The organism is Butyrivibrio sp. AE2032 (assembly GCF_000702965.1).
The window spans coordinates 173,014-230,684 of record NZ_JNLF01000003.1; the positions used below are offsets into that span (position 1 = coordinate 173,014).

A 57,671-nucleotide genomic window follows, 5' to 3' on the forward strand; every position below is an offset into this window, starting at 1 on the left:
TTTCGCTGATGCCTTCGGCAGGAATAACATCTGTAACCTTCATAACTCCGGTAGTTATTGTACCTGTCTTATCAAGAGCTACTATCTGCGTTTTTCCTGTCAGTTCCTGCACTGCTGCAGTCTTAAACAGGATTCCGCTTCTGGCACCCACGCCATTTCCAACCATTATTGCCACGGGAGTTGCAAGTCCCAAAGCACACGGACAGCTTATTACCAGAACTGATACTGCTCTTGCCATGGCATATCCGAAGGTCTGTCCCACCAGAAGCCAGACAATAAATGTGACAAAAGAAATACCAATGACCGCCGGTACAAATACCCCGGATACTCTGTCGGCTATTTTCGCAATTGGAGCCTTGGTCGCTGCAGCATCACTGACCATTCTTATGATCCCGGCAAGAGTTGTATCCTCGCCGACTCTGGTAGCTTCGCAGACCATATACCCTGATGTATTGATGGTTGCAGCTGATACCCTATCTCCTGTCTGTTTTTCTACAGGAACACTTTCGCCTGTAAGAGCTGACTCATTAACTGCGCTCTCGCCCTCTTTTACTATACCGTCTACGGGTATGCTGTCTCCGGGTCTTACTACAAATCTGTCTCCAACCTTTACCTCATCTATCGGGACAGTTCTCTCTGTATCGCCCTCCAGAATGACAGCGGTCTTTGGAGCGAGCTTCATGAGAGATTTCAGGGCATCAGTTGTTTTACCTTTTGATCTGGCTTCAAGGGTCTTGCCAACTGTGATCAGCGTCAGGATAGTTGCAGCAGACTCAAAATAGAACTGATCCATGAAGTACATGACCTGATCTGTATTCCCATCCATTACTGCGCCGGTCATGGCAAAAAGGGCATATATACTGTATGCGTAGGACGCTGTAGCTCCAAGCGCTACCAGAGTGTCCATGTTGGGGGATCTGTGAATAAGCCCCTTAAATCCACTGATAAAGAACTTCTGATTTATAACCATGATAAATCCGGCTAAGATCAGCTGGTATAACCCCATTGCCACATGATTTCCCTCAAGAAATGGTGGCAATGGCCAGTTCCACAGCATATGCCCCATGGAAACGTACATTAGTGGAATCAGCAAAACTACTGAAGCTATCAGCCTCTTTTTCAGCAGCGGTGTTTCTGTATCTTTTAGGGAATCCTCATAGCCCGCCGAAGAGGCTCCTTCTTTATTCTGTTTTTTCAGGCTTGCGCCATAACCGGCTGCTTCTACAGCCTTAATTATTTCTTCCGGAGATGCGCTTCCCTGAACGCCCATGGAGTTAGTAAGAAGGCTTACCGCACAGCTCTCGACGCCATCTATGGCATTTACCGCCTTTTCAACTCTGGCCTGGCATGCAGCGCAGCTCATTCCGGTTACGTTATATTGTTCCATCTTTACTCTTTTCCAGGCACATAGCCTTATTTCATAAGCTTCTGAAGTGTAACCACAAGTTCGTCAATGATCTCATCGTTTCCTTCACGAATATTCTCAGCCACACAGGATCTCATATGATTAGCCAAAAGAACTTTATTGAAGCTGTTTAGAGCGCATGTAATAGCAGACACCTGCATCAGAATATCCGTGCAGTATGCATCATTTTCAAGCATTCCTTCAACGCCCCGTACCTGGCCTTCTATCCTCTTTAGCCTGTTCATCAGGTCCTTCTTTTCCTTATCATCTCTGTCTTTATGTTTTCCGGAGCAATGGGGACAACAACCATTCATTTCTTCCATAGCTTCTTCGTTCTTAGACATGTTTCCCTCCATATAGAAATACCCCTTGGGGGTATATTGGTTTATACCAATATATACCCCCTTGGGGTATTTGTCAATTCTATTATTTTTTCTTCAACTTGGGATTTCTGCGGCTTCGTTTTCTTATTCACTATCGTTCTTAAGATTTGTCATACTATGTAGCCCCAGCGCTATTGTAGAGCCATTATGGAGCATTGCACTTGTTGCAGGTGCTATGGTTCCAAGTAGTCCAAGCCCGATCAGGCCCAGATTAAATCCAACAACAAAGCGATAGTTAAAGTGAATCCTCTTCATAAGAAGGCCACTGAGTTCCTTCAAGGTTACAAGCTTATACAGGTCATCCTCTGAGATCATTACATCTGCGATCTGACGTGCAAGCTGTGCACCTTCACTGATTGCAATTCCGCAGTCCGCTTCTGAAAGTGCCGGAGAATCATTGATTCCATCACCTATCATTACAACTGTATGTCCCTTCGCTTTTTCTTGCTGTACAAAACCTGCTTTTTCTTCAGGAAGGACCTCAGCATAATAGGAGTCAACGCCCACTTTTTTCGCAACTCTTTTGGCAATATGCTTTGAATCGCCTGTCATCATAACAATATTAGTAAAACCAACATCGCGAAGTTTTTTGACAACATCCAGTGCCTCCGGGCGTAGAGGGTCAACCAAAAGAATGACCGCTGAAAGTTTACCACCTATTGCCAGGAACAACCTTGAATACTGCTTGGAAATATTCTCAAGCTTATCCTCCTCGCCATCCGGAATAACGCACTTCTCATCCTCCATTACAAAGTGCCAGCTGCCGATAACAACCTTCTGTCCATCTATATCCGAAGCAATTCCGTGGGCAACTACGTACTCGACTTTACTGTGCATTTCATTATGTTCAAGTCCCTTGTTAGCCGCCTCAGCAACTACGGCATTGGCAATGGAGTGTGGATAGTGTTCTTCAAGACAGGCTGCTATGCGAAGCATCTCATCCTTATCATTTCCTGAAAAAGTAACTACATCCACAACCTTGGGAGTAGCCATTGTAAGAGTTCCTGTCTTGTCAAAAACTATGGTATCCGCATCAGCAATAGCTTCAAGGAACTTTCCACCTTTTACTGTAAGATGGTTGTCCTGACATTCACGCATCGCAGACAGCACAGTCACCGGCATTGAGAGCTTTAGTGCACAGGAAAAATCAACCATCAGTACAGAGAGCGCTTTGGTCACATTCCTAGTTAGCAGATACGCAAGTATGGTTCCACCAAGCGTATATGGAACCAGTCTATCTGCCAGATGCTCAGCCCTTGACTCAACTCCTGATTTAAGCTGTTCAGACTCTTCAATCATTTTTATGATCTTCTCATATCTGGTAGCTCCGGATGCTTTCTCAACCTTAAGTACAATATCGCCTTCTTCTATCACTGTGCCGGCATATACATAGGCGCCTTCTTTCTTTTCCACAGGGATACCTTCTCCGGTAAGTGTTGCCTGATTGATCAGAGCTTCTCCTGACACTACAGTTCCATCCAGTGGAATCACACTTCCAACTCGCACAGAGATTTCATCCCCGGGAACTATCTGGCTGATAGGAACCTGTACCTCAACGCCATCTTTCTTAAGCCAGACCTTGTCTGATTTAAGCGCCATACTTCTTGCAAGGTCATCCACCGATTTTTTATGAGTCCATTCCTCAAGAAGATCCCCAACACCAAGCAGGAACATAACCGACGAAGCAGTCTGATAATCCCCGGTCAAAAGAGATACTGTTATGGCTGTAGCATCCAGAACAGAAACCTCCAGTTTTCTATGCACAAAAAGGCTCACAAGCCCTCTGTAAATGAACTTTGTGGCCATGATCCAGGCTTTTATCCTTCTAATGGGTGATGGCAAAAAGAGCCTGCATCCATAGTGAAGGATCACCTTCCCAATGAGCCTCTCTTTATAAGAAGCCATCAGCTCTCTTCCTGTGTTCTCAGGCACAAGTGCCTTAACATCTTCTGCCTCGGCATCAAATCTGCAGATCTTATCCAGCAGTTCTTTTCTGTCACCTTTATAAACAACTACTGCATCGGCACTTCTCTCATAGACGGTAGCTTTTTCAACACCATCAAGAGAAAGCAGATAGTACTGTAATCTATCTGCTTCTTCAAAAGAAAAACGTCTTTTGGGCATGGAAAAGCGTATACGTCCACTTATCTCATGTTTAATGACAATTTTCATATTCTATTACTCTCCGACTACTGCCTCGTCTTCAGCTGCCTTGCGCTCAGCATTGATCTCTTTTGCCTCTGCAAGAATATCGTCACAGTTCTCCTGCACCTTGTTTGCAGTATCCATCACGCAGTCTTTTGCCCTAAGCACAGCTGCTGTGGTATGTGTATAGCACTTCTTCGCATCCTTACTTGAAAGTACCTTTACACCTGCTGTTCCAAAAAGGACTCCACCCAAAAACCACACGCAATGATGCCAATTCTTCATAATGATCATCTCCTGTTCTGTAAACATTTTAAGTATCTGTATATGAAAACAAACAAATGCAGATGATATATTCCTCCCACATTTGTTTGCTTCTTTAGCTTATCACAATATGAAATGACCTAAAACATGTGTAATTGATAATTTTTCTCAATACGTTAACATCTATGCTATTCTCCAGTCGGCACTTTCACTCTGGAGCTCGGCCATACGCTTGAAGATGCCGTCCTCGTTCTTAAGAAGCTCGGATGGCCTTCCCTCTTCTGCAACTTTTCCATCAGCAAGAACAACAATCTTATCGGCGGCTTCAACAGTACGCATACGATGTGCGATGACAAGAACTGTTTTGCCAGCGAGAAGGCGAGAGAGCGCGCCCTGTACCTTGGTCTCATTCTCTACATCTAGAGATGCTGTGGCTTCATCAAGAAGAACGATAGGTGCATTCTTAAGTAGCGCTCTGGCAATAGAGATACGCTGTCTTTCGCCGCCGGAGAGTTTAGCACCGTTTTCGCCGATCGGGGTATCATAGCCATTAGGAAGCTTTTCAACAAACTCATCACAGTTAGCTGCTTTTGCAGCTGCCTTTACTTCCTCGTCCGTAGCACCATGTCTGCCAAGGCGAATATTCTCCATTACCGTATCATCAAACAGTACAACGTCCTGAAATACCATCGAGTAATCACCAAGGAGCACCTCCGGGTCAACGCTTCCTATGTCCACGCCTCCGACCTTGATTGTTCCCTCTGGGATATCCCATAGTCTGGCAGCGAGCCTTGCACAGGTACTTTTTCCTGAGCCTGATGGCCCCACAAGAGCTGTTACTTCGCCCTCTTTAGCTGTAAAGCTGACCCCCTTAAGTACCTGTTCATCATCGTAGGCAAATCCCACGTTGTCAAAGCTGATATCATGTCCGTGTGCTTTAAATGATTCAGTGCCTTCTGCCGTCTTTGCATCGTGAATCTCCATTAGTCTTGACGCTGAAATTTGAGACATAAGCATCTCCGCGATAAGCGCAAGTGCCTGGTCAAATGGCGCATATATCCTGGTTATTACCAAAAGATACATGAACAGCACCATAAAATTGACTTGCCCTGAAAGAATAAGCTTGGTTCCTGTAAGGATTGTGGTTGCCACGCCAAGTCGCATGATCACGCTGGCAGCATTTACAAAGATTCCGCATGAAAGCTCACCGGAAAGCATAGTTTTTTCATGGTAGTCTATCTTGTCATTAAGATCATTTATAAATCTCTGTTCCTGATTGGTTGCTCTTATCTCACGGATATTCTCCAGAGTTTCCTGAATTCCGTCTGACACCTGGATCCCCGCTTCTTTTGTAATCTCAGACTGACGCTTGTTGATCTTGCGGCTTCCGAACAAAAGCAGGAAAGCTACCGGAACTCCCCACAGACAGGCAATAGCCAGTCTCCAGTCAAAGGAAAACAGCATTATCGCAACAATTGCTGTGGAAATATACGATCCATACAAATACCCCAGGCAGTGTGACCATACATGCTCAAGTCGGTTAACATCTCCCATTATGGTTTCTGTCAGATCTGCCAAATCTCTTTTGCCAAAATATCCAAGCGGAAGCTTTCTCATGCGCTCAGCCAGGGAGATGCGGACATTTTTAACCTCGCCATACACGAGACCGTATGTAGCCCTGTACTGCTGGAGATGTGTAAAAAGAGATATCACCACAAATGCAAGCACCATCGCAAGGATCAGTCCGGCTCCGGGAAGAGAAGCCCCTTCAGTCAACGTATCCATATATCCTGACATCATAAGATACAGAATACCCATTCCGCCCATAACTACCAGATTAACTATAACCGTCCACAGGGTAGCCTGCTTTGTATTCTTAATGCCCTGATCAGTAAGAGCATATTTTCTCTGGAACTCTTTTCCAAACATTTAAACCACCTCCCCTGCAGAAATACGCCATGTTACTGCCTGATTATAATCAGCCCACATGCGTGAATACATTCCACTCTTCTTTTTGAGGCTATCGTGGGTTCCTTCTTCAATGGCATGTCCATCATCAAGCACAATGATCTTGTCTGCTCCAACAACAGTTGAAAGTCGATGTGCGATCATAATGACCGTACGTCCCTTTGTTAGTGTGCTGAACGCCTTCTGGATCAACATTTCATTTTCGGGATCGGCAAAAGCTGTAGCTTCATCCAGCACGACAATAGGCGCATCCTTGAGAATTGCCCTTGCAAGAGCCACTCTCTGCTGTTCTCCTCCGGAAAGGTAGGTTCCTTCAGTTCCGATGATTGTATCCATTCCGTTTGGAAGCTTAGCGATTATATCGTCGCACTGAGCTGCTGATAATGCCCTCTGCACCTCTTCTCTGGTGGCATCCGGTCTGGCAGCCCGAACATTCTCAAAAATACTGGCTTTAAACAGCCTGTTGTTCTGGAAGACAAAAGCAATCTTATCCATTAGAACATGTGGATCCATATCCCGAACATCTACCCCACCAACAAGAACCGCTCCTGATGTTGCGTCCCAAAAGCGTGGTATCAGGCTGGCTGCAGTTGTCTTTCCTCCGCCGGAAGGACCAACAAGAGCCACTGTCTGCCCGGGTTCAACCTTAAAAGAGACATGATCAATAGCCGGGATATCCGCTCCTTCATAAGTAAAGCTGACATTCTTAAACTCAATACTGTTGTCCTTTGGTGTTTGCGGATTATCAGTAATCTTCAGTGTCGGTGCATTCATAACCTGTGAAATTCTTCCAAGCGCAGTACTGGCAAGCATCATTCCACTTGCTGCAAACATTATCTTTGCCAGAGCTGTTGAAACTATAGCAGAGAATACCGCGTAGAAAGCGAAATCCGTCACAAAGGCCGCAAAGTTCCCAGCTTTAAGCGCACCCGGTGCGATAAGAACAGCTACAGGAACCATAAAGATAAATGCACCCTCGGTAGCTGTTAGATTTATTGATTGTGGAAACTGACATACCCCAACTGTGTATAGCTCAGCTTTTTCACTGTAATCCTCAATAGCCTCTTTGAAGGCCTTAAATGAATAAACCGTCTGCTGAAACACCTTAACCACCGGTATCCCACGTACATATTCTGTACCGGCTTTACTCATATGATCCTGAGCAGCCTGATATTCCTGCATCAGCTTTGCATTTTTTCCGCCCATCATTGTAAACATAGCTGCAACCGATATCACTGCAGCAAGAAGACAAGCTGCGCCCATTCTCCAGTCAAACACAAACATCAGAACAATCATTCCGATAAACATGGTCGCGCTTCCTACTATGTCCGCAAGATTATGGGCAAGAAGCGTCTCTGTCTCAGAGGCAGCGCCATCAAGACGATTTCGTAAAAGCCCCGATGCATTCGAATCAAAGAAGCCCAGCGGCGTCTTCATAAGATGTGCCATGCCCTGTTTCCTGATATTCGAAGCCGTTCTGAATGCTGCCAGATGTGTGCACATCAAAGCCGCAAAATATACCACTATTCCGGCAATTGAAAATGCAAACGCCATCCAACCATATTTCCCCACACCATTGGCCCTGGTCCAGTCAGGCGCTACAGCAATTAGATCCCGGGCAACCAGCCAAATGCAAATATATGGCAGCATCCCCAGAACCATCGCTATACCTGATAGTGTAAGCCCCAGAAAAGTTAACCCTTTATAGTTTCCTGCATACTCCAAAAGGACAGCAAGATCGCTTTTTTTCTTTTCTTTCATACTGCTTTCCCTCCGACAACAATTTCGTACATCTCGCCCATGTTCTTAAACCCATCTTTTGGCGCACACTTACCGCAGTCCCCGCCGCAGCCTTTGCTACAGCAGGAAACATCTACCCTGCGGATTATTCCCATGTGCTCGAGATATTCTATCTGTCTTTTAACATCTTCTACTGTCGTGTGAAGTTCAATTGCCAGAAGCTTTTCCGTTCTGGCGTGTGCATCCCGGTGTAAGACCGATGGATGTGATCCTGCTCATAAATCTCTCGTCGCCTGTCAGCTTTTCAACTACTGCCTGACTGTCCTTTACTAATTCACTTAAACTCATGCTCCCCTCCTTATTAGTAGATATTTTCAATAAATCATGTTAGTATATGCTAACACGCATATCAATACTAATAATTGATAATAATTATCAAGAGAGTCGCTTCAGAAATTATATCTTTTAATCTCACAGTTTTGAATTCCGCAGGACGAAAACTCTTCGTTATCCATCTCACGGAAATAGGATTCCACCATTCGGGTTATCCCATTATGGGCAACCAAAATCACTTCTCTATCCCCAGCCTTAATATCATCAATAAGGTTATATATTCTCTGGGCTAGCTGAAGCATCGATTCCCCGGTTCCAAATCTGCTGGCCATATCCTTTTTCGCCTCATGGAATTCTTTTCCGTCCCTGGGCGTGGATTCATATCTGCCAAAATTCTGTTCAATCAGCCTTGGCTCGATCTCCATTGGGATCCCAGTTACTTCAGAAATGTGCCTTGCTGTTTCTTTGGCTCTAATAAGAGGAGATGTCAGTATTACATCTGCCTTAATACCCATTTCCAGAATCTTTTTTCCTGTTTCAATAGCCTGCTCATGGCCTTTTTGCGTAAGTTCTATATCAGTTGCTCCGCATATCTTGTTTTCAACATTCCAGACTGTTTCTCCATGTCTGATAAAGTAAAAATGATCCATTTTATCTCCTAACTATTCCTTCAACCATCCAACTGATTTATTCAGCGCTTCAATAGTCTTTGTTTCAAGAACACATCTTGCATTTCTTTCTTCAGCAAGCCTGAGCCTTTCCCCCAGATCTATTTCCCCATCTCCAAGAGCCAGATGATTCTTAGGTGGTATCTCTTTTCCATCATGGATATGAAAATGAATCAGTTTATCTCTATGCTGCATGATAAACGGAACATCTTTTTCTCCTGTAGCCTTTGAATGGCCTATATCCCATGTAAGGCCAAACTTTCTACTCTCCAGCAAAAACTCTATCGCCTTCTTCTCATATTCACGGAATCCATCTGTATTTTCTACAGCAATCATGATGTCGTTGTCTCCAATCCACTCCTCGCATTTAGAACGGAAAAGAGAAAAAGACTGCATATACGTATCAAAGTCCCTGTCATACATCTGAACCTTGCGATCAGGCAAAGTAATGAAAATACCATGATGCATGTGCATGTTAAGTGTAAGTGGCTGACTGCTGTCTCCATATAGATCACGCAAAGGTAGTAATTTCTTGGTCACCTCAATGGAACGTCTCACTGTTTCCAGATAGGCCTCCGAAACCAGCATGTTAAAATCCGCAATGTTCAGATTCTCATCCAAATGAATAGTATAGTAAATACCGGCTTTGTTAGCCAGTTCATATAAATGATCTGTCTGTTCCAGGTGATCTACCTGATACTCCGGAAAATTCATATTCAGTTCAATAAAATTAAGCCCCAGCCTGCTGCAAAGATCTATATTATCTTCCAGCGTACGGTTTTCAATTAGTGTTGGCATTCCAAACTGTAGCATGCCTTCCCGTAAAAGTTCTCGTCGGTCATGACTACGTTTTCCACTGGTGTATTCCATTTTAATTTTATTACTCCTCTAAACTGTGCATTCAATGACCGATAAAACTTTTTTCTCTATGAAATCCACCCTGTCAAAGATCCTAGGCTTAAATGTACCTGTCATCCCCACAGATACATTTTCTTCCTTATTTACATAGATAATATTTCCGCTGTCACCAATCGCCGCATATACATCTTTATTATTATAAGGCTTGTACCATAGATAGCCATAGTTCATGAATCCAAATCGCTCGCCAAGCTTTATATGCGGTGTCAACATGTCTTTTAAGTATTCTTCGGAGATGATTCTTTTTCCATTGCATGTTCCACCATTAAGAACAAGCGAACCGATCACAGCCATGTCTTTTGCCGACATACATAATTCCCAACCTGCGGTAACGGTGCCTTGCGGATCAGCATACCACTCATATTTCCTGGGATTTTTGTTCATGAAGAAATCAAACTGATCTTCCTTGGAACTATCTCCGTGTGGTATTCGCTTCGGCAGTCCCAGTGGTTCAAAGAGATTGTTGTTGGCAAAATCTATGCATTTCTCACCGGTAGCCTTCTCGATTATTCCTGCCAATATCTGAATCCCAAGCGTAGCGTACCGGAACTCACCTGTGATTCCATTACGTCCTCCAAGATAATCAAGGATCGCATACGTAAAACTCTGTGAAGTACACACCTTCTTCCAAGGCTCCGACTTCCCTTTATAAGGAGCTGTCATAGTAAGGAGATGTCTGATTGTGACATCGTATATAGTCTTTTCCCCACGCTTTACAGAGTAATCAGGGAAAAAATCCATCACCTTCTGATCCACGCTCTCGATAAAACCCTTGTCCAGCGCAATCCCGGCCAACAGTGCCATCACACCTTTGGTCACAGAATTGACATTCATCGCATCCAAAGTCTTGAATCCATGCCAACAATCATCAAGTGCCACCCCATTTTCTTTGATGGCATATATCTGACAAATATTACTCTCATTGCCGGTGCTCTCAGAAATGTACCTGTGCAGTTGTTCTTTATTCATCACAATAGCCTCCTCTTAGGTAAAGATTCGGACGTCCTAAGAAAAGGCTAATATGATTAAAAATTCTTTTCAAGCAAAATCTTCAGCATATCTTTTGTATTTTGTGCAATTTAATTGTTGACAATATTTAAATTGTGTGCAATCATTTAACCATCAAAGCAAAATATTAAGGAGGATAAAAACATGGAATATAAATTTACTGAAGATAATTTTGAGAACGAGGTTTTAAAGAGTGACATCCCGGTACTCGTAGATTTCTACGCTGACTGGTGTGGCCCATGCAAGATGATGATGCCGGTTGTAGAAAAGCTTGCAGAAACATATGACGGTAAGGTAAAAGTAGGTAAAGTCAATTCTGATGAGAACAATCAGCTTGCTGCGAAATATGGAATCATGTCAATCCCAAGCTTTCTCATTATCAAAAACGGCGAAGTTGTTGATAGCGCCATGGGTGCCATGCCTATTGATGCTCTCGCCAGGAAGCTTGACGCAGTACTTTGATCAAGACCTCATGAAAAAGACACTCCGTGTGGAGTGCCTTTTTCATGAGGTTTCGCGATTAACTTCTCTTTACTGCTGATTGCCTTATCGTACTGCTGTCTTGATATCTCTTTGTTATTGAAAAGCTGTTTAAGCCTTGCATCAAAGCCATACACTGCTAATATATTCCTACTAAAGAAATCTCACAGACTCCATGTTGATTCATTTTCAGATGTAGTCAAAGATTCCTTGGATAGCGTCTGTGATATTTATAATGTCAGGATAATGTATCCTATCAATCTTTGAATAACCCCTGATATTCAAATCAAGGAGTGCCATTTTTTCACATTGCACATAACCTTCTACGTCTTCAGTTTCGATATGTATATGTAAAGGTCCTGCTTCCCCTTTTTCAAAAATAGGGCATCCGATTATCTCATAAGTCTGATTAAAGAAATCCTTACTCACAATAAGAACCGGTTTCTTGATATGTTCAATCTTAAGTATATCCCCCTGATGCAATTCTTCCTTCATTCCCAAATCTCTCTTCCTACCGGTTCACCCCAGTCAAATTCACCGTCTAAATGGAGCTGCCCACCATATTCTTCAGCACGTTCTTCCAGTGTTCTATGTCTAAATGGTTTAACAAGCATTATCATGCCATTAGACACCTTGACATCGAGAACATCATCAACCGAAACAGCTGCTTCCTGAAGCACTTCTTTGGGTATTCTAATTCCCTGACTATTTCCCCATGCTTTAACTTGAGCCTGCATAAGCAACACCTCCTTTTGTATATACATTGTATATCCACAAGGCAAAAAAATCAACTTATTCATCATTCAGTTTAGTACATTATACTGGAAGACAAACTCTACTCATGTTCTTTCACATACTGTATAAACTCAGGTGTTTTAGACCAATATTTAATGCCCCAGTTTTCAAAACTCCATTCATCCATATATTGGTTGCATTCTTCATCAACGGAAAGCATAAGCCGGCCAGTTATCGCGGATTATCTGCCAGTATTCTTCCGGAACGGTCCAATGGACTCCATCCTCAGGATCAAGATTCTTCCAGATTGGAATAAATTCCTTCAATCCCTATTATACATAAACCAAAAGTGTAGCGAAAATCATTAGTTTTATGAGACATATGAAAGTCTTGAAATTGCTTGCTTTGCCATAAGTTTCTTATGAATCTTTTTGGATTGCTTAAACAACGTATTAATGTTATAATTTCTAAAATGTTGATTGATAGCACTTATTTATATTCTAAAATGTTGATTTAATATCATTTATATCATTCTATATTGTTGATTGGAGGGCCATATGTTAAAAAGAAAGGCAACAAAACAGCTTCAAGACTGGATTAAGACAAAAAACAAAAAATGCCTTGTGGTCCAAGGGGCTCGTCAGACAGGCAAGACCTTCATAATAAAGCAATTTGCTGAGGATAACTATGATGAATACATTGAGATAAACTTTAAAATGACACCCTCTGCAACTAATATCTTTTCCGGGGATCTTAGCGTTGATGGAATGGTCATGGCATTAAAATTCAGATTTCCTGACAAGAAAATCATTCCTGGCAAAACTCTGATTTTCCTTGATGAAATTCAAGAATGTCCCGAAGCAATTACTTCGCTAAAATTCTGGGCATACGATAACAGATATGATTTAATTGCTTCAGGTTCTTTATTGGGAATCGATTATAAACGTTCATCCTCATATCCCGTAGGTTATGTGGATTACATAAAAATGCATGGCCTTGATTTTGAGGAGTTTTTGTGGGGACTTGGAATATCTGAAGATATGATAGGCTCAGTTCAGGAATATCTTTTACACAAAAAACTGATACCTGAAGCAATTCATAATCAGATCATGAGTTATTATAGGCAATATACAGCAATAGGTGGAATGCCTGAAGCTGTACAGGAATATGTAGACTCCAAGGATTTTAGAGAGGTGGATCGGATACAGCGAAATCTTCTTCAGGGTTATCAATATGACATTGCTCACTACGCTACTGCTGAGGAAAAGGTAAAAGCTGAAAAGTGTTATCTTTCCCTTTCTAAGCAGCTCCTTGATAAAGAAAACCATAAGTTCCAGTATAAAGAAATTGAACATGGCGCACGAGCACAAAAATACTATTCAAGCATAGATTGGCTCCTTCGTGCTGATATCATTCATCTAAGCCAAGCAGTATCAGATATAAGATATGATCTAGATGACTATGCCAAAAGTGGGCTATTTAGAGCCTATACAACGGACATGTCTCTTCTGATAGCAATGAAAGATTTTTCGCTTAAGCAACACATTGTAGAAAACACGCTTTCAGGCAATACGAAAGGTGGTCTCTACGAGTGTGCAATCGCAGATGCCTTATACAAAAAGGATTACGCGCTATACTATTACAGAAATGACACTACAAAGAAGGAACTTGATTTTATCATTCAGAAAGATGGTGTTGTGATTCCCATCGAGGTAAAGTCCGGAAATACTAAAGCCACTTCGCTCACTAACGTTATAAAAAACAAATCGGATATCTCCTATGGCTACAAATTTGTCGATGGAAATATAGGAATTAGTGAAGATGGAATAATTACTCTGCCTTTATACATGTCTGCTTTTATCTAATGTCCAGAGAAAAAACCGGTGCCAAATATTTAAATATTTGACACCGCTTTGGACAGATTTTATTCGGATAATCGACGACACGCTTTTTCCTTTTCATTGTTCCCCAACATATTCAAAGCTCATACCGTCATCGTGTGAAACATATAATCCTGATGGGTGTTTATCCAGTTCTTCGTTGTAATAGTCCCCTGACCATGGGCTCTGACTTGCAAGCAGATATAGATTGCCATCCTCTACCCAGACCTTTTCCGGGATCACAAATGGATTGTAGATTGTTCCATCAGACAGCTTTACTTTTGCAGAGGGATAATTAACCTGGACAAAAGACTTACCTCCATCTTCAGTCCTAAATAGCATACCCTCGTCTCCACCACTGTATGTAAGGCAGGCAAAGCCAAGATTGGTATCATCGATAAACTCAATCCATTTTGCCTCTCCACCCATTCCATCGAAAGGATTCTCGTTTATTTCTGATGGTTTGTCGCCGGCTTTCTTATAAGCTACCAGGCAGTAATAGTTACTTCCAGCAGCTCTGTCTACAGGAAGCATTCCATAGATAATTCCATCCTTGGTTGTATATGTACAGTCAGGTTCTATACTCTGCAGGTACTCATCTCCCCCATTATCTACAAATTCCAGCATACCATAGCTCTGATTTTTTACAGGATAATCAGCAGAAGTCAGTTTACCATCGACGAAATCGTAAAGTGCTTCATAAAGAGCATCTCTGTCATATTTTCCACTTATATAAGGGGATGGATCAAATGATCCTGATACAGATGGCATTGCAATGGATATCTCTTTATATAGCCATGGTGCATCCTCGTACGGAACTTCTTCAAGGCATTCTTCCAGCCAGTCGCAGATATTTTCGCAGAACCATGACATATCCTGGGTGCCATTTTCATCAATTATCGGAACCTGCGTGGTGCCAATACTATTGTCTGCACAGTCTTTTTCCTGCCAATAAAGACCACGTTGAAATTTCTCAGGATATGTATCCTCTGTTATCTCTATAAACTTATTGAGAAGCTCATATTCTCTTTTCTTTGTTTCCGAAGTATCGTCTTCCTCTTCATTGAAAGCACTCAGATCAATGCCCGTATTATCAGCGAATCCATTGACATACGAATAGAAAACGCCCTCTGCTACCGAGTCCGCATAATAACCGATATTTATCCCATACTTTCTGTAAAAAACGCCATCCTTAGACCAGATAGAATAACTTCCTTCATCGTTATAGCCAATGTGCTTTATAAGAATGTAATCATCTTTTTCCATAACTACATAATCACCATCATCAAGGTATAAGTTCAGCCACTTATCCGCAAGAAATATAAGTGCGCACAGACATATGATCAAGGTCATTCCTCTTCCAATGTATAAAGCAGGCCTTGGCACGTCTTTAAATACCTTTATCCACAGCAGAATGCCAAAAACAATAACAACAATCTGCCAAATAACAACGCCCCAAATGGCTATGTCAGAATATACATTATAGAGAACACGATCTGGTGTCTCATTATGTTTGAGTACAGCATAAGCAATCGTTAAAACACCTAAGATTGCCACAAAAACTGATAATATGATTATTGCCTTTTTCTTCACTTTTTCACTCCAGCTAACATTTTTGATTATTTTTCTGTATTAGCTTTTAAGTATGTCCCTCCAAAATCAGAGTCCTGCCAGGAATTACCATTCGTATCCCAGGCATCAGCATATCGCTGATTTAGTCACTCTTTCTCAATATAACTATGCGTTCTCTTTTTCCCTTATCCGCTTTATAAACTACACTGTAGTCCTGCGTCAGTTCTTCAATTGCTTTCCAATCATATGGATGAAACAACATCCCACTTCGATTTTCACAAGTATATTGCATCGTACCATCTTCCAAAAGTATATGAGTTTCTGTGAAATCATCTTCTTCTGGAATGTCAAATGAAATCATGATCAGGCCATCTCTTCTCATTATTCTGAGCAGCTCTATCAATGCTCTTTTGGCATCTTCTACAGTCAGGTGATCTAGTATTGCATAACGCCAGGATCAAGCATGCAAAATATTAAAATCGCCTGCTGCACTTTCAACAGATTCTTTTTAAACTCATATCCCACAAAAAACTCCGAGTCTATCACATCCTGTGATACTTCCTCTCCTCTGTAAAAAGGCGGGCACGGATTCAATATTGCACCATCATTAGCTAATCTCATCAAGTCAAAAGTAATCTGATAATCCTTAAAGTCTTCTGTCATATCTGAAGGAATTGAATCTGTGCATATAGTGTCTTTTCCCACAATCGCATCCTTCAGGTTATCATTAAAAACTACTCCCGATAATTTATACTCTGTCGGGCAGCTCTGTGCCAATGAAAAGCCAAAGGCTTCTGATGCTTCCCTCCAGGCTCTTCCGATATTTCCATCGGCTCCGACAAAAAGATACTCATCCTTCAGATAATCTGATCTGATATTTGAAAGCGTGTATAAGTCTGACATCATCTCACAGGGATGGTTATCGTCTGTCATAGCATTTATAACAGGAATACTCATTACTTCTGCCATCTTATCAAGTATGCGTATATCCTTTTGACGCACAATAACCGCATCAGCCCAGTTTTGCAGATATCCGCACACATCCTTGATGTCTTCTTTTTTATCTAACGTTGCAGGATCAAACAGTATTGAGTGTCCTCCTAAAAGATTAATACCTTTTTCAAAAGACACTCTGGTTCTTATGCTAGATGCAGGAAAAAACATAACCACTGTCTTCCCCTTTAGAAAACCATCATACCGATTTATTGAATCCGCGATTCCAAATATCTTAAGCAATTCACTTTTCTTAAAATCAGTAAGTCTTATAAAGGATCTCATCCTCTTCTCCCCATGTACATTTATCTGGAATATACTGTTTCATCATACCATGGAATTAATTGATTCCATCGCAAATATCAGGATCTGTACGGGCAGCATACTAAAGAAAAGCCTTGATAGCATTCCTAAGCTTTTCTCGTTATGCATACTTTTCTCGCCTCTTTAAGATAAGACTAATTGTTTTCTTTTTGCGGGTAGATTGGAAACTGTCCCAGAAGCTGCGGCACAAACTTTTCTATGATAGCACAAAGAAGCAGAGCAGTTGCAAAGGAAATGCAAGTTGCGATACAGGCCACCAAAAGCTGTGGTCCTTCCAACCAGGTGTGTATCCAGGGAATAATAAGATCAAGCTGTATGTTTTTATGAAGAAGGAATATTCCCAGCGTATGCTGTCCCACATATGTAATAGCTGCCGTTCTGAACAGTATGGCACCTTCTCGAGAGATACGGAAAATTAGCATGGATATTCCCAGTATAAAAGCTGTACCTGAAACAGAATTATACAAAAACCAAAGGACGTTGCCGTAATCACCACGGCACATAAGGCTCAGCTCCAGAGCATCACCTCTTAAGACCGTTCCGCAGATAAGCATTACTCCTGAGACTACAGTTATAAGGAATAGTATCCATGCTTTTGACTGTGCCAGGATAAGTACCTGCTGGCGGATAGCTATGCCAAGCAGGATAAAACCTGCTGCTACAAAGCTGACATTCAGACACCACGGATACCCAATCTTGATCTTCGGGAGTAGGAATCCGATGGCGAACATCGGAACTGACAGGATACCAATCCATAAATTCATGTTCTTACACTTGGCAAGACTCAAAATATTCATAATCACCTGACAGTATATCCTGGCCACAAAGAAGCACGTTAGATACCACAATGATGTCAGGGTTCCTGCCTTTCCCAGCATCTGCCATGAACCGTACAGGAACTTTGGAACATTTTCAAAGCTGAAGGGTGCATAGATAAAAGCAAAAATCAAATATGGTACTATCAGAGCAAGAAGGTTCTTCTTAATAAAGCTTTTCCATTCCATGAATGACTTTAGCTCTTTTGCTTTTATGGACATGCCGGCGAGGAAAAAGAAAAGCGGCATATGAAAAGAATAAAGCAAACGCCTGTACATGGGTGTATCCAGATTGCCGGTTGTATGTCCAAGTATTACCAGAATAATTGTTATCGCTTTTGCTATATCAATCAGTTCAATCCTGTACTTCTTTACCTCGCTCATAGTTGATAACCCCCTTCTTACAGAGTCACAGGGACGGTTCTTTTGACTCATTCTTTATATTTTTTCCTGCTTTCTGTACGACGTTGCGTCCTATTCCGGTAAGCCTTGATATCTGTCGCACCGACAATCCGCGTTCTTTAAGCTTTACCAGCGCTACATCTCTTTCTATTTTACTATACTTCTGCAAAGCTGTGCCGCTTGTTATTCCAAGACATCTTGCAAGTTCTTCTTTTGCCCATGCATCACTATGTCTGGTTTCCGAATACTCAAGCCCCTGATCATCGTCATTTTTCTCGATAAATTCTTTATATTGTCCAAAATTCCCCAACAGATTTCGAATCGCTGTTAAATCCATAAATGGTAACGGATTATCATAATACCTATAACTATTCCAATGATAGCACGTTGCCTTACACAGTCCAGCTTTCTGTGGATTCTTCAGAATATATCTAAACACACTAAGAAAATAAATATCATTGTCTATTGATTCACTCTTATATCTATCCTGAAAAAGATGTCCTACCCTCTCATATTTTTTGTTGTAATACCAAGAATAACTCACTCCTATTTTTTTCAACAAAAGAATTACTGATTCAGCTTCACCTTTTACCAAAAGATGAACATGATTGTCCATAAGACAATAAGCACATACCTTAACATCCGTATCCATGCAATATAGTTCTAACTTTGTAAGATAATACCTATAATCATGATCATCCTCAAACAGCAACTGCTTCCCAATACCTCTTACAATTATGTGCATATAATTAGATGCACTCATATTTCGCGCCCGACGTGGCATTACTATTCCTCCTAAGCTTTGTAAAAATTCAAACGTGGAAATCTACCAGATAGAAATACTCTATCCAGTTCCCCAGAGCGGGGATAGTTTTTCTAATTTCAGGAAAAAACTATATCATCTAAAAAGACAATTGTAAAGGAGTCAAAAGAACCGTCCCCATGACTCTGCTAAAACCAATCTTGCATACGGTCAGGCGATAGTTTTCCCATGACTGACTTCATAACCGGATGCAAGATTGATTTTAGCGTTATTTAATAATTATTCACGACGAAATATTGTATAATTATTCTTGTCAGTTATTGTACAGTTAAATTCTGTTTTCATGGCTAAAGGAGATAATTATATGACCCCTGACCAGTATGCAAGATCAAACAAAAAAGTATTTCAGATCAACCTTATTATTGCCTTTACTGCGCTTTTAATGGTAGTGCTGGATGCTGCAACACACGGAATGAGCCTGGGGCTTGTCATCGAGATTGTCGCTGTCCTGGCAGGTGTGCTGCAGATGACGGTTGGATTTATCAAATTCAGAGAGACCAGGTTTGGCGCAGTGGTCATTCTTGGAGGTCCGACTCTTTACTATATCATTATCATGATAATACAAAATGAAATGATTTTTTATGCATTCGCGATACCGGTAATGCTGTCGTGTATTCTTTATCTGGACTTAAGGCTCTATGTGGTGGGACAGATGACTATGACCATAGGCGGACTTATTGTCCTGGTCAGAAATCTTATTGCTACAGGTTCGATACCCAGAGACCATTTTGTGGCCAGTTTCATAATCATTCTTGCGGGAATTGCCGGAATAGAGTCGCTTAAGATGAGGCGGACCCTGGTAAGAGAGGACGACGAGGCCATCAAGCAAGGGCAGGAGACCCAGGAAAAGACCCGTATCCAGATGGTGGAGATCGCCAAGGAAATTACGGGGCTGTTTGATGAGGCCCATGGGGAAGTCGATGAGTTAAAGAGCATCATAGGAAGAAACCACGATGGCATGAGGGAAATCGCGGGCAGCACAGGACATACCGCAGCTGCCGTGACAGAGCAGTCACATCAGATAGCAGATATCCATGAGCAGACGGAAGTGGCTGATGCCAAGAGAAATCAGATGGTTGAGATGTCCGAGAGCACGCAGAAAGCCGTTATTGATGGGACTAAGGTCATCGACCAGCTCAAGGACAAGACCGCAAATGTTGTTGAGATGAGTGATAAGACGGTGGCATCCACAGAAGCTGTCACTGAGAAGGTCGAAAAGGTTGAGAAGATTGTCGGTTCCATCATATCGATATCAAAGCAGACCAATCTTCTTGCGCTCAATGCTTCAATTGAGGCAGCGCGTGCGGGAGAAGCCGGGAAAGGTTTCGTTGTGGTTGCCGATGAGATAAGGCAGCTGTCGGAGCAGACCAGCAGTGCTTCAAATCAGATCACCAGCATCATGCAGGAGCTTTCCGCTGATGTTCAGAATGCGGTAGACTCTACCAATGCGGCAGCTGAGTCTGTCAAGGCTCAGGACATTCTTATCAGAGAGACCGCAGATACTTTTGAAGAGATCGGGGAGAACGTTGGAAACCTTATAGGAAGATTTAATGATATCGGTACTTCCATAGAAGCTATAGGAAGAAGTGCAACGGAGATCAATAATAATATTGCGAGCCTCGCCGCCACAAGTGAGCAGGTGGCATCTTTGTCCAGTATGGGCGAAGAGGGAGCAAGGACAGCGGTGGAGAAATTTGATGAGTTTGATATTCTGCTGAAGGGGATATATGATCAGGCGCAGAGGCTGAAATAATGTAATACCGGTCAGGGCAGTCACGGGGACGGGAAGTCACGGGGACGGTTCCAATGACTCCGCTGGAAGTCACGGGGACGGTTCCAATGACTCCGCTGGATAAATCTTACCCAATGCGGAAGATGGGACTTTGAGCAGAGCACTTGGCGAGGTATTTTCGAGCCTAGTGCGAGCCATGGGTGAACACTTGACGAGGTCCTTCCGAGTCTAGTGTGAATCCCTGAACCCGCGCAGCGAAGCTGCTGGGTGAGAGTCCCCTTCCGCACAAAATAAAAGGACCAACTCTTTCGAGTTGATCCTTTTGTTTCGTGCGGAAGATGGGACTTGAACTTTTCTGCCAGCCCACAAAGCCAGTATGAAAAGAGGTTCTGACACCGTCTCCCGAAAGGGAACCCCTTAGGGAACCCCACTAACGTAGAGCCCTCACTGAATAGTACTTACTGTTTGTTATGATATTTCTCTCGGTATTCTTTGGGTGTCATCCCAGTTATTTCCTTACAAGATACAATAAAAGCGCTTTGAGAAGAAAAGCCTAGTGAATTTGCTATGACCGAATACTTAAGATCTGAATACTTAAGTAAGTTTTGAGCAGTATCAATTCTGGCTTCTTTTACAAATTGACAAAGCCTTATACCAACTTCTTTCCTGAACAACCGTGAAAGATATGTTGGGTTTAGCCTGACCACCTCTGATAAAGCGCCTGCTGAAAGGTCTGCTCCCAAATTTTCATAGATATAATCTATACATTTTCTGATATGCAATGAGATTACTGTTTCTTTACGTATCTCATTCATCCTCTCCGCAAAATCCAGGCACATATCCTTATAAAGTAAATAAACATCATCAACCTTTTTACACTTATCGGCTCTTCTAATATAGATATCTTCAATCGCAACGCCTTCGGTATGCCCAAGACCTTCTTCAATACATGCCTGAGAAATATATGATGCAGCAAGAATAAAATGATAAACAGAATTCCTTAATTTGTTTCCTGACAATAGCCTTTCATCAGTCAGAATGCCCGAGCCATTCTTCTTAAGAAGTTTCTTTACTGCAAGAGAATCACCTTGGCATATGGCTGTAGCAAGGTCATCAGGAATAGCCTGACTTGGGATTTCTGCCTCATTCATTTTCTGCTTATACAGATAAGCATTAAGTTCATTTCTTATTTTCATCGTTATTACCTACCCACGTGATATTTGCCACAAATTCTTAAATGTCTTTACATTGTTATATCACTTTTTTGATATAAAAGTATGTTTTTTAATATAAGGAATTCTGATAAGCTGATACATTGTTACAGAGGTGATTACGATGGGTAACAAAAATGATCTTACAACTGGAAGTGTATCTTCCAAATTTCTAGGCTTTTTCTTCCCCATGCTACTGACAAACCTTCTTCAGCAAATCTATTCCGTTGCCGATACTGCAATAGTTGGAAAAGGAATCGGTGACAACGCTCTAGGTGCTGTTGGAAACCTCGCTTCTTTATCCTTTTTCATAATAGGTTTCTCAATGGGAATAACTAATGGATTTGCTGTGATTATCGGACAACACTATGGGTCCGATGATAAGAAAGATCTGAAAAAAGCTATCGCAATGTCCATAGAGCTATCTGGCATAATTGCGATTATGTTGACAATCGTAGGATGTATTATTCTTAAACCGATTGTTCTGCTAATGCATACAGACAAAGTAATCCTTAATGAATGTCTGACTTATGGCTACATCATTTTCGCTGGTCTGATCGTTACAATTGCTTATAATCTCTTTTCCGGAATTCTAAGATCACTTGGTGACAGCCGGACGCCTTTCATTGCTATCATAGTCTCTTCAGGCGTCAACATTGTACTGGACTATATTTTGATATTCATTTTCCATACAGGAGTTGGTGGCGCAGCTGCAGCTACAGTTTTTGTCCAGGCAATTTCTGCAATGATCTGTTTTGAAAAGATTCGTCATTTGCCGGAAGCGAGCATTACACCTTTTGATTTTCATCCCGATGCAAAAATGTCTTTCCTGTTGATGAAAAATGGAGCCGGCATGGCTCTGATGAATTCAATAACTGCCATAGGAAGTATGGTGGTTCAGGGATTTGTAAACAAATATGGTGTTACATTCACTTCTGCATATTCAGTGTGCACCAGATATCTTAACCTGTTCATGCTCCCGGCACTTACAGCAGGATTTGCCGTTTCTGCCTTTGTCAGTCAGAATTTTGGTGCAAAATTGCCAAAGCGCATAATGGGCGGTGTCAAGGTAGGTATCGGAATAGCCTTTGTATCCTATATTTTGCTCGGTAGCATTATGTTGTTTATGCCACAGCAGTTAGCTGGCTTTATGCTTAATGCTGACGATACAATTTTGCTTGCATCCGGGTATCTGCGTAAATGCGGTATCTTTCTGATTCTTCTTAATCTGCTTTTTATATTCAGAAGCGCAGTTCAGGGAATGGGATACCCTTTTATTCCAATGATGTCAGGATTCGCAGAAATGGCACTCAGAATTGCAGTGATAATACTTCTGTTGCATGGTATAGGATTTAATGCCACAGCTATAGCTGATGCAGTGGCATGGGTAGGTGCATTGGCTCTTAATGCAATTTCATTTTTTATCTACTATAAAAAAATGGCACATATCTCATTTTAAAATCAGTACAGGATTAGCTAATAATTGCTGAATCGAGCTCTTGTAGACATCTACTTCCATAATCCTTGAGATTGTAGTAATCCTTTTACCTGCATCCTTACTTGAAGCACCACAATGGTACAGCTTCATGTTATTAGTGGCGTTATCAATAATTATATAACGGTCATGTGCTCTGTTATTTGTCTTTATAAAATCTATTGTTCTCCCAGCGTACTCTGTCATAAAATCATTATATTCAGACACCCGAAGGGGCGCTCCGCCTTTATTATCTGAAATAATTGTAATTAACACATTAGATTTTGAGCTTGCCAAATGTCGGAGAGTCTTTACTCCGATATAGTCATCAATTACAATAATACTTTTTTTCGCTTTGCTATAAATCTTCTGATATGCAACATCAGCTTTAAATGGTTCCCCATCTAGTATTAATACTTCCTCATCTTTTAAATCATTGTTAAAAAGCTTCATAAAATCAGAAAGATCACTTTTTCTGACCATTTCAGATTCAATTCTTTTAATGGCTTGCGAGTGTTCCTCAGTCATGGCAGCTATCGTTAAAAGATTTTGTCCTGAAATCATAGTTTTATTCTCAATGATGTGGTCCTTCATCTTCTTAAACAGCCACACTAATTTTCTGCTTTGTTCTACTGCAAGTTCACCCTTCAATACCGTCATAAGAAGATAGACACCCTGTTCTGTAAATGCATGTGGCGGAATTCTTCTTCCACCCCAACTTGCTATCCGATTTTTGGATTTCAAATTACGAAATTCCTCAGCAGTAAGCTGGAACATGAACTCCTCTCCCACAAAGCGCTCCTTATTATTCTTAACCTGCTCATTAAGCTTACTTGTTGTGTACCCATATATTTCAGCAAGCTCAAAGTCAAGCATTACCTGCACTCCACGAACAATATATACCTTTTCTTCCAAATCTCGATCATCCAAAAGTAGAATCTCATTCTTTTTTGTCATTGGCAAACCTTTCTGTAACATATTACATAAATATCTATTTTCGCTTATAACTTGCTATCCGAATTTTGGATAGCAAGTTTTGTATCACTTATATAACTGTATTAGTATATCTCATTTCGACAAATTCGTACATATGTTCTTTTTAAAAATAACAGATGATATTACCCCAAAATTACACTAACTGTACACTACTTGACACTAAAATTACACGATTTGACACTTAATGTTCTAGCAGCAAAACTGGGGCTTCCTGCAGCTAAAAGGGCTGAACTATTAGGGCATTCAGTTGAAACAAACCTTAGATACTACACCTATGCCACCAAAGATAGCATGAATGATCTGGTAGATCTGTTTGATTCAAACTGCCAGGAACCCGCTAAAACACAGGAGGTCTCACCTAGGTCTCACCAAAATGTGGTTATTTTCAAACAAAAAGAAAGCTCAGAACACTTGATTTCTCAAGCTTTCTGAGCCTTCCACTCGCGTGCGGAAGATGGGACTTGAACCCACACGATGTAAGCATCACAAGATCCTTAGTCTTGCTCGTCTGCCAATTCCGACACTTCCGCATCTCTCGCCGCTGTCGTATCTCTCGCGACGACTTATTTATAATAACAAAGTACACGCCATACGTCAACAAAAATTTACAAACTTTTTTTCGATTATTTTGAAATGCCGTAATCCCAGGTAAATACTGGCTTTCCGGCGTTTTGATCATACCAGATCAAGTACCTCCAGAGGATCATTTACAAAAAAGTTTGGAGTAACTTTCGCCTGAATTAATTCTTCTTTTGTCCTGAATCCCCAAAGACAAGAAATACATCCTATGCCGGTGTTCTGTGCGGTCTTAAAATCCACGTCGGAATCACCTACATAAATGCAGTCCTCCTTTTCTACGCCCAGCTTTTCCATAGCCAAAAGACATTCATCCGGATATGGCTTTCTTCGAAGCTCCTTTGTCACTCCGATGGCCACTGGAACATACTCTCCAAAATAAATTTTATTCAGCTCCTCAACTGCCCCCATGGGTTTGTTGGAAACTATGGCCAGCTTGTAGCCTCGCACTGAAAGTTCTTTTAACAGCTCCGGAATATGGTGGTAGGGACCGGTCTTGATATTGCAATGCTCCTGATAATAGGCCTCGTACTCCTTCAGGATCCGCTCGAACTCAGGATGCTCCTCCCCCTGAGGAATTGCCCTGTTCATCAGCACTCTGGCGCCATTTCCCACAAAATGCCGAACCTCGTCAACGGTCCTTACAGGCAGATCGTAGCGCCTAAGGATCACGTTCACAGAATCTGTTATATCTTCTATTGTATTGAGGACTGTGCCGTCCATGTCGAATATTACTGCTTTGTATCCCATAGCTCTTTTGCCCCTTTCAATGATCACCTTAGTATAGCACAAAAAACCAGGGAAAATTTAATATCGAAATACCGACAATTATGCTAATATAGTGTTATACACGGTGCCACAGCACCAAACCACATCTGGAGGGGACAATGGAAAAGAGATTTCGAGATTATATTAGGCATCTGGAGAAACTTGATTTTGACGTAATCTCAGAGGAGGAAGTCTGGGAGGAAAGGGAAAAGCTGCAGCTCATGCTAACTGAGATCCATCAGGAAATGGTCAGGATGCTGATCCCAATGATGGCATTTCTCATCTGCACCTGCATCTTCCTGGCAACTGCTTTCACTCACTACTTTGTGGGGTCCTACATCGCAGCAGCTGTCATGGCCCTTGTGACTGTTTACCTGGCAATCCAGTACAAGAATCTGGGAGGAGTTGTTAAGAAGCTCTGCGCATATATAGACAAGCTTACAGCAAAGTAAAATCTTAAAGAGGGGGTTCAAGCCCCTTCTTCCGCATAACAAAAAAGAACCGGTTCATAGAACCGATTCTTTTTTCATGCGGAAGAAGGGACTTGAACCCTCATGTTGTTGCCAACACATGGACCTGAACCATGCGCGTCTGCCATTCCGCCACTTCCGCAAGCGACATCAATAATGATACCCATTTTAAACGCTCATGTCAAGAGCTTTAGAAGCTCTCCATTAAATTCATCATTCCCATGAATAGCGCTTCCAAGGTCACAATCTTCCTGGTCGGGAGCACACTCACCACATATGTCTATGCCAAGAAGGCCTGTCCCAGATGATACCCCGGAAAAGCCCTTGCTACTCTCCCTTTCAGTAAGCACCTTCACAAAGTTCAGCACCTGCTGCCTTGTGGCCTCTCCCTGGTCCCAGTTGGTCACAAGCTCGTCCCTGTAGATAACATCCTTATCGATCGAGAGGTACACGGGGAACTGAGTTTCAGGCAAGCTCACAGACTGATTTGCACCCCCAAACACATCCTCAACTCTATAGAACTTCACCCTTTCCCTATCCTCCGGTAAAAGCTCAGAAATCAACTTTTCATCTGCTCCGATAACATGAATATCCCTTATAAATTCATTTGTATCCAGTACGTGGCAAATCCATCCTCCACAGGACAGGATATCGAACATAGGGCGCTGCATATCAGGATGATGATCCAGCACCACCAGCGAGAAAGGCTCTTTTACCCTACTCAGGTACAACGCGGAAACATAGTGATAGTTGCCGTTATCGATGAAGTGTATTCCGAGGGCACGGACATCTCCACCATTATCGCCATTTTCAGGCAACGATATAGCCTTTAGAAGCTGTTCTTTAGCCACATCATCGCACATACAGTTGGTCCCTGCTACAGCAGTTAGATCCACCAGTCTGGCACCCTCTAAATCCTTATAAAAACTCTCCTGCTCATATATTCCGCTAAAGTTCAACACGTCCATGCTCATACCCGTAACCACCATCGAGTAGGCTGACTCCTACTCGATTTCGCACACGAACATTCCGCATTTCATGCTCCATGTTCTTACGACCGGCAAATTAATTTGTATGCAAGCATCCATTCGCTTGCCGGTCTTGTGCTACAAAAGGCGGGCCTGCAAAAACAGGTCCGCCATAATTCCACGATTCAAACTATATTTCCGACGGGCATAATCTCTTTTGCCCTATGCATGGCCTTACTTCGCCAGATCTGCCAGATGCACTATCGCATCCTCATCCATGATGCACTCGCCATGCTCTTCGATGAACATTGCCTCAGGTGCATTAACTGTCAGCATATCTGAATACTCCACTCCTGCTCTTCTCATGTCATAAATGATACTCTCATCAGCTGACATAAGACCTGCCATCAGGTAGAACCTGCCCTCGTGCTTGTAGAGGGAAGAATCAACGATTGGAAGTCTCTGAACAACCTTCGCAAATCTTGCAATCTCCTTCAGGTCGTTAAACTCCATCATGTACCTTGCATACTCAGAAAGTGGCTGATAACTGTACTGGCTGTCAGCAGGCGCTTCCGGCGGCTCCATATCGCGACCGTAGATCCTGTTGATAGTATCTGTAACATTGGTAATGACCTCGTTAAGGGCAACTCCCTTATCCCTACCGGTCTTGGCCTTGACCTCGTCAACCTTCTCCTGGGTCAGGGTCTTAAGTATAGTCTCAGCAGCTCCGCGGATCCTGTCCGCAGCTCTCTGAATATCCTCATTACTCATCTTTACAGCAAAAATACGAACACTGCCGTCCATCATCATGTTCTTGCTCATCATCATGACCTCTGTCTCCGGGTCATAGTCAAGCTGAGCTCCAACCTCGCGATTGAGCTGAGCAAAGAAAGATGTAGTGTTCTCAGCACCATTCACTACCGCCTCCGGCGTAAGTCCGATCTCGTGGAGTTCTGATGCTGCGATACTGCATTCAACTGTTGTTTCATTCATTTTTACTATGATCACTAAGCATCATCTCCTTTCTCGCATAAATACCCATCCTTGTACTGTAATTATATTACTTCGGGTTAGCACCGTCCACAGGAGACTGCTAAAAAAACTATTAAGTGTATTATAATTCTATTATTTACCTTCCAGATCAGCCACCCTGACCGGTTCACCGTTCAAAAGAATGTATCCCGGAGGGAGCTTTGACGCGTCTGCCATGGAAGTGTAATGGGTCTTTTCATGCTTATGAGGCATAGCCCCTGACTCCCGCCCAAATTTCTTTTTATTAAAGGTATCGTAATGACCTGCTGCTCTATGTTTGTGCGCCATAGATCCGGACTCAGAAGCCCTTTGAGCGCCATTTGCAGGCCCATTCCCCTGCCCAAGTTTCTTTTTCCTGATAGCCAGGACTACATACGAAATAATCCCCACATAAAGTATCACAAAGATAAATCCATCCATACAACCTCCCTCTCGGCGCTTTCTCGCGCCTGTCAACTATTTACTCTTGTGTCTGCTGTACCTTACAGCCTTCAAAACATCAGGCTCAGCCCCGGTCTCACTGGTCTGTCCCGTAGCCTCGCACCTTACAGTCACACGGTTTGCGCCGCCCACAGTACAGGTAAACATGGTGAAGTCCCAGTCACCCTCTTCCATTTCAAAGGAATCATAGGCCCCCAGAGTTTCAATATTGGTCACCTGATAGTAGAAGCTCCTGCCATTCATATCTGTCACAATGACACTGTCACCGGACTTAAGCTGATTTAGGTTTCCAAAATGCTCCTGATAATTATGACCGCAGACGATCAGGTCATTATCATAAGCCGATCCCTCGTACCTGCAGATGGAGAGCTTGGCATTACTCTTACTCCACTGGTTTTGAACAGGTAGCAAAAGACCTAAGGACGGTATCTCAACTGTTCCAACAAAGCTTCGTCCTGCCACATCAACTACAGGCATAGGGCCTGAAGCCTCTTCCGGTAGAACTGCCGGAGGCATCTGATCTATAACCCCTGTCAAAAGCTCTTCAGAAGCCGCTCCAGCCTCTGCGTTCTCATTAAAGTTATAACGTACCAGGATTGCAGCAAGGACAATTAAGGCCACTCCTATGGCTATATACACATATCCCTGTATTTTCTTCATTAAACTAATCCTCTCCCTAAATTATAGCACAGCCCCATGGATTATTTCCTAATACCATGGGGCCCCAATCATCACTATTTTCATTCTGTTTTGTTATTCTTTTTGATACCCTTCACAATAAAGGATGCTCCGAGGATCACAAGGAACGGCAATGGCCACCAGAGCTGTCCTGTCTGGGGAAGCCTTCTGGCACCAAGTACCTGTGGCTTTCTTACAGCCCCAAGAACCTCCGGTACACTCTTTATAGCCCCCAAAACATCCGGTTTGTCAGGTGTTCCGGGAGTATCTGGCGTGTCCGGTGTATCTGGAGTATCCGGCGTGTCAGGTGTATCCGGATTGTCAGGATTCTCAGGAGTATCCGTCGGTGTCTCCGGTGGATTGTAGGTGTTGGTACACACAAATTCAAAGTCCGTTCCGTACTGATAGACCTCCAGTTCTCCGGTGTAATTACTGCCCGCCTCAACCTCCTCAATGGAATAGCTGTGGATTCCCGGATTTGACCACTCATAGTACCAGTTGTTTTCAATGGAAAGCTTCACTACTGTCATCAGCTCTCCGTCGCGATATAGATTAAAGGTAACTGTTGAAGGACGATTAGCCTCATACCCTGCGTCATTCCAACGCTTCATTATATAGCAGTCTGTGGTAGCTCCTTTCCTGAACATGGACATCTTTGGTGATGCTTCAGGATTGTAATTAACCGTGATCACATCCTGATCATTTGCCCTTTCAAGGATAGGCACAGGATAAACAAAATTTGCAAAAGAATAAGTATTGTCATTGTCTACCAGCCTGTCGCTCATCACATAGTACACACCAAGCTCAAGCCCTGTAAAGCAGATCTTGCCCTCAGCATCGGAAACTCCTGTGGCCACCTCTGCAATGTCATTTTTACCTATGTATTCCTTAAGATTATCCGAATCACTGGCCATCACATAATCAGCACAGCTCTTCCACTCATCATAGTTAAATCCGTTGTTGAAGAAATCAGCATCCGTAAAGCATCCCTTAAACTCATCAGTTATGGTGTACTTTCCCTCAGAATCAATGGTTGCCACCAGATAGATATGAGAAGAAACGCCTGCCATAGCATCTTCGCCGGAATTTCCGTAGTTTACAGTAAGACTGCCCTTCTTTCCCGTATCAATACTAGTTACAGGCGCAGCAAAAGAAATAACGGCGTTAATTGACACTACGGCCACAAACGCAGCTATGAAAAGCACTATATGAATAAGATTTTTCTTTCCTATCCTTTTCATAAGTTTCCTCGTTACTTTTTGCTACCCTTCTTCCTAGCAGGTCTCTTAGAAGTCCTTACAAGGTAAACAATAAATACGATCAGCAGAAGCGGAGCTCCGATAAATGGTGCCACCACCAGGTTGCCAAGTCTTGTGGCATCTGCCGGTACGATCAGTTTAGTTTCTTCATTATAGTCAACACGCTTTGCACGGACTAAAAGTCTGTGGGTATTTACACCATAAGGTGTACAGGTTACCAGCGTGACATATTCTCTGTCATTTACAATTGCCAGATTCTGTGTCTCCTCCGGCAATACAATATTGATCTGATCCACCTGATAAGCGAAGGTCTGATCCATTACATGTAAAAGAAATGTATCCCCTACGATCATCTGATCCAGATCTGTAAAAAGCTTAGCTGAAGGCAATCCCCTGTGTCCCGACAGCACCACGTGAGTGCTCTTTGTTCCCGTAGGAAAAGAGGTACCTTCCAAATGTCCTATACCAACCTGAAGAACAGATTCTTCAGTTCCATGATATATAGGAAGATTAACTCCAATGTTTTCAATCTCAATGGTACCTATTATACCGGTACCTGTAGGATCCAGAATACTCTTGTACTCTGCAAGTTCCTCTTCGGAAAGATTAAAGCTCATGGGCTTTGTAGCAAGATCCTCATTATATCTTTTTGCTGCTGCCCAAAAGCTACTGTAGTCCTCATCTGTAAGTGAAGCCATAGCTGCGTCATAAGAAGCCACTGCCCGGCTCTGGTGCTTTGAATTGATATAATTACTTACTGACGGATAAAGAAAAACTGCTATTCCCGCCAGAAAGATCAAGGCAAATATTAAACTGGGTATTTTCTTTTTTAGTGTTTCTTTCTTCATTTCCCTTTTTGTATTTCTCTATTGAATCAAGCCTGCATCTTCCGGAAAAGAGCTATTGCCCTCCCCGGAAAACACAGTGTGTTTCATTTTATTTTGAAACAAGATTCAATTTATATAAACTTTTTCATACCCAAAAATTACTCTGCATCAGACTTCCTGCGAAGAATGAAGTATGCAACAGCTGCAATAACAAGGATTGCACCAACAATGTAGAAGATTGTTGTTCCGATTCCACCAGTTGTAGGAAGGAGTGAACCCTTATTGTTCTTAATTGTCCTTGAAACGTCAAGTGCAGCAATACTATCTTCTGAATAATCTCCTCCGGAAATAATTACTTCTACATCAGCAGCCTTGTTGAAGCCTGAAGGAACAGTCTTCTCCTCAAGTTTATAAGTACCGTTTGAAAGACCTACAAATGCAGGAACATTTCCGGTTGCATCTGACTTATACTCTGTTGCATTTGCAATGTCATCTACCCATGCAACTGAAAGCTTTCCATCTGCAGCAGTTGTAAGCTGATAGTACTTTGTGGAACCATTCTCACTTCTCTTAAGAACAAATCCAGCTCCCGCAAGAGCTTCATCATCGCTATCATTCTCTGTGTTCATACCATTTTTCTTGATAACACTGATCTTTGCATTGTAAACCTCTGCTACGGAATGAGTTGTTGTATATGACTGACCATAAGAAAGATAAGCATCGTTTTTAAGCTCTGTAACAGCATTAGCGTTTACTACAGCTTTGTATGTGATAGTAATAGTTGTATCCTTTGCTATGCCATCTGCAAATTCAATTGTGATTGTATCTCCGTCATCAGGTGTATCCTTAATTGTATACTGATTAGCAGCAACACCAGTCACTGAAACCTTGTCATTTCCCTCGCTGTCTCTTCTTACAAAGGTAAGTCCAGCATCCATGGTATCGTGGAAAACAAGGTTCTGAGATCCTTCTCCAACTTTAATAGTAGCTGTATAAGTAACCTCCTTGCCAACCTGAGCCAAAGCCTTCTTTCCATCTGAAGAAATATCTTTTGTACCAGCAACATCTTCTACATCAGTAATCTTCTTATCAACTGTTGGAGCAGTATTCTTATCCTGTACTTCCGCATTAGGGTTTGCGCTTGTAATAGTTACTGCTGTTCCAGTCAAAGTAGTGATGTAGTAATATCCATTTGGAAGTGCTGCAGAAACACCAGCAGTGGTTCCTGTAGTTGTTACTGTAGCTACAGGCTGATCTCCGGCAACATACGCTTTGATTGCTTCGATATCAGCTGCTGTAAGCTGAGTTCCATCGCCATCTCCACTATAAGTAACATATCCAAAAGCATCTACAGTAAATCCTGTAGGAGCCCCAGTCTTTCCCGGTACCAGCTTATAGGTCATACCACCGCTAGTTCCCTCTCCATCACCAACTGCATCAAACACCTTATAAATCTTGTAAGTATTGGAGTCAGTAGCTTTCAAACCACCAGGAGGTGTAATCGTGATTGTGCCTGTTGTAGGTGCACTTGTGCTGGTAGCAGTTGTTGATGCCTCAGAACCGGTACCCTCTTCAGCCATAGCTGTGATTCCCATTCCAAGAACCATAACGGTCACAAGGAATGCTGTTAGTAGTTTCTTCATAACTTTCATTTCTTTCTTCTCCTTTGAATCTTGTTTTTGTCTATTTGTTAAAGCCTTTTGGCAATAAACCTGTTTAAAGCTGCTCTCTCTTTTTAAAGAGCATGAATCCTGAAAATGCAATAGCCATAAGGAGTACTCCAAATGCTATGTACTGGGTTGTTCCTTCGCCTCCGGTTTCAGGAAGGACGTTGGTACCCTGATAGTTGACAACCTTAAGCCTTAGAACAGCGGAATTTCTTGCAAAGATCACCACCTCAGAAGGATCAGTTCCGGATTTCGTCTTCTTACCGTTCTCGTAAGCATAGTAAGTGATCAAAGACGACTGGCTATACTCCTCACCATCAGAGTTGCACTCCTTAATGTAGTATGTATACTGGTTTTTCGAGGACCAGGATCTTGGTACTTCGATTTCCTCATGCCATCCATTACCAGAGCCAAGAGGAATAGCTTTTCTCACAAGCTTAGTTTCTATGCCATTACCGCCGCTGTACAGGTTAACAAATACTGTTTCCTTCTTTGCAGCTTTGGCTTCCTCAACCGTCAAGGTCTTTCCGCCAAGATTGAACTCCTTTTCAATGACTATCACAGGAACATTGATAAACCTTATTCCTGTTCCGTTTTCAACCTTGAAATCTTCTATCTTCTTAAGCTTGAATCCGTTTACGCTCTTTCCATTAAGGTAGAAGGTCTCTCCCTTATAACTTTCTTTTGCAGAATAGACATATTTTTTACCATTTGCATTTCGTGAAGGAAGATCCGTAAACCCGACGCTTTGCTTGCCTTTCTCTAGGGTTCTTTTTTCAACCTCGACATACTTTGAATCCTTTTCACCTTCAAGCTTGCGCAAAAGAGTTATCTCTATATCGAAGGTAACTGCGCCTACTCCCGGGTCATTGTCTCCCCACTGTTTCTGCACGATCAGCTGAGTCGGAGCATAACTTGTATCCTCATTATTAGTGATAGTTACTACTCTTTCGGAAGCTTTTTCACCGGGAATATAGATTATTCTCTCTTTTCCGTCATATCCCGTCTTAGTTCCGATAGTGCTGGAATAGCTGGTGAAGTAGCCGTTTACAGTAATGCTGTTTCCGGATTTATCGTTGTAAAGGAAAAGGCTTGTTCCTGCATCATTAGTGGTTTCTCCCTTTTCCAGCTTAGCCTTGAGATCATCATAGGTGTATAAGCCCTTATCAGCATTCACACCGTTCTTAAAGGCGTTTACTTCTACCACGCGATATATTACATCCAGCTTTGTACCTTTTTTATTTACATAGGTATCCGCAGGGAATGATACTTCCTGAGTCCAATGGTTTTCCCCGCTAAGGGTAATAAGATTTCCAAGCTCTGGAATGTCCTCTATCCCCTTGCCGTTCAAATATCCTCTTGCACAAACATAGGCGTAAATATAAGGGTAAGCCTGTTTGCCATTCCATTCCTTGACAACTTTGCCCTTAGGCTTGTCCTTACCAATGTTTGTAACAGTAACCTTGCCTGTAGCTTCCTTGTAGCCTACAAGTGTCTGCTTATGGATCTCACCGTCAGAGTTGTTAATAGTATTTGCAATTATCGCTCCAACATGTCCGCCCTGTTCAACAGTTGCAGAAGGTGCCAGCAGTGTTCCCATGGAACCACTGGTTCTTATTGTTCCGTTATAGGGTTCATATACTCCCGCAGAATTTTTCTGCACCGGATTGATTATTATCCTTGAAGCAATGCTTCCAAAATGCTCATACGCCTTAGTAGAAAGCACACCATTAACCGAGAATCGGCTCAGGGTATAATCACTACATCCTGTAAGATCCAAGTTGATCACAAGAATAGAATCACTGCCCAATTTGATGCCCTGATTCTCCTTCTCAACGTCATTTTGGTCCCCCCAGCTGTATTTCTTATTAGCCGCCTTGGCAGCATTAAAGAGATCATTGCGGAACTCACCCCACTGTTTATGCTTAACATTGAAAACTTCCACAGAGCTACTGCCTGAAATATATGGAAGCTTAGCCGAAAGCTCTTTTGCTGAGGTAAGCATTGAATCCACATAATCCTTGCGAACATGGTACTTTTCAGGACTAACGTAAACATTTCCGTTATTATCCTTGGAGACCTTGCTCCAGCCAGCATCCGATGCATTGTAGTAAAGGCTTGCGTTATTATGAAGGTATTGTCCAGCGTTCCATGTGTAATCACCGTTCGTAATATAACTGCTCATGATCGGATCAAGAGCATTGTTTGTTTCTGTGATGTTGCTCAAGTAAGAAACAGTGTAGCTTCCTGCATTCTGGTTATTCTTAACAGGCCGTCCGCCCTTTCCGTTATTATCACAGCCCTCCAGCTCATAAACATAAAGTGATGGGTAGTCGTTTACGTTAATGTCATGGGTAGCAACATACATTCCCTCTGAATATACAAAGTCTGAAGAAGTAAAAGAAAAATCAAGCCAATTTATTCTGTTTTTGCCTTCTTCGTCCTCATATACTCCGAAGTAAAAATTGTCAGGCGCTGTAGATTTCTTTTCTACTTTTATCTTGAATTTCTTGAACTCGTCCGAAAGAATATATCCGCCGTTTGAGTTATCGTAGTCAAAAAGCACTTCTCCAGAAGTTGCCCCATAGTTATTTACAGCCACATTGGCCTCAAAGTGAGAACTACCACCAAAGTAATTGGCAACAGCGCCAAAATACTTGGCATCTCCAAGGGAATCAATTATGTCTACGGCGGAATAGCTCTTTTTAGTTAACGATTCCCAGGTGCAATCACCTATATCATTACTTTTTTTAACTACCGCAGAAACGGAAAAAGCGTCTGTCTCAAAGGAGATCGTATCCACCTCTCCTTCAAGAGATATTGTTCCATCCTTATAAACCTCAACCTCCACATCGCTTGCAGAGATATCTGTAGCTTCGCTGGTGGAGTTAACCAGCTCCATTACTTCGCTGCTTACCGGAAGATGCACGATTGCCAGCTCATCTGAAGTTTCGGCCTCAATTTCCTCGGAAATCTGCTTCCTGTTAAAAGTAACTTCTACCAAAGCAGATCCTTCCTTGGGCTCATATTCCACATCTTCAAGCATGAACGCTATATCAAGGAGCAACGTATTTGTGGAATCGTAGGTCAATTCCTCATCGGATTCCGTTTGGGGCTTATCTTCTTCGTTAGTCTCTTTTATCCTGTCGGCGTTCTCGTTAAGTGCCTCCATATAGGCTTCGTAGTTGTAGCCTTCAGTATCCTGATCTACTGTTGTAACCTTAAGTTCGACGCCCTCAGGAAGAGCTGATGGTTCTGACAGCTTAACCTTTACGTTTATCTCATCGCTTGTGAAAAGGAATTCTTCCTTCTCGTTTTGTTTCAAGTAAACAAGGTGAAGATCTGCATCCTCATCAACTACAAGGATGTCGCCATTTGTCAGAGTTGCCTCGTAATATGTAAATTCGGACTTGGTGTCTTCCTCTTTTGTATCTTCTTTAGATTCTTCCTTGGCATCTGCTTTGAGCGCCTCAAAATCCGGCATCTCGGAATAACTCTTTTTAACAATGGACGTTACTTCCTCATCATCGATAAAGCCCTTTGCGAAAAGATATCCCTCAAAGCTTCTAACTTCTTCCTTGAGATCAAAGGATTCGGAGATGGAAAGCTCTTTTGCCTCAGCGATTTCCTCGCCAGCCTTATCCTCGTAGCGAACTGTGATTACAACGTCTGATTTCTTGTCAGCCTTCTTATTATCGCTTTCTTTGTCTTCAGTGGTCTCCTTGGTCTTCGTACTTTCCTTGTCCTCAGAGTTCTCCTTATCCTCGGACTCGTCTTCCTTGTCCTCAATGACCTCTCCAGTCTCGGACTCTTCTTTCTTGTCCTCAGTACTCTCGCTAGTCACAGACTCTTCTTTCTTGTCCTCAGTGCTCTCGCTAGTCACAGACTCTTCTTTCTTGTCCGCACCGTTCTCTGCAGCACCGGATTCCTTATCACCGGAATTTGAACTCTCTTCCGCAGCGGAAGAATCCTCACTTCCGGAAGCTGCTTCTTCTCTGGAAGCCTCTTCCTCCTCCATCTGCCGGATGAGACCCTCTTCAAACTCAGCATCAGCTGTATCCAGCACAAGTCCGATGCTCTTTGCCCCCTCCTCAGTCATGGCTGTAGCCGGCTTATTCAGCATGTACAAGGTGCCCGAACCTGTAAAAAGCGACAAACAAAGAACAAACACAAGCCACTTCCTGTGTTTGTTATGCTTTTTTATGTAGTTTTCTGCGCGATTCTCATCAGTCCTGCGCATATCCCCTACCTCATAGTTTTACCTTTTAAAGTCCGCCAAAAGCTCCAAAAGGATAAATCCTGAACACTATTTTCCCTATTAACTGCTCCTTAGTTACACATCCCACTGCATTTGATCTTGAATCTATGGAAGCCTGCCTGTGATCTCCCAGCACGAAGTACCTATTCTCAGGTACCTGATAGGGAAAAGAAATATCGGTGGGTTCCAGACTCTTATCAGAAACATAATCCTCTTGTATCAGGCTGCCATTCACTGATACATTTCCCTCACTGTCGATGTCTATCCAATCCCCCGGTGAGCCGAGAACTCTTTTCACCAGGACCTTGTTGTTGTAATAAAAAGCGATCAGGTCACCGGCATCAAAGGTGCTGGAGTTCTGGGCAATTACTATCTCTCCCGTCTGAAGGGTGGGGGTCATGGACTCTCCTGTAACTCTAAGTACCGTTACAAAGAAGCTGGAAACCAGCACCGCCAATGCTGCCACAACCACAACGACAATAAGTGTATTTCTAAGAACTTTTCTGTATTCTTTTTTGCTGTTCTCTCTCTTTAGCTCAGCCTTAAGCTGTTCAATAGAGGGCTTTTCAAACTGCTTCTCGCTCATCTGCTACAGGTTCTTCCTTTTTCTTACGGCTTACAGTTTTCCTCGTTGTAGTTTTGGAAGCCGTTCTTGTGGTCTTCTTTGCCTTTGGCTCTGCCTCCTTAGGCTGCTCTGGAATAAGCTGCTTTCTTGCATTTGCCAGATCCTTCTGGAAGTCCTCATACTCAGCTTTAGCCTTTTCCTGAAGTGACTTTACATACAGATCAGCTGCTTTCTGAGCTGATTCCATGATGCCTGAAAGCTTTAGTGTTGCCTCTGCAAGGTTTCCGGAATCCTCTATCTTTGCCAGGGAGTCTCCCACCTGAGTGGAAAGTTCTTCCTTCTCTCTTGTAAGCCTTGCCTTAAGGCCAGCCATATCCTTGTCAAACTTGGACTGCATTTCAGCCTTCTGCTCGTTAAACTTAAGCCTCATTGCTGCCTTTTCTTCGTCAAAGCTCTGGAGCATGGCTGCTCTTTCCTTTGCGAATTCCTTCTGAAGCTCAAGTTTTTCTCTTTCAAGCTCTTCTTTATATTCCTGTTCGTGTTTCTTAGCAGCTTCCGCTTCCTCAGAGAATGCTATCATCATCTCCAAAAGCTCAGCTCTGCTTAACTTTTTTAAATTCACCTGTGACATTATTATTTCCTTAACAAAAATCCAATAAAAAAATATTATGCCAACTTTCTGTGAGCATAATACCCTTACTTTTTACCATATCACTCCCGCAGATAAGGCAAACGCAGCCACAAAAAGCCGATACTACAAATAAGCACAAAAAAAGAAATTAAACTCAGTATCACCTAAATTTAATCACGTTCCCCTAATCGCGAGTATAAATATAATACTTATATATATAGACTTCAACCGATTTTTCATAAAAATTTTATAGTTTCTTCACAATTTCCGTAAAAGGTGCACAAATATGCATGAAAGAAATTTACATTTTCGATATTTTTTGTTCGCAGTTTCCATGAGGCACACATAAAAAATGGCCCCGGAAGTATACCGGAGCCAGTTAAAATTATTTTTATTTATTCTTTACCTCTTAAGACCTCTTAAAAGCTGTAGCATTTCATCAGAAGTTGTGATGACCTTACTGTTGGCCTGGAAGCCACGCTGTGTGGTGATCATGTCAGTAAACTCTTTTGCCAGATCTACGTTACTGCCCTCAAGGACGCCAGATGAAAGGTAGCCACCGTTTTCGTTAACATATCCCCACATAGGCTGTCCGGAGTTAAGGGAAGCTTTATACATATTGTTTCCAACCTTCTCAAGTCCCATGGCGTTATTGAATCGAGCAAAAATAAGCTGTGCAAGAACTTGGGATTCACCATTGCTGTAACGGCCATATATCGTGCCATCATCGGATATTGAAATGCCTGTCATATCTCCGGTTGGATATCCCTTATTAAGTCCCTCTGTATTTCCCTTATATCCATAGATAGTACTGAAGTGACCTCCACCAACTGTTGCATAGTTGTGAGTATTTGAAAAATCTACATACAGGTCACCAAGAACATCGGCATCTCCGGTAAAGTGATAGGTATATCCCTTCTTTCCGGGGACATTGATATATACTTCAGAAAAATCGATTGTGGTGGTTCCCAGATCAAACTTTTTATCTACTGTACCATCTTCGTTATAGGAAACCGCATCTTCAAAATCAAAAATAACCTCTGATATAGCCTCTCCGTTGATTGTTAGTAATGTTCCTGTGTCATCATCAAAATTGAATGAAGCCTTTTTATCCTCAAAATCAATTCTGTTGCCATATTTATCAGTTATGTAATCAATGGAGAAATCATAGTCACATTCAGGATCGCTGCTGGTTGGAACAGAGAAATGAAGAGTATAAGTCTCTCCGTCTTTTCCGGTAACTGTTCTAGTAAAGTCGCCCACAACAAACGGTCCAGCCATTACGAAATTATTTTCAACAACCACACCTTGATCATCAGTAACAGGTATAGCATTTGTAAAAATAGTTATTCGCTTCGATGATATTCCTTCCAGAGTTCCATCATGCCTATTATATGTAAGTATCAAGGAGTCATTACCAATGTTATCTAATTTGTTACCATTTTCATCCAGTACTTTTGAAAGATCCAACTGGTATGTGCTGTCATCATTATCTTCTGCGTCAGTAAGATTGTAGACTATTGTATACTCTTTTCCATCATTCCCATAAACATTGAGCCTTAAGTCTTTTCCCTCTACAAGGTCTTCATCATCCTTATCTATGTTACCTTTAAAATAAGCCTCACCAGTGGCTGTTCCAGGCATAACTTTTGTTTTGTCTGAAATAATAGCGCCTCCGCCTGCAATACCTACTCCCGCCACAAAGCCAAGATAATAACCGTCATTCTGAGTAACAAGATTTCCACTGCCGTCTATTGTCAAAGCGCCGTCTCTTGTAAACATCCAATTATCTGTGCCCGGAGCCTCGGAAACTGCAAAAAATGCATCACCAGTGATCATTAAGTCAAACACATTGTTCGTTGTAATCGCAGATCCCTGAGAAGTAATATTTGTATAAATGGATCCCATTCTTGTTCCAAGTCCAACCTGAGATTTATTGGTTGTACCTGTTGTCTGAGTAGCCCCAGCCCCTTCACGGACCGTCTGATACATGACATCCTTAAAGCCTGTTGCCTGTGATTTATATGACGTTGTATTAACATTGGCAATGTTGTTACCAATGACATCCATTTCCATCTGATGGGTCTTTAAACCGGAAACTCCGGACCAGAGTGATCTCATCATAGTACACGTACCTCCAATACTTCCAAAGGCTCTTTTCCCAATAAGTACATCCGTGTACGATATGGCAAGATCCATTTGCCGGAAAAGAAATTTGCATAGATATAGAGTTATCTAACTACTTTATCGGCATGGCTCTTTAAATTATTTAGCTCGATACGAAAATTTTTTTCACTATAATGCAGAATATAGAGTATAATCAAAAAAACGGCTAAAAGACTAGGAGTAAAGCTTCTATGGATTTCAAAAAGAACAATAATTCACCGGAATTAAAAAATGAGATAAAAGACATTGTGGGCCTGATCCTTACGGATTACGAGAATGGCCGTGATGTGGACCAGATGGATGTCTACAACCAGCCTGACAGAGACGCGGTAAAAGACATTGTCATCAAGCTTATCCGCATTATCTACCCAGGTTATTACAGGGATAAGGTTTACAAGAGTTACAACGACAACAACAGGATAGCGGTTGTTATAGAAGATGTTATCTACAATCTTCAGAAACAGATTGCTATAGCCTTCCACCACAGTCCGGATTTTGCAAATACCACAGATGAGACATTAGACTGCGGAGCAAGGTGCATCACACATGAGTTTTTCAAGCAGCTTCCAAAGATCCGTGAGTACTGCGATAGTGATCTTCAGGCCTGCTATGAAGGAGACCCGGCTGCTTACAGTAAGGGGGAGATCATCCTCTCCTATCCGGGGCTTACAGCTTCCACCATCAACAGGATTGCCCACGAGCTGTATATGCTTAAAGTGCCGCTTATTCCTCGAATGATGACTGAGTATGCACATTCCAAGACCGGAATCGATATTCATCCCGGTGCTACCCTTGGTAAGTACCTGATGATCGACCACGGTACAGGCATTGTTATCGGCGAGACCTCAGTGATCGGTGAGCACGTTAAGATCTACCAGGGCGTTACCATCGGTGGTCTTTCAACCAGAGGTGGTCAGTCCCTTAAAGGTGTTAAGCGTCATCCCACCATCGAAGATAATGTTACCATCTACTCAGGAGCTTCTATCCTGGGCGGCGAAACAGTTATCGGAGAAGGCTCAGTTATCGGCGCTAACGCATTCATCACATCTTCTGTACCAGCCGGCAGCCGTGTCAGCATGAAACAGAATTGCCCATAAATCAAACAAATTCACACTCAGCAAATATGCGATTCACCGCAGCTTGGTATTCATCCTTGCTGCGGCTTTTTCTTATGTTCTTAAGGCATTTGTCGCAGTCCCTAAAGTGAACATGAAGAAAAGCCCAGTGCTCCAGCATCTTAAAGATAACGTTCCTATCTTCAGGGATATATTCAGAGTATGCATCGTAGAGTTTTCTAAGGTACTTCTTTAATTCATCGGGCTGCAATTTCTCTCCGCCCTTCAGTTCCCTCACCAGCGCCGGATTCGCCATAAGGCCACGTCCGATCATGATGGAGGATATTGATTCGCTGTCTGCCCCATTATCCGGACCAATTACATCAAGAAGCTTTTGAAGGGAATCAGTTGAATCCACATTTCCGTTGTAGCAAACAGATGCTTGTCCACCGCTCTCACGATAAACCAGCAGCGCACGTTTAAAGTCCTCAAAGCGCGGTGTTCCTGCGTAGTAGTCTTCCCGTACCCTTGCGTGGATCGTTAGCTCTTTTACCGGGTACTTAGCATAGACCTTCATGAGCGCATCTGCTTCTGAAGGGTCAGAAAAGCCAAGGCGGGTCTTAAGAGAAACTTCTGGATAAATATCACTTCCCAGATCAGCAAGGTTCTCTTCATCCCGGCGCTTATTAAAGGGCTTGCCACCAACGATAGCACCCTCCTGCACTGCCTCAAATATCTCAGCAAGCATCTTGTCCAGGTACTCCACATCCTGAAGAAGCCCGGCGCCCTTGTGCCTGTTCACCACCGTCGGGGCAGGACATCCAAGATTTAAATTAACACCCTTATATCCCAGTTTTTTCATCTCTCTTGCAGCCCACAGGAAGTTCTCGGCATTTCCCGCCATGATCTGTGGCTCTATCTGAGTGCTGTAATCTTCAAACAGGGGAGAGTTCTTTTCAGGCAGCACGTCTTTCTTTTCCCTGTTCTTGAAATGAAAAGTGGACGCAGCAGTAAGAAACGGGGTGTAGTACTTGTCTACCCCCGCCCCAAAAACTTCTCTATGTACATTTCTCAAAGGATAGAGAGTTATCCCCTCCATCGGCGCATAATAGTAATTCATTGTCCCTCACACAAATGGGTTAAAAAATCTGTTTCCGTCATGATATGTAATGATCATGGATTCAATAAAGAATACCACAATAAAGGCAAGGACTGCAAAGTCAGCAGTTTTTAGTGGTCGCCTGGAGTACCAGGAACGTTTCTTTTTCTTACCAAAACCTCGAAGCTCCATGGCGTTACTTACAACATCTATCCTCTCCATTGATGAAAACAGAAGCGGGAAAATGATGCTTGCCGTGTTCTTCATTCTCTCCATGAGCCTTCCCTTGGAACTCATTTCGATCCCCCTGGCTTCCTGGGCATTCTTGATCTTCCTGAATTCGTCCTGTACATCCGGGATGTAGCGAAGGGCAATCTCCAGAGAATAAGCAATTGAATAGGGCACGCCAACGCCATTTAGGGAGGCGGCCAACTCGCTCGGGTCCGTTGTTACCAGGAAGATAAATACCGCAGGGATAACCGTGAAGTACTTAATAAACACGTTGAATTCGTAAAAGAGCTGTTCCTGCGTAAGATACACGTTTCCAAAAAGATGCGCGATCTCAGTCCTGGAGCCATATATCTGGCAGCCCTGGTAGGGGGCAAAAAAGAAAATTGCCAGAAGATTTATGATCATAAATATCATAACTGCCGTAAATACCGCGCTCACCTGCTTCCACCTGGTGTCGGAAACCTTGTAGATCACAAAGCCAATGACAAGCATGCAAAGAAGTATCCTGGTGTCAAAGGTCAGGGCACTTGCAGTGCACCATATCAAAAAGAAAACAAGCTTGGTGAAGCCACTCAACTTGTGAATTGGCGTATTCTTTTGTTCATAGGATATCAGTTTACTCATCTATTTTTGCCACCCTGTTCTTCCTGTCATGATCTATAAATCTGGCAGCAAATTCGCTTGGATCATCAATTCCGCATTTAAGTGCCAGATCATAAAGAGATGTTCTCTTAAGATAAGCCCTATCGCACACCCCCTGATCAGTAAGAACCTCTGAAGGAGCAGCATCCATAAGGAGCTTTCCATCTGTCAAAACCAGAGTCCTGTCAGTGTACTCCAGCATAAGATGCATGTCATGGGTTATCATCACTATGGTCACAGGAAGGGTCTTTCTGATGTTCACAAGGAACTCCATAATCTCTGTGTAGTGCATGTAATCCTGGCCTGCAGTAGGCTCATCCAGAATCAGTATGTCGGGATTCATGATAAGGATTGAAGCAATGGACACTCTCTTTTTCTGACCAAAGGAAAGTGCTGACACAGGCCAGTTCCTGAAGGGATAAAGCCCACAGATCTTCAGTATCTCTTTTGCCCTGTACTCCACTTCTGAGTGTGGAACGCCCCTCACAGCAAGGCCGAGCCCTACTTCTTCCATGATCATAGGCTTACTTATCATCTGATTGGGGCTTTGCATAACATAGCCGATACTCTCGCCCCTCTCCTTGATTGACAGGGATGAAATATCATTGCCACCAAGCTTTATCACGCCCTTATCAGGCTTGTTAAAGCCACAGATAAGAGAGGCAAGCGTTGATTTGCCAGCACCGTTCTTGCCTACAAGGGCCACCATCTCTCCTCTTTTTATATTAAAAGATACATCGGATAATATCTGCTTCTTACCGTCATAGCTGAAGCTAAGGCCTTCTACGGACAAAAGAGATTCACCCGTGCTTACACCCTTATGAACCGGCATATGATGGTACCACTTCTGAACTGTTTCCTTGTAGGGTTCCACGTTCATGATCTCAATGTGCTGTGGCTTCGTGTCCGGAGTTATCTTCGCTCCTGCAGCCTTGAGTGCAGCAATATAAAGAGGCTCTCTAATGCCATTGTCTATAAGAAGATCTGAGCAGAGCAGTTCATCCGGCGTCTTGTCAGCGATGATACGTCCGCCGTCCATAAGTACTACCCTGTCCACATCTCTATATAGTACATCTTCAAGCCTGTGCTCGATAATGATGACAGTAAGGTCCTCTTTTTTCATAAGCTCGTCGATCAGGGCGATAGTTCTTTTGCCTGTGGCAGGATCAAGATTTGCCAGTGGCTCATCAAAAAGAAGCACCTTAACATTGCAGGCAAGAACTCCTGCAAGGGACACTCTCTGCTTCTGGCCTCCGGAAAGCTCTCCCGGGGCGTTGCCCAGAAGGTCAGTTAGTTCCAGCCTTGATGCAACGCTGTCCACCTTCTCGTACATTTCTTTTTGTGGTGTATTCTCGTTCTCAAGAGCAAAGGCAATGTCCTCTGCTACAGTCAGCGCGATGAACTGGCCATCTGTATCCTGAAGAACCGTACCCACAATCTTGGACATACCAAAAACTCCGAGCTTTGAGGGTTCCTGCCCGTCAACTCGGAGTGTTCCGCTCATATCCCCCGTAAAAGAACAGGGGATAAGAGCATTTAAACAATGTGCAAGTGTTGATTTGCCTGATCCGGACTGTCCGGCTATCAGGACCTTTTCTCCGGGATAGATCTTAAGGTTTATGTCCTTCAAGGTCGGCTCCTGCTGAGCTCTATACTTAAAAGAGACATTCTCAAAATCTATTATCGGATTGTTTCTGTTCTCCAACCTTTATTCCTCCACCTTAAGGTCTGATGAACTTCCTGCAATCCTGCTGTAAGCTACAAGAAGAAGTGAGCCCAGAACTCCGATTGCGATAATGTTAAGAATGAAAGCAACTGCGCCCTGTGAAAATACCTTGTCTGAAGGCTCTGCGTAGATAAGGATGTCAAGAACAGGAGCAACTACAATCCAAGCAACTGCATTTGCAACAACCTGAACCACATTGAAAATGATCAGGTTCTTTCCGCTTGCAAAGCCGCCTTCCTTAACAGCAAACTTCTTTGCAAAGAAACCGATGGCAAGTCCTACAACTGCCTCTGGGAAAACCCAGCTCCACCATACAGATCCATAAAAGAATGCATCACCAAGTGCATGTCCTGCGAATCCAACAACCGCTCCCACGATAGGACCGAATACTGCGGCCAGAAAAGCAAGGATGGCCATTCTTGGCTGGATAGCTGTGTTAGGAACAACAAACACAGGAATCTGTACATTTGTCAGAACTACAAAAAGTGCAGTTCCGATACCCATAGCAACAACTTCTTTAATACCGATCTTCATACCTCTTCTCCTCCAATAATTTATAATTATTTATTTTTATACAGTTCTTCAAATTGGTCAATAGGCATTGGCTTTGCAAAATAGAAGCCCTGGAACATGGTACAGCCCATTCCTGTCAGGAAATCCAGCTGGTCCTGGGTCTCTACTCCCTCTGTTATGACTCTCATCCCCAGTTCATGAGCCATATCCACAGTGTAGTTAAGGATTACCTGAGCTCTCTTTTGATTATCAGTCTTCCTAAGGAAGCCCATGTCGATTTTAAGGACATCTGCATTGATATCCTTAAGCATATTCAGCGATGAATAACCCGATCCAAAGTCGTCGATTTCAACAAGGAAGCCACACTTCTGGAGCTCCAATATAAGTTTTGCACATTTGTTCACATCAGAGGTCACAGCTGTTTCCGTAATCTCGATGTTAAAGGACTTGGGATCGATGTGGTACTTTTCAGTCAGCTCCGTGAACTCTTTCTTGATGTCCAGGTAGTAAAGGTCTTTTGGAGAGACATTCACAGAAATGGAGACATCTTCCCACTGGGTTCCTTTCCAGTTCGCCAGCTGTTTCGCTGCCAGTTCCCAGATATACCGATCCAGTTTGTAGATAAGATCTGATCTCTCCAGTACATCAATGAAAACGCCCGGTTGGATGATACCATTTTCCGGATGAATCCATCTGGCAAGAGCCTCTGCACCAAAGATCTTTCCATCAGCATAGACCTGAGGCTGAAGATAGATTCCAAACTGTCTGTTTATGATAGCGAAGTCGAAGCTGGATAAAATCTCTTTTTCCAAAAGAGCATGCACCAGCATTTCATCGCTGTACCAGGCAATCTCGCATACCCCGTCCTTCTTGATGGACTTGCAGGCCATGTAGGCCCTGTCACACATAAGGGTTATGTCCATTTTAGGATCGATGATTTCATAGACGCCCACCTGGATGTGCAGTGAATAGGACTTGCTGGTCACCTTTCCGGCAATCTCCCTTACAAGCTTCTTAAAGCTCTTTTCATCGAAGCGCTCCTTGGGCATGCAAAGGGCGAAGTGATCGCTGTTGATCCTGCCATAAACATCATCATCCTTGGCATTCTGGATCATCATCTCACCAATATTGATAAGGATTCCGTTGCCCCTGTCCAGGCCAAAGAGCTGGTTGAAGAGCTTGAAGTCCTTGATGTTCGAATAAAGAAGAAGGTAGGTTTTGTCTGTGTCACGAAGGAGGCTCTCCGTCGCCTGGGTAAAGCCCTCCTTGTTATAGAGAGTGGTCAGCTCGTCGTGGGTAAGCCTGTACTGCTCTCCTGTTCCGTTCTCAACGATGTCAGACAGATTCTGGATCGTGTACATATAACCTACGACCTTGCCATCACTCCCCATCAGTATATGGTAGCGAACCTTGAATAGTCTTTCCTTGTCACGATTTTCGAAAAGTCTGCACCAGGAGGCGGTGCTGGGTTCGATTCCCTGACTGGTCATCCAGCTTGAGAAGGCTTTGTACAGCTCCTGTAGATCTTCACGGGAATGGAACATGGTGAAGGCATGACGATTTGCATAGACGCACTCCCTCTTTTTGTTCAGGAAAATGACGCCCATGCCCATATGTTGAACACCATAATTAAGAAGCCTGCCTATTTCACATGGCTCGGCTTTCTCATTAAGGTAGTATGTGTTTGTACCAAAAACCTCCCTCACATCCATATACTAATTTTACTGTTTTTATGTAATAAAAGCTATTATTATTTAGTAGAAATTAGTCCTGATTTTTTCTGTTTGTTCGTCTGTCGATATGCCACCAGATTGCAACCAGCAATACTATTGCACCAATAAACAAATATTGAGGTTTTATGTGGGTTTTGACTGGATTTTGTGTCAGGGCTTCACTTCTGTCCTGATAAACCATAAGGATTGTTGACAGATCGTGGACATCAACAGAGAGCGTATCAGCCTCATGATCCACGTCCTCCACCAATTCGCACACTCCCATGTAACTTTTTATCAAATAGTAATCTCTGTCCTGAGCTATCAGGTACAAGGGCACATCAACCTGAATCTCCACATCCTCAGAGAAGCTGTCAAATGGGATTTCCTGCTCAGAATTAATTGACTTAGTGGCTGTCACCTCGTAGTACATCCCCTCATGAAGAGTTCCCTTAGTAGCTTCAGCCTCATTTATTGCATCCTTGATAAGAGACTCAAGCCCCTTATCCTCCAGCTCCTCCACCATCACAAAATCAAGCTTCATCCGTGCGGAGGCGCCACTGCTTATAGTTTCAAGTTCTTTCTCGGAAAATGTGGCCTGAACGGCCTTTTGATAATCACCAAATCTAATATTGGGAGCAGCAACTTCCGTCTCACTGTCAGAATTCATTACCACTGTAACTATGCCTTTTCCATAAGAAATCTGCGTGGCCTCGTTCATAAATCTCTCCCCTGATCGGTGTCATTAATTCATGTATTAATTATGGCATATTTAGTGATGTTGGACAATATGGGATAGGCAAGTTAACTATGATAAAAACTGAGATCACAGAACGCCATCCTTGCAGCTCATAAATCAGAATGCTGTGTACTCGTCACCGATGGCGATTGACTCATGAGCAACTGGTGGCAGCGGAAATCTCCGTTGTTTCCCTAAACTACGTCAGAAACACTCTTGCTTTTTCATCTACAACTTTTACATCTAAGGGGCGCTCTTGCGTTTCAAGGGTTATGATGAGATTCTTCCCAAGTATCAAACCACACTCCTCATAGTCCAGTATCTTCTCGAAATTTCTGGAAGCATATCCTTCCTGTTCGATAAGCCCCAGATGCTCCCAATACATCGTTTTATTCAATCTAACATTGAGTATTCCAAAGTCAGGATACACGCGCTTTCCACTTTTTAATCTTATCTCCGGTTCACACACATAGGGGATTCCCTTGTTGTAAAAGTAATCCGCCAGGATCTTTTCTGACTTCGAACGGACAAGTTCTCCCCTTAGTGTAGGGAATTCATACTTTCTCTCATATGAATTCTGGTTACCCTTGTGGGTGGCGTACCAATTGTTAATGATCATTTCTCTTGTGGGGCGAATGGGAGTGACAAATTCCCTGCGACCATCGCGAAGATTTTCATAAAGATCATCTATGCTATCAGCATCATACTTACCATTAAACTTCTCCAGCCTGTTTATCATATCCTTCAGAAGATTATGTACCTTTTCATCGTACTCTCTCTGTACCAAGAGTCTTATCCTACTAATATCAATCTTGGAGATGTATTGTTCTTTTTCCTCGCCTTCTTTTCTGAAGTGATACTGGAAATGCCCTCTGCTTTTGGACACACGAATGCTCCCTTTTTCAAGGCCTTTGTATGTCTTCTCTCTGTTGGCAGCTTTCTTTTCAAGTTGTCTCAGTTCCTCCAACTGCTTGTTTAATTCATCTTTGTAACTAATCATGTTTCCCTTCCTGTCAATTTATCTTTGCTAATATACAGTCAAAATGATTAAAACCGTGTCCACTTCATGGGTATCACTTGGCTCATTTCAATCCCGTATTTACGTCTTTTTTTACGTTTTTGTTCCTGCGGATGCTTAAAAATAAAATCGCAACGTCTGGATTTTCGTTTTCTTTTCCTAAGACGTATAGATGCGTTGATTATTGTGACATTCATATAAACTCTGTACTGCTCATTTTCATATTTTTCGATTCTAGCAGTAATAAATGGCATTAAAGAATCATTAAAGACTCCACTATAGCCTCGCTAGTACTAATTCTTACTGCTATTTCCTTGAAAAGTGGAATTGAGACGTTGTCATAGATTTTGACGACATCTTTTTTGAACAAAACTGAAATAAAGACGTAAATCCCTATGTCGAGCCAACGAACCAGTACGGGTCTGGGGACAGTTCTCGATAAATAGTTCCTTCAGGAACCACTTTATGCGATAAATCGAGTAGTAGGAGGCGGTCAATGACCGCCGACCTCTCACACCACCGTGCGTACCGTTCGGTACACGGCGGTTCAATCAACTTAACAAGTGACACACCTTTCGGTGTAGTAATCTAACATTGAGACTAATCCAAATGAGGTTAGTCTCTTCGTACTTATAGCGTTCTGTACCCATCCATTATGGGCAAGCCTTGCATATCTATCGCCGCAGTAGGCTATATTATATGCCGCCCATTTTGGCACATTTAGTTTCATAAGGTTCTTTGCTCTATTCTGTGGAGTTTTCCAGTGTTTCCAGATGCACATACGAAGCCTGTACCTGATGTTGCCATCAAGTACTCTGCAAAGTTTCTTCATACTACCTATCTTGAAGTAGTTAATCCAACCTCTGATAAGTTGATTGAGTCTCTCAATTTTGTATCTGTTGCTCACACCCCAACTTCGACAGGTGAGTTCTTTCATTCTTTTCTTTAACCTCGCTACTGACTTTGCATGTGGTTTAGCCTTAAATTGATGTGCTCTTGAATCGAAGTAGAAGCCAAAGCCGAGATATTTAAGTCCCGTTGGTCTATCTACCTTACTTTTGGTCACGTTGACCTTCAGTCCAAGTTTCTCCTCTATGAATCGTGTGATGTTTCTCATGACTCTGTTCGCAGACATTTCACTTCCGACCATAATGATGCAGTCGTCCGCGTATCGTACAAAGTTAAGACCACGCTTTTCCATTTCTTTATCAAGTTCATTGAGCATGATGTTTGCCAGTAGTGGCGAGAGGTTTCCACCTTGTGGCGTACCCACTATGGAATCCTCGTATTCATCGTCAATCATGATTCCGCTGACAAGGTATTTTCTCACAATGGAGATAACATCCCCGTCCTTGATAGTTCTACCAATGATTGTCATCAGCTTGTCGTGATTAACTGTGTCAAAGAACTTTTCCAAGTCAATGTCTACAATCCAATCATTGCCGTCATTCATCATATCTAGCGCCGTTAGGATTGCCTGTTGTGCACATCTATTAGGTCTAAATCCATAACTGTGGTCATGGAATTGCTCCTCATAGATGGGTGTGAGCACCTGTGCTATGGCTTGTTGTATGAATCTGTCTGTTACTGTTGGTACTCCTAGGTTTCTGACACCGCCATCTGGCTTAGGTATCTCCACTCTTCGTACTGGCTGAGGTTTGTACTTTCTTGCCCTCAGCTGTTCCTTGATGTTTTCACCGTTCTTTTCAAGATGTTCTTTGAGTTCCGTGTACTTCATTCCGTCCACGCCCTCTGCACCTTTGTTTCGAACGACTTGCAGATACGCTCTGTTGAGGTTATCACTGGATAGTATCTGCTCCATTAGACTACTTGTGTCCATGCGTTCTTTCCTTTCCGCCTCGCTTGAATTGACCATCCTTTACCCGATTGGTTACGGCAGATGTTGTCTCCTCTGCAATGCGAGACATACTCAAACTTATTGATTGTTCACCCCTTTGCTCCGTCGTCTTTCGAGGACTTCTACGCTACTATGGGCTCGGCTGACTTCTCACAGTTCGTTGTTACTAGGCAAATGGAGCCTCCATGAGATCTCCACGCTTAAGGTGCACGCTCTTTCTCTCCATATATCCGCCACATTTACTCTGCTACTACAAAAGTGATAGTTATTAGACTTCGTTGTATTCAGCCAACTCATCTCTCATAGCCTAGCCTTATATGTGATTTCTGTCCGTCGAACCGGAGATTTGCTTACAGCTTCCTTCAGATTCCACCTCACGATGGACACCCTTGCTGTTCGGCTATACACTTCCCACTATCTGGGCGTGTTCGGGACTTTCACCCGTTAGAGCGCGCCCATGGCGCGCAAACTGAAATAGAAAAACCGCTCAACTGAGCGGTTCTTCTAAATCGGAGTGACGTGATTCGAACACGATTGAAATTTCTCAAAAGCCACATGGAAAGGAGGTTTGACAACACCGACTGACCGAAAGGTCAAACTATAGGTCAAACATTTACTTACTATTATCAGAATCATTTGATGACTCAAGATACGCTTTCCAATCTTTGGGAAATCCCATAGTACTAATATCTACATCAGCATATTTTCTTATCAAGTTATCAATGTCAGTAATTAACTGATTCCAATGATCATCTTTTTCTATCAGATGACTGATACATAATAATACCGCAAATAGCCTGTTATTCTCTATCCCAGCCTCTGTATACTGTTTGTAAAGCATAGGACGTTTAGTAAGCTTAGCATTATAAAGGCGTCCATAATGAGCACAAATATTTCTAACATAAGCAATTGATTCAATCCAGCTTTCGTAATAGGTATATCCTACTCCAAAGCTTTTTGATATTGCCTTCTTATCTTGATTCTGCATATTTTTGAAAAACTTTGAAAGTGTTCCAAAACTACATATTTCAACAAGCGCATACATTGGTAAATCGCCACCTTCATAATTTTCCCTAAAGTTCTTTACAAATGGTGCGCGCTTATTTCTCTCAATCTCCTCAGTTACATCTGCCAAAAATTGTCTATGATAAACCTCTTCTGCAAAATTGTCTTTGTTTTTATATCCGAGAACACCGTATTTTTCTGAAACATAATTTGCTATACGGCATCTTGCATTAACTTCTATTCTTTCTATAACCGGAAATAACAACTGTCTTAGATTCGCATTAAAAAGATAAAGATCTACAATATGATCAAATGTAATTCCTTTAAAGTAATTACCATTGTGAGGTTTAAGATTCAAGCTATATGCTTTTATCAATCTGAAATATGAAATATCATTAAGAAGTTTTCTTGCACGAGCTTCATCATCTACTACCAATCCGAGAGCTTTCAGATTGTTGATTTGCTCATCGATTGTCATAGGTTTCTGATGCTTTTTTAACTGTTCTGGCATATATTGTCCTTCTCTAAAATAAAATGACCCGACGTGGTCCGCATCATAATGAGAGGCGTGTCGGGTTCTGTTAGGATTATTATATTAACAGTCCACAATGCTGTCAATATATTTAACAAGAACATACCATGTTTTATTATTCACTTCTCCCTCAGCATATAATCTGATATTTCAAGCAATTCGTCTGCAGCCTGAGTGTTTTCAATTCTTATCAGGTTATCTCCACCATATGAATTTCCAAGCAAATTCATTCCGCCATGCCAAACAATAGTCTTATCGATAACAGCATAGCATTCAGAATACTCATTAGTTATCCTTACCACTATACCTGCCCTTTTTATATCATCGATAAGAAGTTTTAGCTCAATAGTATCCTCATATCCTACAACTTCAGGATTCATTGTTATTAAAGTTACAACTACACCGGATTCTTGCCTTGATTTCAAAAGAGCTATTGCTTTTGATACTTTGTACCTTGTTAGCCTTGGACTCGATATCACAACCTCACTATTTGCCTCCACAAGATCTCTAAAGAATGTTTCCTCATAATCCCTTCTGTCAAATATGGTATTAGCAACTTGCTTTTCAGTCAGATCACCCGAGACAATCTTATATCCCAATTCCTTATATGTCCGTAACCTATTCCTATACTGTCGATCAAAGAATCTTATATGTGAATCCACATAATCATATACGATTACATCCTTCTTCCCTTCATACACACGATGAAGTCTGCCCACATACTGGGTTAATCTGCCTTCAAATTTAACAGGTGCTGCAAGCATTAAAGTATCAAGTCTCGGGAAATTGAAGCCCTCACCAACTTTTGACGATGTAGCAATCAATACAAGGCTCTCATTTTCAGGGGTACTTAACATTTTCTCACGAATCAGCTCATTTTCTTTTTTGCTATTATCACCATAAATAACAAAAACATGATCTGCTTTACCTTGTAGTTTTTCTTTTAATATATCTACATGCTTTTTTAACTTAGTTAATACCAAAGGAGTTCTGCCAGCACCAACAGCCAATTCTACATCACTAACTATCTGAGCATTTCTTACCTCATTCTCTATAATTAAACTATCTGCCTTGTTTATATCCAGCTTTTCACCAGTAATATTGAGCACCCTCGTGAATCTTGGTTTCAACAATCTGCCAATTTTCTGCTCATCCGCCTGTTGTTTGGCTGTATACTGATGCCTCTTTGGACCAAGCATCATAAACACAATATCATCGAGTTTATCGCTTCTTCCAGGTGTCGCAGACAGTCCATAAACATATTTTGCCCTAACACGGTTAAGTACCGCCTGTGCCTGCGCTGATGCAGCATGATGGCATTCGTCAAAAATGACCATTCCATAAGAGTCAATATTCTCAAAGAATTCTCCTTTATGATATGCTGAGCCAACTAAAGCAAGGTCAATGATACCTGTCGATTTATCATTTCCAGCTTGCAACGTACCGATAACACTATCCCTGATCTTTTCTTTTCCTGTCTTTGTGTAATATTTAGGCTGTTGCTCATCAATTATAAGAAATCTCTCCAATTCCTCTTTCCACTGAGATATCAAATCAACATTCTGAAGAAGAATAAGCGTATTTACTTTTTTCTTTGAAATCAAATACGCAGCTAAAACTGTTTTTCCGAATGCTGTCGCTGCACTAAGAACGCCATTATCATACTTTTCAAGTTTTTGGGCCGCATATTCCTGTTGTTCCTTAAGCATCCCATTAAAAGAAACCCTGATAGGCCTACCAAATTGACGTTTATCTATAATGTCGCATTTTATACCTGCCGACCTACATTTTTCTTCTATATTTTCAAGGATTCCTCTGGGCAATCTTATATAGCCTTCTGACTCCTCCCATAATGAAATCTGCCTGAAGTTATAATAATTTGATTTCCCAAGTCTTTTCATTTCATAAAACTTAGGATTATCAATGGTTGCAATCCCCTTTATCTGATTCTGAATTCTCACTAGTAGATTCAAAGCATCAATATATACTCCGTCATCTAACACAATATGCATTTCATTACCGATGACATCTGAAGTCACAAAACCATCATCCCTTTTCCATGGGCGAAGTTGCCCCTGCGCGTATTTTGTATTTGAACCATTCTGAATCTTTTCTGTATTCCATCTCTGGATAAATGCCTCTATTTCGGATTCCGAAATTTTCTTGATTCTACTCAGCTTGTCCCACTGGTCGGGATATGCATTCCAATTTTCATCAATAAAAGCACTATTTCCGTTCTGTATTGCCCTTCCCTGCAATGGTAAAGCCACAAGATTGCCTATTTTACTAAGTACATCTTGTGATGGATACATTCGGTCATAATACTTAAATGCAGGCATATTAACTGATAATGCACCATCATCCAACAATGCAAATCCAAAATTTCTCGCCAATGAAGCTTGAATTGGCTTGCTAAAAAATAACCATATATGCGCACCTTTCCCAGATCTTGACCTTTCAACAAGTGCATCAATACCATTTTTATCGCAAATCTTCCTTAAAGCATCAACCTCACTTTTCCACAAATCATCTGTGTTGGCATAATCATTTTTGTATGAATCTTTTTCATGATTATCAAAGTCAAACACCAAAAATCTACATGTGTTATCAGTAAATAAAGGATATGTTCCGATAACATCGTCACATTCAGCGCTATTCCCGATTAGATGCCGTTTTATATCTTTCAATTCCAAACTTTTCCATGATCTATAAGGACAATCTTCATCACAAAAAGTTTTAGAATCATTATTCTTTGGACATATCCTATTCCACCTATTATCACACTGTGGAAAGTAGCCTCCCTTTTTCCCTCTCTTAGCATAAACATCTTCCCTGCCATGAAACATGTAAAAAAAGAACTTAGCCATATGATCAGTTATTGGATACTTTATGATACGCGCTCCCTGATCTGGATCATATACGTCGCTGCTCTCTATATCCTCTTCAAAGGCATTTTCTACTTCAAAGGCAATTCCATTACTTGACAACAAAGACTTCAAATGAATGTTTTCTTCCTGCAAATCTCTTATTATTTTTCTTAATGTATTCAGATCATGTGATTCTAGTTGCATAGCATTTCCCCATTTATGTTAGTTTACGCATTTCCACGTCATTATAACATTCCATGACCACAAACAAAAAGAAGAGAAGCAAAGGATTTCCTGCTTCTCTCTGAATATACCCGTATAAAATCTGTTTCAGTATATAACTCTGCTATCTAACCAACTTGTCTGCATATTCGATAAGTTTAAGAAAGTCGCTTATATCCTTAGAAAGTGTATCATCCAAGTTCGCCTTAAGCACATCTGGGTATTGTGCATTATAAGCAGGTCTCATCATATCTTCATACGAAGCCATTAACTTGTTGACAGCATTTTTGTCTGAAATATCTGTGTTTCTGATGTTGTCACGGATGTTTGCAATAAGATCCCGGTTTGTTGCAATATCTGTGCTTGCATACTCATTAGTTGATTTTCTTACTTCATTTGGCACATGAACCTCAATGCCAAAATATTTTCCGGATTCAGGATCATCATTAGTCTTAGTTTTCTTATTTGCCAGCATCCTTTCCTGAGTTCTGATCAGATTATTATTGTAGTCTTTCATAGCCTTGCTAATAGCTTTGGCCTGATCATCATTAAAGCCTTCGTAAGCACGGTTATCAACAACCTTCTGCGCTACTTCCATCTTTGCATAATCTCTGTAACTGAGATATCCATTCTTTAACTGACTTCCGATACCTGTTATCAGATCTCTTGCAGCAGATAACTCCTCATCATTAAAAGAAGCTCCGCCAATTTTATATACACCCTCTGCATTTTTGCTTACCGGTATGTCTTTTTCATATAACGCGCTGACAGGATGATTATTCCAGGAATCTCTTACTTTTTCCAATTCTTCAGCGCCTAAAGCAGAAATAGACAAAGTAGCTGCCGTATCTGAGAAAGCAGTATTTATGTTAGATTTATCACTTAGTTTATCGGCGACAGCGTTCTGTAAGCCACTGCTCTCATCCTTGTTCACAGACTTTGACTGCACCTCGTCACGCTGCAACTTTGCAGCATATATTTCCTGACTAATGTCTTTTACCTGTCTATTCACTGAAGTTATATTGATTCCTGCCATAATCATCTACCTCCTTGTACATGATTTGTGAATATCACAAGGGTTTCTCTTTTTCCTTTCGGCATCAATCCTTTATCAGATAATACTAATGTCACCAATAACATCATCTATGTCATGAATAGCCTTCTTATATCTGACTGTCAACAGCGCTGCCCTTAACATCATTTGAAAGTAAGCTCAGCTTATTGAGGATATTCGTAATTTCAGAATTAACAGCATTCTGCGTATCTTCCATAGATGCACTCTCAGAAATAATAGTTCTCTGGGCATCCTCTGCTCCCATGCTGTCAGCTTCTGCACGTTCTCTTCTTGCAATAGCCCGTTTGGTATCAGCACTGGTTCTTTGGCTCTCTGCTGCGTGTTCCTTGATATTCTCTATCATTTCCTGCTGCATAGCTTCTTTTTCGAGTTTCTTTGCTTCTTCCTTCTTCTCTTCTTTCTTCTTTTCGGCAGCTTCTTTGGCTTCTTCCTCGCGTTCCTTCTGCTCTTCGTCTACATGCTCAACCGCTTCCTGCGTCAAAAGAGCTATAGCCTCTTCGCCCGCTGCTTCCATAATATCTTCAGCTTCATCCTGAGCTTTCAGCATATCCTGTGACTTAGCTCGTTCTCTTTTCATATCTGCAAAACCCTGAACATTTCCCATCTGCTGAGCTTTTGCCCTGTCTATATCAAGTGAATTCTGCTGATTTGCTGCCACATAGTAAAGTGCTTTTTGATGATACTCCGACATTTTGCTTTTTTCTTCATCAGATAAGCCATCCTTGGAATTATTCATCTTAAAAGCAAGTTTTGAAAGCTCATTATTCTCTTCGCTGTCCGGATCAATTCCATATGCTTCCTG

At 42.1% G+C, this 57,671-nt stretch carries 49 protein-coding genes and 2 tRNA genes (2 of these 51 only partly in view); 6 read left to right on the forward strand and 45 right to left on the reverse strand.

What is annotated here, in order from left to right:
• The 10 genes from BO18_RS02545 to BO18_RS02590 all read right to left on the reverse strand — a co-directional run.
• Nucleotides 1–1,387, reverse strand: partial view of a heavy metal translocating P-type ATPase gene (locus tag BO18_RS02545; RefSeq protein ID WP_034443338.1) — the 5' portion only. It extends 1,184 nt beyond the left edge of the window; the window shows 1,387 of its 2,571 coding nt (coding positions 1–1,387); its start codon is at nt 1,385–1,387; its stop codon lies off the left edge, out of view.
• A 26-nt stretch (nt 1,388–1,413) separates the two neighbouring features.
• Complete coding sequence (locus BO18_RS02550) at nt 1,414–1,728, reverse strand: metal-sensing transcriptional repressor (RefSeq protein WP_034446962.1); 315 nt, start codon at nt 1,726–1,728, stop codon at nt 1,414–1,416.
• A gap of 144 nt (nt 1,729–1,872) precedes the next feature.
• Nucleotides 1,873–3,960 carry a heavy metal translocating P-type ATPase gene (locus BO18_RS02555; RefSeq protein WP_034443339.1) on the reverse strand — a complete coding sequence of 696 codons (2,088 nt, stop codon included), beginning with the start codon at nt 3,958–3,960 and terminating at the stop codon, nt 1,873–1,875.
• Between the two features lie 6 nt (nt 3,961–3,966).
• A complete protein-coding gene (locus BO18_RS02560) occupies nt 3,967–4,218 on the reverse strand; it encodes a DUF6110 family protein (protein ID WP_185752329.1) in 252 nt (83 codons plus the stop codon).
• A gap of 162 nt (nt 4,219–4,380) precedes the next feature.
• The gene (locus BO18_RS02565; protein ID WP_034443341.1) at nt 4,381–6,126 is read right to left on the reverse strand and encodes an ABC transporter ATP-binding protein; all 1,746 of its coding nucleotides are present in this window, start codon (nt 6,124–6,126) and stop codon (nt 4,381–4,383) included.
• Nucleotides 6,127–7,926, reverse strand: a complete 1,800-nt coding sequence (locus tag BO18_RS02570) for an ABC transporter ATP-binding protein (protein ID WP_034443343.1) — start codon at nt 7,924–7,926, stop codon at nt 6,127–6,129.
• A gap of 186 nt (nt 7,927–8,112) precedes the next feature.
• On the reverse strand, nt 8,113–8,253 hold the full coding sequence (locus tag BO18_RS02575) for a ferrous iron transport protein A (protein WP_185752330.1): 141 nt from the start codon (nt 8,251–8,253) through the stop codon (nt 8,113–8,115).
• A 101-nt stretch (nt 8,254–8,354) separates the two neighbouring features.
• Nucleotides 8,355–8,888 carry a histidine phosphatase family protein gene (locus BO18_RS02580; protein WP_034443345.1) on the reverse strand — a complete coding sequence of 178 codons (534 nt, stop codon included), beginning with the start codon at nt 8,886–8,888 and terminating at the stop codon, nt 8,355–8,357.
• A 12-nt stretch (nt 8,889–8,900) separates the two neighbouring features.
• Nucleotides 8,901–9,719 carry a sugar phosphate isomerase/epimerase family protein gene (locus tag BO18_RS02585; protein ID WP_034446965.1) on the reverse strand — a complete coding sequence of 273 codons (819 nt, stop codon included), beginning with the start codon at nt 9,717–9,719 and terminating at the stop codon, nt 8,901–8,903.
• A 75-nt stretch (nt 9,720–9,794) separates the two neighbouring features.
• Complete coding sequence (locus tag BO18_RS02590; RefSeq protein ID WP_034443347.1) at nt 9,795–10,793, reverse strand: serine hydrolase domain-containing protein; 999 nt, start codon at nt 10,791–10,793, stop codon at nt 9,795–9,797.
• Between the two features lie 183 nt (nt 10,794–10,976).
• On the opposite strand from BO18_RS02590, the gene trxA reads away from it, so the two are divergent.
• Nucleotides 10,977–11,294, forward strand: a complete 318-nt coding sequence (trxA, locus tag BO18_RS02595) for a thioredoxin (RefSeq protein WP_034443349.1) — start codon at nt 10,977–10,979, stop codon at nt 11,292–11,294.
• A gap of 207 nt (nt 11,295–11,501) precedes the next feature.
• Here trxA and BO18_RS02600 read toward each other — a convergent pair whose 3' ends face one another.
• Nucleotides 11,502–11,807 carry a type II toxin-antitoxin system PemK/MazF family toxin gene (locus BO18_RS02600; RefSeq protein ID WP_022762945.1) on the reverse strand — a complete coding sequence of 102 codons (306 nt, stop codon included), beginning with the start codon at nt 11,805–11,807 and terminating at the stop codon, nt 11,502–11,504.
• Nucleotides 11,804–12,049 (reverse strand): AbrB/MazE/SpoVT family DNA-binding domain-containing protein, encoded by a 246-nt coding sequence (locus BO18_RS02605; RefSeq protein ID WP_034443352.1) that lies wholly within the window; start codon nt 12,047–12,049, stop codon nt 11,804–11,806. The genes BO18_RS02600 and BO18_RS02605 overlap by 4 nt, the downstream gene beginning before the upstream one ends.
• 555 nt (nt 12,050–12,604) lie before the next feature.
• On the opposite strand from BO18_RS02605, the gene BO18_RS02610 reads away from it, so the two are divergent.
• Complete coding sequence (locus tag BO18_RS02610) at nt 12,605–13,912, forward strand: ATP-binding protein (protein ID WP_034443354.1); 1,308 nt, start codon at nt 12,605–12,607, stop codon at nt 13,910–13,912.
• A 93-nt stretch (nt 13,913–14,005) separates the two neighbouring features.
• Here the strand turns inward: BO18_RS02610 and BO18_RS32325 are convergent, their stop codons facing one another.
• From BO18_RS32325 to BO18_RS02635, 5 genes are all read right to left on the reverse strand, one after another.
• On the reverse strand, nt 14,006–15,520 hold the full coding sequence (locus BO18_RS32325) for a hypothetical protein (RefSeq protein ID WP_051688456.1): 1,515 nt from the start codon (nt 15,518–15,520) through the stop codon (nt 14,006–14,008).
• A 121-nt stretch (nt 15,521–15,641) separates the two neighbouring features.
• The gene (locus BO18_RS02620) at nt 15,642–15,860 is read right to left on the reverse strand and encodes a hypothetical protein (protein ID WP_034443356.1); all 219 of its coding nucleotides are present in this window, start codon (nt 15,858–15,860) and stop codon (nt 15,642–15,644) included.
• A gap of 74 nt (nt 15,861–15,934) precedes the next feature.
• Nucleotides 15,935–16,777 (reverse strand): ornithine carbamoyltransferase, encoded by an 843-nt coding sequence (locus tag BO18_RS02625; RefSeq protein ID WP_034443357.1) that lies wholly within the window; start codon nt 16,775–16,777, stop codon nt 15,935–15,937.
• Nucleotides 16,778–16,950: 173 nt separating this feature from the next.
• Complete coding sequence (locus tag BO18_RS02630) at nt 16,951–18,015, reverse strand: acyltransferase family protein (RefSeq protein ID WP_034443359.1); 1,065 nt, start codon at nt 18,013–18,015, stop codon at nt 16,951–16,953.
• A gap of 25 nt (nt 18,016–18,040) precedes the next feature.
• Nucleotides 18,041–18,817 (reverse strand): transposase, encoded by a 777-nt coding sequence (locus tag BO18_RS02635; RefSeq protein ID WP_034443361.1) that lies wholly within the window; start codon nt 18,815–18,817, stop codon nt 18,041–18,043.
• 343 nt (nt 18,818–19,160) lie between these two features.
• On the opposite strand from BO18_RS02635, the gene BO18_RS02640 reads away from it, so the two are divergent.
• The gene (locus tag BO18_RS02640) at nt 19,161–20,609 is read left to right on the forward strand and encodes a methyl-accepting chemotaxis protein (protein WP_022767425.1); all 1,449 of its coding nucleotides are present in this window, start codon (nt 19,161–19,163) and stop codon (nt 20,607–20,609) included.
• Nucleotides 20,610–21,046: 437 nt separating this feature from the next.
• On the opposite strand, the gene BO18_RS02645 is transcribed toward BO18_RS02640, so the two are convergent.
• On the reverse strand, nt 21,047–21,784 hold the full coding sequence (locus BO18_RS02645; RefSeq protein WP_034443365.1) for an AraC family transcriptional regulator: 738 nt from the start codon (nt 21,782–21,784) through the stop codon (nt 21,047–21,049).
• Between the two features lie 139 nt (nt 21,785–21,923).
• Here BO18_RS02645 and BO18_RS02650 point away from each other — a divergent pair, with 139 nt between their 5' ends.
• Nucleotides 21,924–23,258: an MATE family efflux transporter gene (locus BO18_RS02650; RefSeq protein WP_034443367.1), complete on the forward strand. Its 1,335-nt coding sequence runs from the start codon at nt 21,924–21,926 to the stop codon at nt 23,256–23,258.
• Here the strand turns inward: BO18_RS02650 and BO18_RS02655 are convergent.
• The 3 genes from BO18_RS02655 to BO18_RS02665 all read right to left on the reverse strand — a co-directional run bounded on the left by BO18_RS02655 (nt 23,250) and on the right by BO18_RS02665 (nt 25,595).
• Nucleotides 23,250–24,230, reverse strand: a complete 981-nt coding sequence (locus BO18_RS02655; RefSeq protein WP_034443369.1) for an ORF6N domain-containing protein — start codon at nt 24,228–24,230, stop codon at nt 23,250–23,252. The genes BO18_RS02650 and BO18_RS02655 overlap by 9 nt on opposite strands.
• Before the next feature lie 485 nt (nt 24,231–24,715).
• Nucleotides 24,716–24,799 (reverse strand) — tRNA-Leu (locus tag BO18_RS02660).
• A gap of 145 nt (nt 24,800–24,944) precedes the next feature.
• Nucleotides 24,945–25,595: an HAD family hydrolase gene (locus BO18_RS02665; RefSeq protein ID WP_034443370.1), complete on the reverse strand. Its 651-nt coding sequence runs from the start codon at nt 25,593–25,595 to the stop codon at nt 24,945–24,947.
• A gap of 137 nt (nt 25,596–25,732) precedes the next feature.
• Between BO18_RS02665 and BO18_RS02670 the strand changes: the two genes are divergently transcribed.
• Nucleotides 25,733–26,065 carry a hypothetical protein gene (locus BO18_RS02670; protein ID WP_034443372.1) on the forward strand — a complete coding sequence of 111 codons (333 nt, stop codon included), beginning with the start codon at nt 25,733–25,735 and terminating at the stop codon, nt 26,063–26,065.
• Between the two features lie 77 nt (nt 26,066–26,142).
• Here the strand turns inward: BO18_RS02670 and BO18_RS02675 are convergent.
• From BO18_RS02675 to BO18_RS02730, 12 genes are all read right to left on the reverse strand, one after another.
• Nucleotides 26,143–26,225 (reverse strand) — tRNA-Leu (locus tag BO18_RS02675).
• Between the two features lie 34 nt (nt 26,226–26,259).
• Complete coding sequence (locus tag BO18_RS02680) at nt 26,260–27,057, reverse strand: hypothetical protein (RefSeq protein WP_185752331.1); 798 nt, start codon at nt 27,055–27,057, stop codon at nt 26,260–26,262.
• Nucleotides 27,058–27,285: 228 nt separating this feature from the next.
• A complete protein-coding gene (locus tag BO18_RS02685; RefSeq protein ID WP_034443376.1) occupies nt 27,286–28,059 on the reverse strand; it encodes an adaptor protein MecA in 774 nt (257 codons plus the stop codon).
• A 117-nt stretch (nt 28,060–28,176) separates the two neighbouring features.
• Complete coding sequence (locus tag BO18_RS02690) at nt 28,177–28,503, reverse strand: hypothetical protein (protein WP_034443378.1); 327 nt, start codon at nt 28,501–28,503, stop codon at nt 28,177–28,179.
• A gap of 36 nt (nt 28,504–28,539) precedes the next feature.
• Entirely contained in the window at nt 28,540–29,184 is a 645-nt protein-coding gene (locus tag BO18_RS32330; RefSeq protein ID WP_051688457.1) for a sortase, read from the reverse strand.
• Between the two features lie 80 nt (nt 29,185–29,264).
• Entirely contained in the window at nt 29,265–30,443 is a 1,179-nt protein-coding gene (locus BO18_RS02700) for a Cna B-type domain-containing protein (protein WP_034443380.1), read from the reverse strand.
• Between the two features lie 11 nt (nt 30,444–30,454).
• Nucleotides 30,455–31,309 carry a class C sortase gene (locus tag BO18_RS02705; protein ID WP_034443382.1) on the reverse strand — a complete coding sequence of 285 codons (855 nt, stop codon included), beginning with the start codon at nt 31,307–31,309 and terminating at the stop codon, nt 30,455–30,457.
• A gap of 137 nt (nt 31,310–31,446) precedes the next feature.
• Nucleotides 31,447–32,940 carry a SpaA isopeptide-forming pilin-related protein gene (locus BO18_RS02710; RefSeq protein ID WP_051688458.1) on the reverse strand — a complete coding sequence of 498 codons (1,494 nt, stop codon included), beginning with the start codon at nt 32,938–32,940 and terminating at the stop codon, nt 31,447–31,449.
• A 64-nt stretch (nt 32,941–33,004) separates the two neighbouring features.
• Nucleotides 33,005–37,195 carry a Cna B-type domain-containing protein gene (locus tag BO18_RS02715; protein ID WP_034443384.1) on the reverse strand — a complete coding sequence of 1,397 codons (4,191 nt, stop codon included), beginning with the start codon at nt 37,193–37,195 and terminating at the stop codon, nt 33,005–33,007.
• Between the two features lie 25 nt (nt 37,196–37,220).
• A complete protein-coding gene (gene lepB / locus BO18_RS02720; RefSeq protein ID WP_034443386.1) occupies nt 37,221–37,799 on the reverse strand; it encodes a signal peptidase I in 579 nt (192 codons plus the stop codon).
• Nucleotides 37,780–38,409, reverse strand: a complete 630-nt coding sequence (locus tag BO18_RS32335; protein ID WP_051688459.1) for a hypothetical protein — start codon at nt 38,407–38,409, stop codon at nt 37,780–37,782. The genes lepB and BO18_RS32335 overlap by 20 nt, the downstream gene beginning before the upstream one ends.
• Before the next feature lie 402 nt (nt 38,410–38,811).
• Nucleotides 38,812–40,533: a flagellar hook protein FlgE gene (locus tag BO18_RS02730; protein WP_034443388.1), complete on the reverse strand. Its 1,722-nt coding sequence runs from the start codon at nt 40,531–40,533 to the stop codon at nt 38,812–38,814.
• 233 nt (nt 40,534–40,766) lie between these two features.
• Here BO18_RS02730 and epsC point away from each other — a divergent pair, with 233 nt between their 5' ends.
• On the forward strand, nt 40,767–41,672 hold the full coding sequence (gene epsC, locus BO18_RS02735; protein WP_034443390.1) for a serine O-acetyltransferase EpsC: 906 nt from the start codon (nt 40,767–40,769) through the stop codon (nt 41,670–41,672).
• A gap of 1 nt (nt 41,673) precedes the next feature.
• On the opposite strand, the gene BO18_RS02740 is transcribed toward epsC, so the two are convergent.
• The 12 genes from BO18_RS02740 to BO18_RS02800 all read right to left on the reverse strand — a co-directional run.
• Nucleotides 41,674–42,750, reverse strand: a complete 1,077-nt coding sequence (locus BO18_RS02740) for a tRNA dihydrouridine synthase (protein ID WP_034443392.1) — start codon at nt 42,748–42,750, stop codon at nt 41,674–41,676.
• Between the two features lie 6 nt (nt 42,751–42,756).
• Nucleotides 42,757–43,584 (reverse strand): energy-coupling factor transporter transmembrane component T family protein, encoded by an 828-nt coding sequence (locus BO18_RS02745; protein WP_034443394.1) that lies wholly within the window; start codon nt 43,582–43,584, stop codon nt 42,757–42,759.
• On the reverse strand, nt 43,577–45,307 hold the full coding sequence (locus BO18_RS02750) for an ABC transporter ATP-binding protein (protein WP_034443396.1): 1,731 nt from the start codon (nt 45,305–45,307) through the stop codon (nt 43,577–43,579). The genes BO18_RS02745 and BO18_RS02750 overlap by 8 nt, the downstream gene beginning before the upstream one ends.
• A 3-nt stretch (nt 45,308–45,310) precedes the next feature.
• Nucleotides 45,311–45,862, reverse strand: coding sequence for an ECF-type riboflavin transporter substrate-binding protein (locus BO18_RS02755; RefSeq protein ID WP_034443398.1), 552 nt, complete (start codon nt 45,860–45,862; stop codon nt 45,311–45,313).
• A 26-nt stretch (nt 45,863–45,888) separates the two neighbouring features.
• A complete protein-coding gene (locus BO18_RS02760; RefSeq protein WP_051688460.1) occupies nt 45,889–47,553 on the reverse strand; it encodes a GGDEF domain-containing phosphodiesterase in 1,665 nt (554 codons plus the stop codon).
• A gap of 52 nt (nt 47,554–47,605) precedes the next feature.
• Complete coding sequence (locus tag BO18_RS02765) at nt 47,606–48,274, reverse strand: hypothetical protein (protein WP_034443399.1); 669 nt, start codon at nt 48,272–48,274, stop codon at nt 47,606–47,608.
• Between the two features lie 217 nt (nt 48,275–48,491).
• Nucleotides 48,492–49,292, reverse strand: a complete 801-nt coding sequence (locus BO18_RS02770) for a hypothetical protein (protein ID WP_034443401.1) — start codon at nt 49,290–49,292, stop codon at nt 48,492–48,494.
• Nucleotides 49,293–49,866: 574 nt separating this feature from the next.
• Nucleotides 49,867–51,150, reverse strand: coding sequence for a group II intron reverse transcriptase/maturase (ltrA, locus tag BO18_RS02780; protein ID WP_185752332.1), 1,284 nt, complete (start codon nt 51,148–51,150; stop codon nt 49,867–49,869).
• A 631-nt stretch (nt 51,151–51,781) separates the two neighbouring features.
• Nucleotides 51,782–52,684, reverse strand: a complete 903-nt coding sequence (locus tag BO18_RS02785) for an Abi family protein (RefSeq protein WP_034443406.1) — start codon at nt 52,682–52,684, stop codon at nt 51,782–51,784.
• A gap of 140 nt (nt 52,685–52,824) precedes the next feature.
• Nucleotides 52,825–55,776 carry a TOTE conflict system archaeo-eukaryotic primase domain-containing protein gene (locus BO18_RS02790; protein WP_034443408.1) on the reverse strand — a complete coding sequence of 984 codons (2,952 nt, stop codon included), beginning with the start codon at nt 55,774–55,776 and terminating at the stop codon, nt 52,825–52,827.
• A gap of 142 nt (nt 55,777–55,918) precedes the next feature.
• A complete protein-coding gene (locus tag BO18_RS02795) occupies nt 55,919–56,830 on the reverse strand; it encodes a hypothetical protein (protein ID WP_034443410.1) in 912 nt (303 codons plus the stop codon).
• Between the two features lie 127 nt (nt 56,831–56,957).
• A protein-coding gene (locus BO18_RS02800; protein ID WP_034443412.1) for a hypothetical protein crosses the window boundary here: on the reverse strand, nt 56,958–57,671 show its 3' portion. It continues 330 nt past the right edge of the window; 714 of the gene's 1,044 nt are visible here — the last part of the coding sequence; the start codon falls outside the window, past its right edge; the stop codon is at nt 56,958–56,960.

Bases quoted from the DNA above. Each gene is read 5' to 3' on its own strand.
- BO18_RS02550 (WP_034446962.1), bottom strand. From the start codon at position 1,728: ATGGAAGAAATGAATGGTTGTTGTCCCCATTGCTCCGGAAAACATAAA.
- BO18_RS02555 (WP_034443339.1), bottom strand. From the start codon at position 3,960: ATGAAAATTGTCATTAAACATGAGATAAGTGGACGTATACGCTTTTCC.
- BO18_RS02560 (WP_185752329.1), bottom strand. From the start codon at position 4,218: ATGAAGAATTGGCATCATTGCGTGTGGTTTTTGGGTGGAGTCCTTTTT.
- BO18_RS02565 (WP_034443341.1), bottom strand. From the start codon at position 6,126: ATGTTTGGAAAAGAGTTCCAGAGAAAATATGCTCTTACTGATCAGGGC.
- BO18_RS02570 (WP_034443343.1), bottom strand. From the start codon at position 7,926: ATGAAAGAAAAGAAAAAAAGCGATCTTGCTGTCCTTTTGGAGTATGCA.
- BO18_RS02575 (WP_185752330.1), bottom strand. From the start codon at position 8,253: ATGAGTTTAAGTGAATTAGTAAAGGACAGTCAGGCAGTAGTTGAAAAG.
- BO18_RS02580 (WP_034443345.1), bottom strand. From the start codon at position 8,888: ATGGATCATTTTTACTTTATCAGACATGGAGAAACAGTCTGGAATGTT.
- BO18_RS02585 (WP_034446965.1), bottom strand. From the start codon at position 9,719: ATGCTACAGTTTGGAATGCCAACACTAATTGAAAACCGTACGCTGGAA.
- BO18_RS02590 (WP_034443347.1), bottom strand. From the start codon at position 10,793: ATGAATAAAGAACAACTGCACAGGTACATTTCTGAGAGCACCGGCAAT.
- trxA (WP_034443349.1), top strand. From the start codon at position 10,977: ATGGAATATAAATTTACTGAAGATAATTTTGAGAACGAGGTTTTAAAG.
- BO18_RS02600 (WP_022762945.1), bottom strand. From the start codon at position 11,807: ATGAAGGAAGAATTGCATCAGGGGGATATACTTAAGATTGAACATATC.
- BO18_RS02605 (WP_034443352.1), bottom strand. From the start codon at position 12,049: ATGCAGGCTCAAGTTAAAGCATGGGGAAATAGTCAGGGAATTAGAATA.
- BO18_RS02610 (WP_034443354.1), top strand. From the start codon at position 12,605: ATGTTAAAAAGAAAGGCAACAAAACAGCTTCAAGACTGGATTAAGACA.
- BO18_RS02620 (WP_034443356.1), bottom strand. From the start codon at position 15,860: ATGATTTCATTTGACATTCCAGAAGAAGATGATTTCACAGAAACTCAT.
- BO18_RS02625 (WP_034443357.1), bottom strand. From the start codon at position 16,777: ATGAGATCCTTTATAAGACTTACTGATTTTAAGAAAAGTGAATTGCTT.
- BO18_RS02630 (WP_034443359.1), bottom strand. From the start codon at position 18,015: ATGAGCGAGGTAAAGAAGTACAGGATTGAACTGATTGATATAGCAAAA.
- BO18_RS02635 (WP_034443361.1), bottom strand. From the start codon at position 18,817: ATGCCACGTCGGGCGCGAAATATGAGTGCATCTAATTATATGCACATA.
- BO18_RS02640 (WP_022767425.1), top strand. From the start codon at position 19,161: ATGACCCCTGACCAGTATGCAAGATCAAACAAAAAAGTATTTCAGATC.
- BO18_RS02645 (WP_034443365.1), bottom strand. From the start codon at position 21,784: ATGAAAATAAGAAATGAACTTAATGCTTATCTGTATAAGCAGAAAATG.
- BO18_RS02650 (WP_034443367.1), top strand. From the start codon at position 21,924: ATGGGTAACAAAAATGATCTTACAACTGGAAGTGTATCTTCCAAATTT.
- BO18_RS02655 (WP_034443369.1), bottom strand. From the start codon at position 24,230: ATGACAAAAAAGAATGAGATTCTACTTTTGGATGATCGAGATTTGGAA.
- BO18_RS02665 (WP_034443370.1), bottom strand. From the start codon at position 25,595: ATGGGATACAAAGCAGTAATATTCGACATGGACGGCACAGTCCTCAAT.
- BO18_RS02670 (WP_034443372.1), top strand. From the start codon at position 25,733: ATGGAAAAGAGATTTCGAGATTATATTAGGCATCTGGAGAAACTTGAT.
- BO18_RS02680 (WP_185752331.1), bottom strand. From the start codon at position 27,057: ATGAGCATGGACGTGTTGAACTTTAGCGGAATATATGAGCAGGAGAGT.
- BO18_RS02690 (WP_034443378.1), bottom strand. From the start codon at position 28,503: ATGGATGGATTTATCTTTGTGATACTTTATGTGGGGATTATTTCGTAT.
- BO18_RS32330 (WP_051688457.1), bottom strand. From the start codon at position 29,184: ATGAAGAAAATACAGGGATATGTGTATATAGCCATAGGAGTGGCCTTA.
- BO18_RS02700 (WP_034443380.1), bottom strand. From the start codon at position 30,443: ATGAAAAGGATAGGAAAGAAAAATCTTATTCATATAGTGCTTTTCATA.
- BO18_RS02705 (WP_034443382.1), bottom strand. From the start codon at position 31,309: ATGAAGAAAGAAACACTAAAAAAGAAAATACCCAGTTTAATATTTGCC.
- BO18_RS02710 (WP_051688458.1), bottom strand. From the start codon at position 32,940: ATGAAAGTTATGAAGAAACTACTAACAGCATTCCTTGTGACCGTTATG.
- BO18_RS02715 (WP_034443384.1), bottom strand. From the start codon at position 37,195: ATGCGCAGGACTGATGAGAATCGCGCAGAAAACTACATAAAAAAGCAT.
- lepB (WP_034443386.1), bottom strand. From the start codon at position 37,799: ATGAGCGAGAAGCAGTTTGAAAAGCCCTCTATTGAACAGCTTAAGGCT.
- BO18_RS32335 (WP_051688459.1), bottom strand. From the start codon at position 38,409: ATGTCACAGGTGAATTTAAAAAAGTTAAGCAGAGCTGAGCTTTTGGAG.
- BO18_RS02730 (WP_034443388.1), bottom strand. From the start codon at position 40,533: ATGATGAGATCACTCTGGTCCGGAGTTTCCGGTTTAAAGACCCATCAG.
- epsC (WP_034443390.1), top strand. From the start codon at position 40,767: ATGGATTTCAAAAAGAACAATAATTCACCGGAATTAAAAAATGAGATA.
- BO18_RS02740 (WP_034443392.1), bottom strand. From the start codon at position 42,750: ATGAATTACTATTATGCGCCGATGGAGGGGATAACTCTCTATCCTTTG.
- BO18_RS02745 (WP_034443394.1), bottom strand. From the start codon at position 43,584: ATGAGTAAACTGATATCCTATGAACAAAAGAATACGCCAATTCACAAG.
- BO18_RS02755 (WP_034443398.1), bottom strand. From the start codon at position 45,862: ATGAAGATCGGTATTAAAGAAGTTGTTGCTATGGGTATCGGAACTGCA.
- BO18_RS02760 (WP_051688460.1), bottom strand. From the start codon at position 47,553: ATGGATGTGAGGGAGGTTTTTGGTACAAACACATACTACCTTAATGAG.
- BO18_RS02765 (WP_034443399.1), bottom strand. From the start codon at position 48,274: ATGAACGAGGCCACGCAGATTTCTTATGGAAAAGGCATAGTTACAGTG.
- BO18_RS02770 (WP_034443401.1), bottom strand. From the start codon at position 49,292: ATGATTAGTTACAAAGATGAATTAAACAAGCAGTTGGAGGAACTGAGA.
- ltrA (WP_185752332.1), bottom strand. From the start codon at position 51,150: ATGGACACAAGTAGTCTAATGGAGCAGATACTATCCAGTGATAACCTC.
- BO18_RS02785 (WP_034443406.1), bottom strand. From the start codon at position 52,684: ATGCCAGAACAGTTAAAAAAGCATCAGAAACCTATGACAATCGATGAG.
- BO18_RS02790 (WP_034443408.1), bottom strand. From the start codon at position 55,776: ATGCAACTAGAATCACATGATCTGAATACATTAAGAAAAATAATAAGA.
- BO18_RS02795 (WP_034443410.1), bottom strand. From the start codon at position 56,830: ATGGCAGGAATCAATATAACTTCAGTGAATAGACAGGTAAAAGACATT.